The organism is Pseudonocardia sp. N23 (genome assembly GCF_002583555.1).
Lineage (GTDB): Bacteria > Actinomycetota > Actinomycetes > Mycobacteriales > Pseudonocardiaceae > Pseudonocardia.
Genome location: NZ_BEGX01000112.1, coordinates 9,468 through 65,879, shown reverse-complemented (window position 1 = coordinate 65,879; position 56,412 = coordinate 9,468). Strand labels below are relative to the sequence as shown.

The 56,412-nt window shown below is 72.0% G+C and carries 54 protein-coding genes and 1 tRNA gene (1 of these 55 cut by a window edge); 21 read left to right on the top strand and 34 right to left on the bottom strand.

The features are described 5' to 3' along the window. The 5 genes from TOK_RS24175 to TOK_RS24155 all read right to left on the bottom strand — a co-directional run. A protein-coding gene (locus TOK_RS24175; protein ID WP_098960289.1) for an Hsp70 family protein crosses the window boundary here: on the bottom strand, positions 1–1,875 show its 5' portion. It extends 48 nt beyond the left edge of the window; only the first 1,875 of its 1,923 coding nucleotides appear in the window; the start codon lies at positions 1,873–1,875; the stop codon falls past the left edge of the window. 40 nt (positions 1,876–1,915) lie between these two features. Continuing rightward, positions 1,916–2,788 carry a nucleotide exchange factor GrpE gene (locus TOK_RS24170; protein WP_098960288.1) on the bottom strand — a complete coding sequence of 291 codons (873 nt, stop codon included), beginning with the start codon at positions 2,786–2,788 and terminating at the stop codon, positions 1,916–1,918. An 11-nt stretch (positions 2,789–2,799) separates the two neighbouring features. After that, a complete protein-coding gene (locus TOK_RS24165) occupies positions 2,800–3,990 on the bottom strand; it encodes a BtrH N-terminal domain-containing protein (protein WP_098960287.1) in 1,191 nt (396 codons plus the stop codon). 39 nt (positions 3,991–4,029) lie between these two features. Then, positions 4,030–5,226, bottom strand: coding sequence for a hypothetical protein (locus TOK_RS24160; RefSeq protein WP_098960286.1), 1,197 nt, complete (start codon positions 5,224–5,226; stop codon positions 4,030–4,032). A gap of 100 nt (positions 5,227–5,326) precedes the next feature. Next, a complete protein-coding gene (locus tag TOK_RS24155) occupies positions 5,327–7,783 on the bottom strand; it encodes a dynamin family protein (protein ID WP_141566527.1) in 2,457 nt (818 codons plus the stop codon). 79 nt (positions 7,784–7,862) lie between these two features. Between TOK_RS24155 and TOK_RS24150 the strand changes: the two genes are divergently transcribed. Continuing rightward, entirely contained in the window at positions 7,863–9,347 is a 1,485-nt protein-coding gene (locus TOK_RS24150) for a dynamin family protein (protein ID WP_098960284.1), read from the top strand. A 107-nt stretch (positions 9,348–9,454) separates the two neighbouring features. On the opposite strand, the gene TOK_RS24145 is transcribed toward TOK_RS24150, so the two are convergent. Then, complete coding sequence (locus TOK_RS24145; RefSeq protein WP_098960283.1) at positions 9,455–10,021, bottom strand: RNA polymerase sigma factor; 567 nt, start codon at positions 10,019–10,021, stop codon at positions 9,455–9,457. On the opposite strand from TOK_RS24145, the gene TOK_RS24140 reads away from it, so the two are divergent. Beyond that, the gene (locus TOK_RS24140; protein ID WP_098960282.1) at positions 10,020–10,478 is read left to right on the top strand and encodes a hypothetical protein; all 459 of its coding nucleotides are present in this window, start codon (positions 10,020–10,022) and stop codon (positions 10,476–10,478) included. The two genes, TOK_RS24145 and TOK_RS24140, sit on opposite strands and share 2 nt — an antisense overlap. Positions 10,479–11,212: 734 nt before the next feature. Here TOK_RS24140 and TOK_RS24130 read toward each other — a convergent pair. Continuing rightward, complete coding sequence (locus TOK_RS24130; RefSeq protein WP_253258607.1) at positions 11,213–12,622, bottom strand: acyl-CoA synthetase; 1,410 nt, start codon at positions 12,620–12,622, stop codon at positions 11,213–11,215. Between the two features lie 35 nt (positions 12,623–12,657). Between TOK_RS24130 and TOK_RS24125 the strand changes: the two genes are divergently transcribed. Beyond that, positions 12,658–12,825 carry a ClpX C4-type zinc finger protein gene (locus TOK_RS24125; protein ID WP_098960280.1) on the top strand — a complete coding sequence of 56 codons (168 nt, stop codon included), beginning with the start codon at positions 12,658–12,660 and terminating at the stop codon, positions 12,823–12,825. 23 nt (positions 12,826–12,848) lie between these two features. Here the strand turns inward: TOK_RS24125 and TOK_RS24120 are convergent, their stop codons facing one another. After that, positions 12,849–13,247, bottom strand: a complete 399-nt coding sequence (locus TOK_RS24120) for a PPOX class F420-dependent oxidoreductase (RefSeq protein ID WP_098960279.1) — start codon at positions 13,245–13,247, stop codon at positions 12,849–12,851. Beyond that, positions 13,244–14,230: an aldo/keto reductase gene (locus TOK_RS24115; protein ID WP_253258606.1), complete on the bottom strand. Its 987-nt coding sequence runs from the start codon at positions 14,228–14,230 to the stop codon at positions 13,244–13,246. Before TOK_RS24115 ends, TOK_RS24120 begins: the two co-directional genes overlap by 4 nt. 166 nt (positions 14,231–14,396) lie before the next feature. Here TOK_RS24115 and TOK_RS24110 point away from each other — a divergent pair, with 166 nt between their 5' ends. Then, a complete protein-coding gene (locus TOK_RS24110; protein ID WP_098960278.1) occupies positions 14,397–15,569 on the top strand; it encodes an iron-containing alcohol dehydrogenase in 1,173 nt (390 codons plus the stop codon). Here TOK_RS24110 and TOK_RS24105 read toward each other — a convergent pair. Further along, a complete protein-coding gene (locus TOK_RS24105; protein ID WP_098960277.1) occupies positions 15,541–16,218 on the bottom strand; it encodes an HAD-IA family hydrolase in 678 nt (225 codons plus the stop codon). The genes TOK_RS24110 and TOK_RS24105 overlap by 29 nt on opposite strands. Continuing rightward, a complete protein-coding gene (gene ligD / locus TOK_RS24100; RefSeq protein ID WP_098960276.1) occupies positions 16,215–17,192 on the bottom strand; it encodes a non-homologous end-joining DNA ligase in 978 nt (325 codons plus the stop codon). Before ligD ends, TOK_RS24105 begins: the two co-directional genes overlap by 4 nt. Before the next feature lie 225 nt (positions 17,193–17,417). Between ligD and TOK_RS24095 the strand changes: the two genes are divergently transcribed. Together TOK_RS24095 and TOK_RS24090 are read left to right on the top strand one after the other, a co-directional pair. Beyond that, on the top strand, positions 17,418–18,806 hold the full coding sequence (locus tag TOK_RS24095; protein WP_098960275.1) for an aspartate aminotransferase family protein: 1,389 nt from the start codon (positions 17,418–17,420) through the stop codon (positions 18,804–18,806). After that, positions 18,803–19,963, top strand: coding sequence for a MalY/PatB family protein (locus tag TOK_RS24090; RefSeq protein ID WP_098960274.1), 1,161 nt, complete (start codon positions 18,803–18,805; stop codon positions 19,961–19,963). The genes TOK_RS24095 and TOK_RS24090 overlap by 4 nt, the downstream gene beginning before the upstream one ends. An 86-nt stretch (positions 19,964–20,049) precedes the next feature. Here TOK_RS24090 and TOK_RS24085 read toward each other — a convergent pair whose 3' ends face one another. From TOK_RS24085 to TOK_RS24065, 5 genes are all read right to left on the bottom strand, one after another. Next, positions 20,050–22,065, bottom strand: coding sequence for an ABC transporter ATP-binding protein (locus tag TOK_RS24085; protein ID WP_216362086.1), 2,016 nt, complete (start codon positions 22,063–22,065; stop codon positions 20,050–20,052). Next, positions 22,062–23,795, bottom strand: a complete 1,734-nt coding sequence (locus tag TOK_RS24080) for an ABC transporter ATP-binding protein (RefSeq protein ID WP_098960273.1) — start codon at positions 23,793–23,795, stop codon at positions 22,062–22,064. The genes TOK_RS24085 and TOK_RS24080 overlap by 4 nt, the downstream gene beginning before the upstream one ends. A gap of 4 nt (positions 23,796–23,799) precedes the next feature. Next, positions 23,800–24,459: a TetR/AcrR family transcriptional regulator gene (locus TOK_RS24075; protein ID WP_253258605.1), complete on the bottom strand. Its 660-nt coding sequence runs from the start codon at positions 24,457–24,459 to the stop codon at positions 23,800–23,802. 68 nt (positions 24,460–24,527) lie between these two features. After that, positions 24,528–24,926, bottom strand: coding sequence for an STAS domain-containing protein (locus tag TOK_RS24070; protein WP_098960271.1), 399 nt, complete (start codon positions 24,924–24,926; stop codon positions 24,528–24,530). A gap of 378 nt (positions 24,927–25,304) precedes the next feature. Continuing rightward, on the bottom strand, positions 25,305–25,925 hold the full coding sequence (locus tag TOK_RS24065) for a TIGR03086 family metal-binding protein (protein ID WP_253258604.1): 621 nt from the start codon (positions 25,923–25,925) through the stop codon (positions 25,305–25,307). 299 nt (positions 25,926–26,224) lie between these two features. Here TOK_RS24065 and TOK_RS24060 point away from each other — a divergent pair, with 299 nt between their 5' ends. Next, positions 26,225–27,010: a hypothetical protein gene (locus tag TOK_RS24060; protein ID WP_098960269.1), complete on the top strand. Its 786-nt coding sequence runs from the start codon at positions 26,225–26,227 to the stop codon at positions 27,008–27,010. A 22-nt stretch (positions 27,011–27,032) separates the two neighbouring features. Here TOK_RS24060 and TOK_RS24055 read toward each other — a convergent pair whose 3' ends face one another. The 5 genes from TOK_RS24055 to TOK_RS24035 all read right to left on the bottom strand — a co-directional run bounded on the left by TOK_RS24055 (position 27,033) and on the right by TOK_RS24035 (position 30,856). After that, positions 27,033–27,713: a response regulator transcription factor gene (locus TOK_RS24055; protein ID WP_098960268.1), complete on the bottom strand. Its 681-nt coding sequence runs from the start codon at positions 27,711–27,713 to the stop codon at positions 27,033–27,035. Continuing rightward, the gene (locus TOK_RS24050; protein WP_098960267.1) at positions 27,680–28,789 is read right to left on the bottom strand and encodes a sensor histidine kinase; all 1,110 of its coding nucleotides are present in this window, start codon (positions 28,787–28,789) and stop codon (positions 27,680–27,682) included. Before TOK_RS24050 ends, TOK_RS24055 begins: the two co-directional genes overlap by 34 nt. Beyond that, on the bottom strand, positions 28,786–29,304 hold the full coding sequence (locus tag TOK_RS24045; protein ID WP_098960266.1) for a hypothetical protein: 519 nt from the start codon (positions 29,302–29,304) through the stop codon (positions 28,786–28,788). Before TOK_RS24045 ends, TOK_RS24050 begins: the two co-directional genes overlap by 4 nt. Before the next feature lie 80 nt (positions 29,305–29,384). Next, a complete protein-coding gene (locus TOK_RS24040) occupies positions 29,385–29,999 on the bottom strand; it encodes a hypothetical protein (RefSeq protein WP_098960265.1) in 615 nt (204 codons plus the stop codon). Further along, on the bottom strand, positions 29,996–30,856 hold the full coding sequence (locus TOK_RS24035; RefSeq protein WP_098960264.1) for a TetR/AcrR family transcriptional regulator: 861 nt from the start codon (positions 30,854–30,856) through the stop codon (positions 29,996–29,998). The genes TOK_RS24040 and TOK_RS24035 overlap by 4 nt, the downstream gene beginning before the upstream one ends. An 86-nt stretch (positions 30,857–30,942) precedes the next feature. On the opposite strand from TOK_RS24035, the gene TOK_RS24030 reads away from it, so the two are divergent. Together TOK_RS24030 and TOK_RS24025 are read left to right on the top strand one after the other, a co-directional pair. After that, a complete protein-coding gene (locus tag TOK_RS24030; protein ID WP_098960263.1) occupies positions 30,943–31,902 on the top strand; it encodes an ATP-binding cassette domain-containing protein in 960 nt (319 codons plus the stop codon). Continuing rightward, complete coding sequence (locus TOK_RS24025) at positions 31,902–32,699, top strand: ABC transporter permease (RefSeq protein ID WP_098960262.1); 798 nt, start codon at positions 31,902–31,904, stop codon at positions 32,697–32,699. The genes TOK_RS24030 and TOK_RS24025 overlap by 1 nt, the downstream gene beginning before the upstream one ends. A 10-nt stretch (positions 32,700–32,709) precedes the next feature. Here TOK_RS24025 and TOK_RS24020 read toward each other — a convergent pair whose 3' ends face one another. Beyond that, positions 32,710–33,471, bottom strand: a complete 762-nt coding sequence (locus TOK_RS24020; RefSeq protein WP_253258603.1) for a nucleoside phosphorylase — start codon at positions 33,469–33,471, stop codon at positions 32,710–32,712. A 120-nt stretch (positions 33,472–33,591) separates the two neighbouring features. Between TOK_RS24020 and TOK_RS24015 the strand changes: the two genes are divergently transcribed. Together TOK_RS24015 and TOK_RS24010 are read left to right on the top strand one after the other, a co-directional pair. Beyond that, positions 33,592–34,107: a VOC family protein gene (locus TOK_RS24015; protein ID WP_253258602.1), complete on the top strand. Its 516-nt coding sequence runs from the start codon at positions 33,592–33,594 to the stop codon at positions 34,105–34,107. A 120-nt stretch (positions 34,108–34,227) separates the two neighbouring features. Then, on the top strand, positions 34,228–35,430 hold the full coding sequence (locus tag TOK_RS24010; protein WP_253258601.1) for an LCP family protein: 1,203 nt from the start codon (positions 34,228–34,230) through the stop codon (positions 35,428–35,430). Here the strand turns inward: TOK_RS24010 and TOK_RS24005 are convergent. Continuing rightward, complete coding sequence (locus tag TOK_RS24005) at positions 35,427–36,401, bottom strand: Ku protein (RefSeq protein WP_253258600.1); 975 nt, start codon at positions 36,399–36,401, stop codon at positions 35,427–35,429. The two genes, TOK_RS24010 and TOK_RS24005, sit on opposite strands and share 4 nt — an antisense overlap. Before the next feature lie 79 nt (positions 36,402–36,480). On the opposite strand from TOK_RS24005, the gene TOK_RS24000 reads away from it, so the two are divergent. The 3 genes from TOK_RS24000 (at position 36,481) to TOK_RS23990 (ending at position 38,422) form a co-directional block, all read left to right on the top strand. Further along, entirely contained in the window at positions 36,481–37,404 is a 924-nt protein-coding gene (locus TOK_RS24000; protein WP_253258610.1) for a DNA ligase, read from the top strand. 73 nt (positions 37,405–37,477) lie between these two features. After that, complete coding sequence (locus TOK_RS23995; protein WP_172457745.1) at positions 37,478–37,672, top strand: Rv0909 family putative TA system antitoxin; 195 nt, start codon at positions 37,478–37,480, stop codon at positions 37,670–37,672. Positions 37,673–37,828: 156 nt separating this feature from the next. Further along, positions 37,829–38,422, top strand: coding sequence for a putative glycolipid-binding domain-containing protein (locus TOK_RS23990; protein ID WP_098960256.1), 594 nt, complete (start codon positions 37,829–37,831; stop codon positions 38,420–38,422). A gap of 12 nt (positions 38,423–38,434) precedes the next feature. Here the strand turns inward: TOK_RS23990 and TOK_RS23985 are convergent, their stop codons facing one another. The 3 genes from TOK_RS23985 to TOK_RS23975 are packed head-to-tail and all read right to left on the bottom strand — an operon-like array spanning position 38,435 to position 42,048. Further along, positions 38,435–39,382: a prephenate dehydrogenase gene (locus tag TOK_RS23985; RefSeq protein WP_098960255.1), complete on the bottom strand. Its 948-nt coding sequence runs from the start codon at positions 39,380–39,382 to the stop codon at positions 38,435–38,437. Between the two features lie 49 nt (positions 39,383–39,431). After that, positions 39,432–40,775 (bottom strand): amidase, encoded by a 1,344-nt coding sequence (locus TOK_RS23980; RefSeq protein WP_098960254.1) that lies wholly within the window; start codon positions 40,773–40,775, stop codon positions 39,432–39,434. A 52-nt stretch (positions 40,776–40,827) separates the two neighbouring features. Continuing rightward, positions 40,828–42,048, bottom strand: coding sequence for a M20 family metallopeptidase (locus TOK_RS23975; protein WP_098960253.1), 1,221 nt, complete (start codon positions 42,046–42,048; stop codon positions 40,828–40,830). Positions 42,049–42,162: 114 nt separating this feature from the next. Here TOK_RS23975 and TOK_RS23970 point away from each other — a divergent pair, with 114 nt between their 5' ends. The 4 genes from TOK_RS23970 (at position 42,163) to TOK_RS23955 (ending at position 43,743) form a co-directional block, all read left to right on the top strand. Continuing rightward, entirely contained in the window at positions 42,163–42,675 is a 513-nt protein-coding gene (locus tag TOK_RS23970; protein WP_098960252.1) for a tRNA adenosine deaminase-associated protein, read from the top strand. Positions 42,676–42,688: 13 nt separating this feature from the next. Beyond that, positions 42,689–43,150, top strand: coding sequence for a nucleoside deaminase (locus TOK_RS23965; RefSeq protein WP_098960251.1), 462 nt, complete (start codon positions 42,689–42,691; stop codon positions 43,148–43,150). Between the two features lie 25 nt (positions 43,151–43,175). Continuing rightward, positions 43,176–43,643 carry an NUDIX hydrolase gene (locus TOK_RS23960; RefSeq protein ID WP_253258599.1) on the top strand — a complete coding sequence of 156 codons (468 nt, stop codon included), beginning with the start codon at positions 43,176–43,178 and terminating at the stop codon, positions 43,641–43,643. Positions 43,644–43,653: 10 nt separating this feature from the next. Further along, positions 43,654–43,743: transfer RNA gene (locus TOK_RS23955), tRNA-Ser, on the top strand. An 84-nt stretch (positions 43,744–43,827) separates the two neighbouring features. On the opposite strand, the gene TOK_RS23950 is transcribed toward TOK_RS23955, so the two are convergent. The 7 genes from TOK_RS23950 to TOK_RS23920 all read right to left on the bottom strand — a co-directional run bounded on the left by TOK_RS23950 (position 43,828) and on the right by TOK_RS23920 (position 51,630). Next, positions 43,828–45,114, bottom strand: a complete 1,287-nt coding sequence (locus tag TOK_RS23950) for a site-specific integrase (protein ID WP_098960249.1) — start codon at positions 45,112–45,114, stop codon at positions 43,828–43,830. Further along, positions 45,104–45,415, bottom strand: coding sequence for a helix-turn-helix domain-containing protein (locus TOK_RS23945; RefSeq protein ID WP_098960248.1), 312 nt, complete (start codon positions 45,413–45,415; stop codon positions 45,104–45,106). The genes TOK_RS23950 and TOK_RS23945 overlap by 11 nt, the downstream gene beginning before the upstream one ends. A 57-nt stretch (positions 45,416–45,472) precedes the next feature. Beyond that, entirely contained in the window at positions 45,473–46,780 is a 1,308-nt protein-coding gene (locus tag TOK_RS23940) for a DUF3631 domain-containing protein (RefSeq protein ID WP_141566526.1), read from the bottom strand. Beyond that, positions 46,777–47,682, bottom strand: coding sequence for a bifunctional DNA primase/polymerase (locus TOK_RS23935; protein WP_098960247.1), 906 nt, complete (start codon positions 47,680–47,682; stop codon positions 46,777–46,779). Before TOK_RS23935 ends, TOK_RS23940 begins: the two co-directional genes overlap by 4 nt. A 283-nt stretch (positions 47,683–47,965) precedes the next feature. Then, positions 47,966–50,281 carry a zonular occludens toxin domain-containing protein gene (locus TOK_RS23930; protein ID WP_141566525.1) on the bottom strand — a complete coding sequence of 772 codons (2,316 nt, stop codon included), beginning with the start codon at positions 50,279–50,281 and terminating at the stop codon, positions 47,966–47,968. Beyond that, positions 50,278–51,210, bottom strand: coding sequence for an ABC transporter permease (locus TOK_RS23925; RefSeq protein WP_098960246.1), 933 nt, complete (start codon positions 51,208–51,210; stop codon positions 50,278–50,280). Before TOK_RS23925 ends, TOK_RS23930 begins: the two co-directional genes overlap by 4 nt. 117 nt (positions 51,211–51,327) lie before the next feature. Continuing rightward, positions 51,328–51,630 carry a hypothetical protein gene (locus tag TOK_RS23920; protein WP_141566524.1) on the bottom strand — a complete coding sequence of 101 codons (303 nt, stop codon included), beginning with the start codon at positions 51,628–51,630 and terminating at the stop codon, positions 51,328–51,330. A 723-nt stretch (positions 51,631–52,353) separates the two neighbouring features. Between TOK_RS23920 and TOK_RS23910 the strand changes: the two genes are divergently transcribed. Then, positions 52,354–53,199 (top strand): sigma-70 family RNA polymerase sigma factor, encoded by an 846-nt coding sequence (locus TOK_RS23910; protein ID WP_216362085.1) that lies wholly within the window; start codon positions 52,354–52,356, stop codon positions 53,197–53,199. Continuing rightward, complete coding sequence (locus TOK_RS23905; protein ID WP_098960243.1) at positions 53,196–54,044, top strand: protein phosphatase 2C domain-containing protein; 849 nt, start codon at positions 53,196–53,198, stop codon at positions 54,042–54,044. The genes TOK_RS23910 and TOK_RS23905 overlap by 4 nt, the downstream gene beginning before the upstream one ends. 52 nt (positions 54,045–54,096) lie before the next feature. Here the strand turns inward: TOK_RS23905 and TOK_RS35515 are convergent, their stop codons facing one another. Further along, positions 54,097–54,528: a DUF4145 domain-containing protein gene (locus TOK_RS35515; RefSeq protein WP_374754928.1), complete on the bottom strand. Its 432-nt coding sequence runs from the start codon at positions 54,526–54,528 to the stop codon at positions 54,097–54,099. A 611-nt stretch (positions 54,529–55,139) separates the two neighbouring features. Between TOK_RS35515 and TOK_RS31985 the strand changes: the two genes are divergently transcribed. Beyond that, on the top strand, positions 55,140–56,216 hold the full coding sequence (locus TOK_RS31985; RefSeq protein ID WP_141566523.1) for a hypothetical protein: 1,077 nt from the start codon (positions 55,140–55,142) through the stop codon (positions 56,214–56,216). The last annotated feature ends 196 nt before the right edge of the window (positions 56,217–56,412 follow it).

Sequence of the window (56,412 nt, the reverse complement as noted above, 5' to 3'; positions counted from 1 at the left end):
CGTCTCCCGGCTCGTCTTGTCCGAGTAGGCCGAGATCGACCACACGAAGGGCCGGTTGCGGTAGATGAACACGACGAGGTCGACGGGCCGGTTGTCGGTGTCGGTGTAGCTCGTCAGGTACTCGTCTGCGCAGCCCTGGGTGTCCTGGCCGATCTTGTTCCACGGCGTCGTGAACTTGGCCTTGAGGGCGGTGAAGTACTCGTCGGGCGACGACGCCTTGTTCTTCATCAGCGACTGCGTGTACTGCGGCTGCGAGCAGATGATCGCCTCGACGTCGAGGTCGGTCAGGCCCGAGCCCTGCGTGCACTTCCTGTCCGGGTCGAGGAGGATCTCCGACGCCGAGTACGGGCTGGTGTAGCGCGCGGGCACGGTCGTCGTGACCCGGCTGGTGGTGGAGGTCGATGTCGTCGTCGACGACGTCGTCGTGCCGCCTCCGCCGCCTCCGCCGCCGTCGCGGACCAGCGCCCAGACGCCGACGCCCGCGCCGCCGAGGACCACCACGGCGGCGAGCGCCACCGCGATCCACTTCGCGCGCCCGGGCTTCTTCGACTGCCCGGTGTCGGCGAAGCCCTGCTGCCCGTTCGGGCCGGTGCCCCACGGCGGCTGCCCGCCCGACCGGCCCGCGTACCCGGCCTGGCCCGCGTATGCGCCCTGACCCGCCTGGGCCACCGGGGTGGTCGGGCCCGCGTGCGCCGGGCCGGGCTGGGCGGGACCCGCCACCACCGGCGGCACCGTCCCACCGCCCGCGAACTCCGGCCGCTGACCGCCCGGAACGGGCTGGCCGACGGTCGGCTGCGCGGCCGCCGCCGCGGACGCGGCACCGAGCGCGACGACCAGCTTCGGGTCGTCGAGCGTCGCGGGTGTGCGGCCCAGGACCGCGGCGAGGCGGCGCTGCACCAGCGGGATCAGCGACGTGCCGCCCGTCAGGTAGAAGCCCGCGAGGTCGTCGGGGCCCTTGGTGCCCGCGTCGGCGAGGACCGTCGTCGTCAGCGCGACGGCCCTGTCGATGTCCGGCGCGATGATCCGCTCGAACTCCTCGACGGTGATCAGCAGTGACGCGGTGCCCTGCACCGTCCGCACCGCGATGTGCGCCGACGGGTACTCCGACAACGCATGCTTGGCCGCCCGCACCTGGTCGCGCAGTGTCAGCCAGCCGGCGACCTCGTCGGGGGACTCGAGCCGGTCCGCGATGTCGGTGCGGCCGCTGCGGCGGAGCTCGGCGTCGACCCAGTCGAGCAGCCTGCGGTCGATGTGCTCGCCGCCCAGCTGGTCCTCGCCCGCCGACGCCGCGATCACGAACCCGGACTGCTCGCCCGGCTCGGTGCGCAGCACGGCGACGTCGAGGGTGCCGCCGCCGAAGTCGAACACCGCGATCCGGCGGCCCGCGGGCAGCCGCGTCGCCCGCAGGTACCAGCTCGCGGCCGCGACCGGCTCCGACAGCAGGCTCAGCCGCGTCGGCATCACCAGCTGCGCGGCCTGCGCGAGCTGCTCACGCCGGCGCGCCCCCCACGACTCCGGATGGGTCAGCACGACCTGGTCGGGCGGCGTGCCACCCGCCGTCGCGACCGCCCGCGTCGCGACCTGCCGCAAGACCGCCGCGACCAGGTTGACGACAGGAACCTGCCGGTTGTCGAGCCGGACCGTGTCGTCGCCGATGCGGCGCTTGGGTGTCGCCTCGAACCGGGTGGGCGCCGACATGGCCCGCGACGCCGCCGGCTGCCCGACGACGATCTCGTGACCCTCGACGAACACGCACGACGGCATCTGGTCGGCGTCGCTGCTCAGCCGCACCGAGCGGATCTCGCCGCCGGGCATGCGTACTGCGGCGACGGTGTTCGTCGTCCCGAAGTCGATCGACAGGATCCAGCCGCTCATCCGAGATGCTCCACACGTGCGGTTGCCGGGGTGGGGACGCTCACTCCGCCTCCACGTACACGATGACCTGGGCCGGACGGACGATCGCGCCGCCCCCGGCCCATCCGTGACGGACGACGTCGGCGACCGTCCCGACCTCGTCCGGCGACGCGGCCGGCGCCGTCCCGACCACCTCGGCGTGCTCCAGCGGGGCGCCGGGCGCCGGCACGACCGGGACGATCCCGGCGCGGCGCAGGACGTGCTCGAGATGCCGTTGCTGCGCCTCGTCGGCGGCGAGGTCGTGAGCGCCGATCATGCCGTCGACCAGCGCGGCCTCCCGGGCACCGGGCCGGGGCGGGGCCATCGGCGGCGGCCCGGCCGGGACGGCGACCGGGACCGGTCCCGTACCCGGATCGGGTCCCCGCGCAGCGGCGGCGGCCGGCGGCCCGGCCGGCACGTGCGTGCCACGGCGCGGCGCCGACAACCGGCCACCCAGGAACGCCAGCACCGCGAGCACCACCGCGCCCAGTAGGATCCACAGCCAGCCGAGACCACCGGTCGACTCGGCCGCCGTCGGTTCCGGCTCGCCACCGATCGTCGCGACCGGTGACCGCGCGGCACCCGTCGGCTCCGCCGGCAGGACCCCGCGCGACGCACCCGTCTCCGCGACCGACGGCTCGCCCGGCATCCGCGGTTCACCCGCGAGCGGGCCCTCCGGCGGCACCGTCTGCACCGTGATCTGCGGACGTTCGGCCACCCCGGCGAGCCGGCTGCTCTCGACGGGTGCGCCCTGCAACGGGACGCCCTGCTGTTGCGCGCCGGCCGTCGCCCGGCCGATCGGGTCCCCGCCGCCGCAGGCCGCGACGAGCCCGAGGGCCGTGGCGGTGACCAGCACCGCCACGGCCCTGCGGACCGGGTGAAGCGACTTCTCCACGCCGTCTCCTCCTACGCCCCGCTGCCGGGCCCGGGCACTGACACCGTCACCGTCACCGTCACCGGAAGCATCGCCCACGGCCCGGTGAACACCGCATCGAGCCCCTCACCGGACGCAGCCGCCCCACCACCGGCGACGCTGCCCGCACCGCCGGCGCCCCCCGGGCCGTCGGTGAGCGCCGCGGCGGGCTCGTCGCAGGTGATCATCTCGTAGCGGCTGTCCGCCCACGCGTCCATGAACACCTCGATCGGGACCTCCTCGAGGTTGCCGCTCGGGTTCCCCGGGTCCGACAGGAGCACCACACCGCGGTCGTAGTCGATACCGGCGACGACGACGGCGTGGTCGAGGACGTGGTCCTCGCTCGCCTCGCCGTACCAGACCTCGCCGCTGTCGATCGTGATGATCACCCCGCGGCCGTCGGCCAGCGCCTGGTCCAGTGCCTGCAGCGCGTGGTCGCCGATCAGCTCGTGGGTCAGCTCCACCGGGATGCCGTAGGCCTCCAGGAGCGTCACCGCGTTCTCCGACGTCATGCCGGGCACACCGTCGGCACCCACCGACCACAGCTGCAGCTGGTTCGCGCCCTGCACGATCGCCATCTCGTCGGGCAGCGCCTCGCCGGTGTAGACCGAGACGATCTGCGCGACGCTCGCCGGCATGCAGAACCCGTTGACGGCCTGCTGGAACCAGACCTGCGCGAACTCCTCCGGGTCGCCCACGACCCGCCCGTCCTCCACCGGAGGTGGTGGGGTGTCCGTGGCCGTGCCGTGGTGGGTGCCCGCCGGGTCGAGCGCGGCCGTCACGCCGGGCAGCACCGCGTCGAGCTGGGCCTTCGTCATCGTCTCGTAGCGGTCGGCCATGCCGTCGCCGTCGTCGTCGTAGCCGACGGTGAACGTGCCGGCCGCGTCGCGGGTGATCGTCGTGTCGAGGTCGCCGTCGCCGTCGAGGTCGACCACGACCGCGTCGGGCGTGCCGTCGGAGTCCGCGTCGACCAGCCGTCCCTCGACGCCGGGCGCGATCTGCACCAGCGATCCGTCGCCGGGGCCGGTACCGCCGTCGGTGAAGCCCGAGCCGTCCGCCGGGACGGTCTCGTAGGTGTCCGGGACGCCGGCGTCGTGCAGGGTGCCCGGGTCGAACACCTCGGTGCCGTGGCCGGACCAGGTGTCGACGCCGCCGTCGTGCGTCGTGTCCATCGGGTCGTTCATCACTCTGCTCGCTCTCGCGTCGACCGGATCGGGACGGGGTCAGACGTTCACGCCGCCGGAGCCGGAGCCGGATCCGCCGCTGCCCGAGCCGCCGCGCGGGTCGAGGGCATCGGCCAGCCCGGGGACGGCCTGGTCGAGCTGGGCGCGGGTCGCGGTCTCCTGCCGGTCGATCCGGCCGTCGCCGTCGTCGTCATAGCCGATCACGAAGCCGCCGTGGCCGTCGGGCGCGACCATCGTGTCGAGCGTGCCGTCGCCGCTCATGTCGATCAGCACGGCGTCGAAGGTGCCGTCCTCGTTCTGGTCGACCGCGACGGCCTCGATGCCGGGCGCGATCTGGAACGACACCGCGTCGGTGACACCGTTCTCGTTCGTGTCGAGCTCCTGCGGGTCGGAGGGCGAGCCCACGACGCCGTCGGACACCGTGTGGTTGCCACCGCCACCGCTGGCCGGGTCGAGCACGTCGGCCAGGCCGGGGACCGCGGAGTCGAGCTGCTCGCGGGTGATCGGCTCCTGCCGGTCGACCTGCCCGTCCTCGTCGTCGTCGTAGCCGATGACGAAGTCGCCCTTGCCGTCGGCCTTGATCATCGTGTCGATCTTGCCGTTGCCGTCGAGGTCGATCATGACGACGTCGGGCGTGCCGTCCTCGTTCACGTCGACGATCAGGCCCTGCACGCCGGGCGCGAGCTCGACCACGACGGTGTCGTCGATGCCGTTGTCGTTGGTGTCGTGGACGACCGGGCTGCCGCCGCCGCTGCTGTCGGTGGTGTCGGACACGGTGCCGTTGTGGCCACCGGTGCCGGACGGGTCGAGGACGTCGGCCAGGCCGGGGACCGCGGAGTCCAGCTCGTCGCGGCTGAGGGTGCGGGTGTCGTCGGGGCGGCCGTCGCCGTCGGTGTCGATCGAGACGACGAAGTCGCCCTTGCCGTCGGCCTGGATCGCCGCGTCGTAGGTGCCGTTGCCGTCGAGGTCGATCAGGACGACGTCGGGCGTGCCGTCCTCGTTCACGTCGACGATCGCGCCCTGCACACCGGGGGCCAGCTCCACGACGATCGTGTCGTCCACGCCGTTGTCGTTGCTGTCGACGACCTGGTAGCCGCCCGATCCCTGGCCGCCCGAGTCGTAGCTGCTGTCGTCGTGCGTGCCGCCGTCGGAGTAGCCGGGGTCGGCGTAGTCGCTGCCCTGGTCCGACGCGGGAACGATCGCGGTGTGGTCCTCGGTGAAGGTCGGGTCGCTCATCGCCGGCTCCGTCTCGTCGTGTCTGCGGTGGCCCGCGTTGCGCGGACGGTGATTGGAGACGGGGGGTGCCCGGTTTGTTCCGACGAGTTCCGAACTTTTCTCAGCCGAGCAGCGTGGCGAGCTCTTTCTGCTGGTCGCGCAGGGCCGTGAGCTGCAGCTGGAGCCCCGACAACGTGATGCCGCGCTCGCGGGCATCGGCCCGGTCGGCGGCCTGCGCCTCCTTGATGACGCGGTCCAGCGTCGCGATGCGGGCGGACAGCACGGCCCGGTACGCGACGATGATCTCTGGCTTCACATCGTTGACGAGGTCGTCGAGTGCGGCGGTCGTCGCCGTCCGCACCCGGAGCACCTCCTCCGAGGCCCAGTCGGCGAGCCTGCGCTGCGCCGTCTGCCCCTGCCGGAACAACGTCATCAATGCCAGCGCCGAGATGCCGCCGACGATCGCCAGCGTCAGCGGCAGCACCATCGCGCCCGCCGCGGCGGCCGCCGCCCCGGCCGGGGCGGCGATGTGGAACGCCGTGGTCCCCGCCGAGTTCGAGATGAACAGCAGCGACGGGTCGAACAGCTTGCGCATCCCCGACGGCGCGTCCCGGCCCGCGTCGACGGCGTTCACGACGGACTGCGCGCCGTTCGTCGGCAGCATCGTCGCGGCCTCCTCCGGCCCCACCAGCTCCTCGACGACGGCCGTCACCGCGTCCCGGAAGTCGAGGGCCGCCGCGCCCGCCATCGCGGAGAGGTCGCCGCGCAGCTCGCTGGTCGCCTGCTCGGCGGCAGCCCGGCTGTAGGCCAGCCGTCGCTTCTCCAGCCGCTCACGCCACACCACCCGCAGCCGGTCGCTCTCCCGGCCGAGCGACTCGACGGCCCGCCCACGCGCGTGCCGCAGGTCGCGGTCCAGGTACAGCGACCACGTGCCCTGCCGCTCCCGAAGCTCGACGAGCTCCTCGCGTTCCCGGTCGGCCGCACTCTCCGCGCCCGGCGTCTGCCTGACCGCCTCGATGGTGCGCTCGATCTCGTCGGCGATCTCGCCGAGCGCGTGGTCGGCCGTCCGCAGGGCGTTGCGGACCGCGAGGCCGTTGCGGTCGGCGAGGCCGTCCCTGATCGCCGCGACCAGCGCCGGGATGCCGGAGTACTCCTCGAGGTCGGCGGCCAGCGCGGGTGGCGACGTCGTCGCCTGCAGTGCCAGCTCCGCCGACACCGGCACGACCGGCGCCGCGGCGAACCGCGGGGCGTGCCGCTGCAGCAGGTTCCGGATCTCACCGACCACCTGCTCGTGCGACGGGTACTTGTCGATCTTCGTGACCGCGATGACGACGCGCTCCACCGACCGCGAGGCCTCGTTCAGGAACGCGAGCTCCGGGCCGGGCAGCGGCTGGCCCGCGTCGGTGACGAACACGAGCAGTGCGGCGTTGCGGCAGGCCTGCAGGGCGAGCTTGGCGTGCCCGCTGTCGAGGCCGCCTGCGCCCGGGGTGTCGACGATCGTCGCGCCGGGCAGCCGCCCGTGCCCCGACCGCATCCGGACGCCGGCGACGTCGGGGCCCTGCCCGCCGTCGGGCCGGGCACCGACGGCCACCCAGTCCCTGACCCGTCCCGACGGCACCGGGCGGACCGTGCCGTCGACGAACACCACGTGCGCCTCGCCCGGGGCGGGGAGGCCGGTGGCCTCCTTCTCCTCGGGGGCGGCGGCGGGGTCGTCGCACGCCACCTCGACGAACACGGCCGTCGTGATGTCGGCGCCGGTGGGCACGATCTCCCGGCGCCCCAGCAATGCGTTGACCAGGGAGCTCTTGCCGCGCTTGGCCTCGCCGACGACGGCCACCACCGGCGGGCCGGGCTTGGCTGCGAGCCGGGCCTCGAGCCGTTCGAGCAGGTCGGTGCGCTTGTGGTGGTTCAGCAGCTTGCGGGTCTCGCGCATCGCGCGGCCCTGGGCGGCGTCGAGCGGCAGCCCGGACCGGACGAGGCTCGCCGACAGCAGCGACTTGCGGCCGCGGGGCGTGGCAGCCGCGTCGTCGGCCGGGGGGTCGGCGGGCGGGGAGTCGGCAGCGGTCGCGGCCCGCGGCGCGTCGGTCCTCGCCGGTGGTCCGGTCGGCGGCGGAGCTGTGTCGGTCCTCGCCGGTGGCGCGACAGGGGACGGGGGCGCGACGGATCCGGGCGCGGCGGCGGGGTGCGCCGGCGGTTGGTGCCGCGGGATCGGCCGGCCGGGCGGAACCTGTCCCGCCGGCCGCGGCGGGGGTGGTGGAACCGGTCCCGCCGGCACCGGGCGACCACCGGCCGGGACCTGCCCGGGAGCGCCGACCCGTGGGTGGGGTGGAGGTCCGGGCGGGCCGGGCGGGCCGACGGGAGAGGGAACGCCGGGTCGGCCGACGAGCCGGGGCGAGCCGGTGAGCCGGACGAACGGCTCGCGTGGACCGGCCCCGTACGGCCCGGCGGGGGGCGCGACGACCGGCGGCGGCTCCGCGGCCGGAGGCCCTGCGGCGGGCGGGCCTGCGTCACGTGGCTCGGTGCGCTGCTCGGGGATCACGTCGTCGGGACCGGTCCGGCCGGGCTCTTCGGACGACATCGCGTCGCTCCCCTCCTCACGGTGCGGCCTCACGTCGGCGCGTCCTCCGGGGCCCGGCGGGCGCGCATAGGATTCGCTCATGGTGCCTCCTGCCGGGGCCGGTCCGACCGACCGGATGACGCGCACGGTCCTGGCACTGTGCGACGAGGCCCCGGCCCTGCTGGCCCCCGGCGCCCGCGCCGAGCTGGCCGCGTTGCGTGCGTCGGTGTCCGAGCCGTTGCGCGTCGCCGTCGTCGGCCGGGTGTCCGCCGGCAAGTCGACGCTGGTCAACGCCCTGATCGGGCGTCGCGTCGCGCCGACGGCCGCGGGGGAGTGCACGCGCGTCGTCACCTGGTACCGGTTCGGCGCCCCCGACCGCGCCCAGCTCGTGCTGCGCGACGGCACCGTGCACCCGCTGCCGTTCGACGGTGCGCTCCCCGAGACGCTGGCGGTCCCGGCGGAGCGGATCGAGCGGATCGAGGTGTTCCTGCAGTCGGGCGTCCTGCGGCACCTGACCCTCATCGACACGCCAGGTCTCGGCTCGCTGGACCGTCCCGGCGACGAGGCGGTGCGCCGCGCCGCGATCGGTGAGGGCGTGACCGGGGAGACGCCGTCGGCACGCGCCGTGGAGCAGGCGAGCGCGCTGCTCTACCTGTTCCGCGACGTCGAGAAGCAGGACGACATCGACTTCATCCGCGCCCATCAGGCGGCCACGGGACCGATGGGCTCCATCGCGGCGGGCGTGATCGGGGTGCTGTCGCACGCCGACCTGTTCGGGTCGGGGCCGTGGTCGCCGCGGGACCCGCTCGTCGAGGCGCGCACCGTCGCCGACCGGATCGCCGGGGACCATCCGGCGCTGCTCACCGCGGTCGCGCCCGTGGCCGCCCTGCTGGCGCAGGCCGCGCGGACCGGGCTGGTCACCGAGACCAAGGCGCGCACGCTGGCCGCCCTGCAGCCGGTCGAGACCGCGCGGCTGCAGATGCTGCCGCGCTTCGGCGTCCCCCAGGGCGTCGACGCCGCCGCGGCGGGCCGGGTGCTGCACGAGCTGGGGCCGTACGCGGTCAACTATGCGCGTGGCGTCGCCGGGGCGGGGGCGAGCGCGCTGCAGAACTGGCTGCTGCACCGCAGCGGCCTGAGCCCGGTCGAGGAGCTGGTGGGGACGAGGTTCGTCCGCCGCTGCATGCCGCTGACGGTGGAGCGGGTGCTGCGCGGGCTGCGGGGCCTGTCGCGCAGTATGCCGGTGTCCTACGACGCGGGCGCACGGCTGCGGGACCGCATCGAACAGGTGGAGCTCCAGCCGGCGATGCACCGCATCGCGGAGCTGCGGGCGCTGCAGCTGCTCGCGGGCCGCTCGGGAGCGCTGGCCCGGGATCTGACCCGCGAGCTCGACCTCATGATCGACAACGACGAGCCGTGGCGACGGTTGGGGGCCGCGCGGCCGATGTCCCCGCAGGAGCTGCGTCAGGAGCTGACGCGTCGCTGGGACCGCGCGCAGACCGCGACGACCACGGCCCGCGACCCCCTCGTCGGCGAGGCCGCCCGGGTCCTGACCCGCTCGTACGCTCTCGTCGGAGCCGATCTCTGACCCTCCCCGACACTGTGACGTAGGTCTCGGGAACATCGGGGCCTCATCGCGACTCCAAGAACCGCGCACACCGCCGAGGGGGAGGGGCGACGATGGACACCGCTGGGTCATCGGTCCTGCAGCAGCGTCTGTACGGCGCGGCGGGCCCGGTTCAGCCTGCTCTTCACGGTCTGGATGCCGACGCCCTGCGCCTCGGCGATCTCCGCGTACGACATGTCGGCGTACTCGCGCAGCACGAGCGCGGCCCGGAAGTCCGGTGGGAGGAGCGCGAGCGCGGCGTCGAGGGCGTCGCGTTCGGCGATGCCGTGGGCGAAGTCCGAGCCGATGTCGACGACCTCGGGGGCGTCGTCGACGAGCGTCTCCCGGCGGCGGGTCACCAGCTTGAGCGCCGCGTTGGCAGCGATGCGGTGCAGCCACGTCCCGAAGCGGGCGTCACCACGGAACGTCGGCAGGTGGCGCCACGCCGCGGTGAGCGCGTCCTGCAGGGCGTCCTCGGCGTCGTACTGGTGACCGGTGATGCGCACGCACACGGCCCAGGCCCGGTCGCGGTGCGTCTCGACGAGCGTCGCGAACGCGCGGGTGTCGCCCGCGCCGGCGCGCCGCACCAGTTCCAGCTCGGCGGCGCGTCCGGCGTCGCCCGGCCCGGTGTCCTCCGAGTGGAGGGGTGATCCCATGACCGAACTCCCGATCGGTGCCGACGGATACCTAGACATGGACAGCGTCCCCGACGTCGATCTCGACGAGTCGGAGACCGCCGACCTGTTCGACGAGCCCGACCCGGTGCCCGACGCGGTCTGGAGCCGGATGCTGTCGACGGCCGTCACCGACACGGACGCCGACGTCGACGATCTCGTCCCGCCCCCGGGTGCGGGACCGACCGACCCCGGCCACGACGTCGATCCCGTCGATGTCGTTGCGGGGCACGAGGTCCACTACACCGTCGACGCCAACGACCGGTACGACGGCCATGTCGACGCGGGTGCGGAGATCGGTCACGACGGGAGCCGCGACGCGGGTCACGACAGCGCCCACGACGCGGGTCACGACGGCGTCCACGACGGGAGCTGGCACGACGGGAGCTGGCACGACGGGGGCTGGCACGACGGGGGCTGGCACGACGGCGGCTACTGACACACGACGGGTCGGGACGGCACGGGGCAGCACCGAGCTCACGGTCCTGCGCCTCCCCCCGGCCCCGGCGACACGGGCCCCCTTCCCCGTAGTCGTGTCACGCGCTGGCGGGGTTACACGATTCGCGCCGTCCGTCCCTCCGCGTGTGTCCGTCACCGTCGCTCCCTCTGCCCGTGGCCGTCCTGGGGAGGGCCCTGCCGTCCGGCGTGGGGCCGGGCGACGCGGTCCCGCGCCCGTCCGTCCGGGGGAGGGCGACACGGTCGCCCGGCGCGTAGGAGCCGACGGCGGGCAGCTTGTCGGCGGGGTTCGGGCCGGTCGGGGCTGCTGTGACGGCCACGCCGGCGCGGACGAGGGCCTCGATGAACAGCGTGCGCGCGAAGGAGGGCGGTTCGGTGACGTCGGCGGTCCGCAGGACCGGGTCACCCGCCGGGACCGAGCCGGCGACGGTGATCCTCCCGTCCTCGGTGGTGACCTTCTGCTCGGCCTCCCCGCCGGCGGCGGTCGTGACCGTGGACGTGACGGTGAACGCGGCAGAGGCCGGGCGGTTCGTGTGTGGCGGGAACGTGCCGTCAGCGGGCGATGGCCACCTCCGGCGGCTGCGGTCCCCGAGCCGCCGCGATACCAGCCGATCGACGCCGTGAATGCGCCCGGCGCGGCACAGCGGATGGTGAGGCGGTCGATCCGCGCGTCGGACGGGGTGAACCGCGGGCCGCTCCGGTGCGTCCAGAAATGTGTCAGGTAGGCGCGTTGCCGAGTCGCGTCTTCTGCACCTTGCCCATGGCGTTGCGCGGCAACGACTCCAGCACCCGGACCTCGCGCGGGCGCTTGTGTGCCGACAGCCCGCCCGCGACGTGGGCGATCAGGTCGGCGGGACGGACGTCGTCGCCGACGACATAGGCGACGATCCGCTGGCCCAGGTCGTCGTCGGGCTCGCCGACCACGGCGCACTCGCGCACCGTCGGGTGCTCCAGCAGCGCGGCCTCGATCTCCCCGGCGCCGACCCGGTAGCCGCCGGTCTTGATCAGGTCGACCGAGATCCGGCCCACGATGCGGTGCCGCCCGTCCCCGGTGATCACGGCGGCGTCCCCGGTGCGGAACCAGCCGTCGTCGGTCCAGGACGCGGCCGTCGCCTCGGCCAGCCCGAGGTAGCCGTCGAACATCGTCGCGCCGCGGACCTGCAGGTCGCCGACGGTCACGCCGTCGTGCGGGACGGGGTCGCCGTGCTCGGTGCGCAGCCGCGACTCGACGCCCGCGACCGGCGTGCCGACCCATCCGGTGTGGACGGGCGCGTCGGCCCGCGCGGCCACGGTGATCAGCGTCTCGGTCATGCCGTAGCGCTCGACGGGCGACAGCCCGCTGAGCGCCCGCAGCTTCTCGGCGACGCGGTCGGGCAGGCCGGCGCTGCCGGAGACGAGCAGTCGCGCCCCGGACAGGCCGCGGGCCGCACTGTCGGAGTCGGCGACCCGGGACCAGACCGTCGGGACGCCGAAGTAGAGGGTGCCGCCCGCCGCCGCGTAGGCCTCCGGCCGCGGGCGGACGGTGTGCACGAGCGGGGAACCGTGGCGCAGCGCGCCGAGCGTCCCGAGCACCAGGCCGTGCACGTGGAACAGCGGCAGCCCGTGGACGAGGGTGTCGCCGGCGGTCCAGGACCAGGCGTCGGCGAGGGCGTCGAGGTCGGCGGCGATGGCCCGCCGGGACATGACGACGCCCTTGGGCTTCCCCGTGGTCCCCGACGTGTACATGATCAACGCGGTGGCGTCGGGATCGGGCTCCGCGCTCGCGGAACCGCGTGCCGTGGGGTCGACCTCGACGCGTTCCAGGGAGACGCCCTCGGTCGGCGGCCCGAGCCACAGAGCCGCACCGGAGTCGGCCAGTACGTGGGCCCGCTCCGACGTCCCGGAGTCCGACGGCACCGGCACCACGGGCACGCCCGCGAGCAGTCCGCCGACGACCGACACGACCGTCTCCAGGCTCGCGTCACCGTGCACCGCGACGGCCGGCGCGCCCGCGATCCGCTGCGCGACGACGCCCGCCGCCTCCCACAGTTCCGACCGTCGCAGTGCGCGGTCGCCGACGGTGACGGCGGGCCGGTCGTCGTCGCGGTCCGGGCCGAGCAGGGGCGGGTTGTCGTCTCGTGCGGGCACGGGACCAGGATGCACCCGCGCGCTAGGGTCGTCGCGTGACCTCCGCCGACTCGCAACCCCGCTGCTCGTTCTGCGGAAAGGGCGCCGACGAGGTGCACCGGCTCGTCGTCGGTGTCGACGCCACCATCTGCGACGGCTGCATCCGCACGGCGTCGCAGGCGGTCGCGGACGCCGGCGTCGCGGACCCCGACAACACCCCGTGAGTGGCGGGGTCGGGGCTACCGGATCAGCGACGGTCCTGGGAGCTGACCGCCTCCGGCCGCACGACCAGCACGACCCGGTCGGCGGCGTCGGCGGGCGGGTTCGGCGGGCGCGAGTAGCGCTGGGCCAGCGTCACGTAGAAGGCGCCAGTCGGGTCCTCCTCGACGCGTTCGACCGTCCCGCGGACCTCCAGGTAGCGCGACGGATGGTCCGGGTCGACCACCGACATCGCGACCCGCGGCTCCGCGGCCACGTTGCGGAACTTGGCCCGCCTGCTGGTGTGGGTGAACCGCAGGTGCGTGCCGTCCCACAGGAACCACATCGGGTTGACCTGCGGCGCGCCGTCGGGGCGGGTCGTCGCGAGATGACCGAGGAGCGGGCGTTCCAGCAGGTCGGCGAACTCGGCCGGGACGACGTCGCTCATCCGACACGCTCCGGGGTCTCGTACCCGACGCGGCTCATGTCGGCGTAGCGGTCCCCGACCGGGCGCAGCGCGTCGAGACGGGAGAGCTCGTCGGCGGACAGCGTGACGTCGACCGCCGCGGCGTTCTCCTCGAGGTGGGCGACGCGCCTGGTGCCGGGGATGGGCACGACGTCGGCACCCTTGCCCAGCAGCCACGCCAGCGCGACCTGCCCGTTGGTCACCCCGCGCGCCTCGGCGATCTCGCCGACGACTGCCACGGCGTCGACGTTGCGCGCGAGGTTCTCGCCCTGGAACCGGGGCATCGACGCGCGCATGTCCTTGTCGTCGATGGCCGACGGGTCGAGCCGGCCGGTCAGGATCGCCCGGCCCAGCGGGCTGAACGGGACCAGGCCGATGCCCAGCTCGCGGGCCGTCGGGACGACGTCGTCCTCGAGGTCGCGGGTGAACAGCGACCACTCCGACTGCAGCGCGGCGATCGGGTGCGCGGTGACGGCGCGACGCAGGGTCGGCCCGGTCGCCTCCGACAGCCCGAGGTGCCCGACGAGCCCGGCCTCGACCAGCTCGCCCATCGCGCCGACCGTGTCCTCGATCGGGACCTGCGCGTCGGGCCGGTGCAGGTAGTACAGGTCGATGTGGTCGACGCCGAGCCGGCGCAACGATGCCTCGCACGCCTCGCGGACCCGTTCGGGGCGGGCGTCGATCCCGCCGGGCCGGCCGTCGGCGGGCGGGACCATGCCGAACTTGGTGGCGAGCACGACCTCGTCGCGCCGGGTACGCAGGAGCTCGGCGAGCAGCGCCTCGTTGTGCCCGACGCCGTAGATGTCCGCGGTGTCGAGGAACGTGACGCCGATGTCGAGGGCGCGGTTGAGGGTGGCGAGGGACGTGTCGCGGTCGGCCGGACCGTAGGTCTGGCTCATGCCCATGCAGCCGAGGCCGAGGGCGCTGACGGTGAGGGAGCCGAGAGTGCGGGTGGGAAGGGCCACGGGCCCCGACGCTAGACCCGCCCGACCGGACGGTCGGTGTGACGCCGGTCTCGGCGTCGCCGGTGTCCGGATCGTCCGGAAATGGTTGCACCGACCGCCCGGTCGGGGGCCAGAATCAGAGGTCGCGACGGCGTCGTCGCCACCGAGGTTCGAGGAGGAGCCACAGATGGGGCTGACCACGATCGACATGCCGCGCATCGACCGGGTGGTGCAGGGCCCCGGAGCGGTGCACGCCATCGGCGAGGAGCTGCGCAGCCGCGGGCTGTCGCGCGCCTACCTGGTCACCGGCCGGTCCGTCGGGTCGAGCGCCCACTTCCGCGACCTCGTCGACGAGCTCGGCGACGCCGTGGCCGGCATCTACGACCGAGTCCTGGCGCACAACCCCGTCGACCGGGTCGTCGAGCTCATCGGCGAGGCCCGCACCTCCGGCGCCGACGTGCTGATCGCCGTCGGCGGCGGCTCGCCGATCGACGCCGCGAAGCTCGCCGCACTCGGTGTGGCGCACGGGATCACGACGACCGACGGGCTCAAGGAGTTCGCCGTCGTCTTCGAGTACCCGGACACCGTGACGATCCGCCCGCTCGACACGACCCCGCTGCCGACGTTCGCCGTCCCCACCACCCTCTCGGCCGCCGAGTGGGACGGCTTCTGCGGCTCGGTCGACCACGAGCGCGACACCAAGGACCTCACCGCCTACCTGGAGCTCACCCCGCAGGTCGTGTTCCTCGACCCCGAGTTCGCCGCCCACACCCCGCGCGACCTCTGGGCCCAGACCGGGGTCCGCGCCCTCGACCACGCCATCGAGATCGGCTACGCCAAGAACGCCCACCCGTACTTCTCCGCGCTCACCACGGGCGCGCTGCGGCTGCTCGCCGCGAACCTGCCCCGCTCGGCCAAGGACCCCCACGACCACGAGGCTGCCCTCAACTGCCAGATCGCAGCCTGGATGTCGATCATCGGCGTGCACAACGTGTCGCTCGGGCTCTCGCACGCCATCGGGCACCAGCTCGGCGCGCTCGGCATCCCGCACGGCGTGACGTCGTGCATCATGCTGCCCCACGTCATGCGCTTCCTCGAGCCCGTGACGCAGGAGGCGCAGGCCAGGATGGCGACGACCCTCGTCGAAGCAGGCGTCGCCACCCCCGGCGAGCCCGCCGCCGACGCCATGGACCGACTCCTGAACGACCTCGGCGTGCCCCGCCGCGTCTCCGACTACGACATCCCGCGCGAGAAGATCCCGACCGTCGCGAAGTCCTCGATGGGCGACATCGTCGTGCGCGAGTCACCCCGCCCCGTCGACGAGGCGACGATCACCGAGCTGCTGGCGACGGTGTGGTGAGCGCGTTCCCGTCGAGGTCGAGCGCCTTCTCCAGGTCCGCCAGCGCCTGGTCCTCGCCCGTCACCTTGATCGCCAGCATCCCGAGCGCCGCGGCCGGCTTGCAGTTGATGCCCAGGTCGTCGAGGTAGACGCACTCCTCGGGCCGGACCCCCAGCGCATCGCACGCCAGCAGGTACACGCGCGGGTCCGGCTTGCGGACGCCCACCTTGCTGGACTCCACGACGTGGTCGAACCGGGCCATCACCGCGGCGACCGCGTCGGCGGCCTCGGCCGTCCGCGACATCTGCGCACCGTGGCCCGCCGGGACGTTGTTCGTGATGCAGCCGAGCCGGTAACCCATGGCGCGCAAGCGGTCCAACGCCTCCACCATCCGGGGGCGCAGGTCGCCGGCCAGCAGCGCCAGCACGTCACGACCCGGCAGGTCGTGGCCCAGCACGCGGGCCTCCTCGGCGAACAGCGTGTCGAACCGCGCCTCGTCGATCTCGGCCCGCTCGAACAGCGCCCACGCGTTCGAGTCGGGGTTCACCGAGTTGATCCGGCGGACGACGTCACGGGGCAGCCCGCGCTCGGACTCCATGCGGTTGAACGCCTCGAACGGTGACGACGTGATCACCCCGCCGAAGTCGAACACGACGGTCGTGCGGGTCATCGGGTCTCCTCGTCCTTCGCTGCCTTCTCCCGGGCCCGCTTGCGCCGCTTGCCCTCGTGCATCGCCTGCACCCGCGGCACCGGGATCGTGTGCCCCTGCTCGACCAGATCGGCCGGCAACGGCTGCGGGTCCGGCATCGCGTCGCGCCACGGGTCGCGGTCGCCCAACAGGCCCGCGGCCGTCGCCACCGTGAAGTCCCGCGGATGCACGTCGTCGAGATCCGCCCAGGCCACCGGGAACGACACCGGCAGCCCCGGCCGTGCCCGCGGACTGTAGGCGGCGACGATCGTCGCCCCACCCACCCGCGTCGGGTCCAGGAACACCTTGCCGTCGCGGTCGTCCTTGATGAACGCCGTCGTCGCCGACGACGGGTCGATCGCCGCCGCGCGCACCGCGAGCGCCCGCGTCGCCGCCGCCGTGTCGTCGAACTCCGGGTCACCGGCAAGCGGCACGACGATGTGCAGGCCCTTCGCGCCGCTCGTCTTCACCGCCGCGGACAGCCCCGCATCGGCCAGCGCCCGCTCCACCAGCCGCGCCGCCCGCACCACCGCCGCGAAGTCGTCACCCTCCGGCGGGTCCAGGTCCATGACCAGCTGCCGGGCGTGCCGGTCGTCGAGCCGCATCAGGGTCGGGTGGTACTCCACCGCGCGCTGGTTGGCGAACCACAGCAGCCCGCGCCGGTCGTCCACCAGCGCGTAGGAGACCTGACGCTGCGACGTCTGCGCCCACACCGTCGTCGACCGCAGCCACTCCGGCGCGTACTTCGGCAGGTTCTTCTGCATGAACGGCGGCGACCCGGGCCTCGCCCGTACCACCGACAGCGGACGGTCCCGCAGCTCGGGGAGGATGCGGTCGGCGACGGCGTCGAGATGGTCGACGAGGTCGCGCTTCGTGGCCTCCGCGCCGTCGAACAGCGGCTGGTCGAGGTTGGTGAGCTCGACGCCGTCTCGCGTCTCCGCCGTACCGCGGGCCATCGACGTTCCTCCCATGTCGGACAGCACCGTCCTACCAGGCCGCGCCGCCGCGGAGGGGCCTTCCCGGTTGCAGGAACGGCACTTTCCCGCAATCGGGCTGCGAGAAGACGCCGTTCCTGCAACTGCGTCGGCGGCAGCCGGGGGTTGTGCGGGGGGTGGGGTGGGGCGTCATCCTGGGGCGGAGCGGTCGGCGACCCGGCCGTGAACCGACACGGAGGACCAGCGTTGACCCTCGCCGAGAAGCCCGCCCCGTCCGACGCCGCCGCGCTCGGCCGGAGAGCCGCCGACCACCTGTGGATGCACTTCTCGCGGATGGGCCGGTTCACGGATGCGCCCGTGCCGGTCATCACCCGTGGCGAGGGCGCCTACGTCTACGACGACCGTGGTCGTCGCATCCTGGACGGGTTGTCGGGGCTGTTCGTCGTGCAGGTCGGGCACGGTCGTCGTGAGCTGGCGGAGGTCGCCGCGCGGCAGGCGGAGACGTTGGCGTTCTTCCCGGTCTGGGGCTACGCGCACCCGTCGGCGATCCAGCTGGCCGAGCGGCTGGCCGACCTCACGCCGGGCGACCTGGACCGGGTCTTCTTCACGACCGGCGGCGGCGAGGCCGTCGAGACCGCGTGGAAGGTGGCCAAGCAGTACTTCAAGCTGACCGGGAAGCCGGCGAAGCACAAGGTCATCAGCCGGATGTCGGCGTATCACGGCACGACCCAGGGCGCGCTGGCGATCACCGGTCTGCCGGCGATGAAGCAGGACTTCGAACCGCTCACCCCGGGCGGGCACCGGGCGCCGAACACGAACATCTTCCGCGCCCCGGTGCACGGTGACGACCCGGAGGCGTTCGGCCGCTGGGCCGCCGACCGCATCGAGGAGGCGATCCTCTTCGAGGGGCCGTCGACGGTCGCGGCCGTCGTCATCGAGCCGGTGCAGAACTCGGGTGGCTGCTTCACCGCGCCGCGGTCGTACTTCGCCCGGGTCCGCGAGATCTGCGACCGGCACGACGTGCTGCTGGTGTCCGACGAGGTGATCACCGGGTTCGGCCGGCACGGGGCGATGTTCGCGTGCGAGAAGTTCGGGTTCGTCCCCGACATCATCACGTGTGCGAAGGGGATGACGTCGGGGTACAGCCCGATCGGCGCGATGATCGCGACCGACCGGGTCATGGAGCCCTTCCTGGGCGACAAGGTGACTTTCCCGCACGGCTACACGTTCGGCGGGCATCCGGTGTCGGCGGCGGTCGCGCTGGCGAACCTGGACATCATGGAGCGCGAGGGCCTCAACCAGCGGGTCCTCGACAACGAGGCCGGCCTGCGGGCGACGCTGGACCGGCTGCGCGACCTGCCGATCGTCGGTGACGTCCGCGGTGACGGGTACTTCTGGGCCGTCGAGCTGGTCACCGACCCGTCGGGGACGACGCTGGATGCCGACCAGCGGGAGCGGATCGTTCGCGGGTTCCTGCCGTCGGCGCTGTTCGAGGCCGGCCTGTACTGTCGCCCCGACGACCGGCAGGACCCGGTGATCCAGCTGGCGCCGCCGCTGATCTGCGGCCAGGCCGAGTTCGACGAGATGGAGCACGTCCTGCGCGGCGTGCTGTCGGAGGCCTGGTCGCTGCTGTGACGCGGGACCCGCTGTTCGACGACCTGGTGCTCGGTGACCTCGCCGCCCGCCCGGGGATCAAGTGGAGCCGGGCCGGCGACGGTGAGCTGGCTGCCTGGGTGGCGGACATGGACTTCGCGCCGCCGCAGCCGGTCACCGACGCGCTCGTCGGCCTGGTGCGCGGCGGCGACCTCGGCTACCCGGAATGGCTGCTGACGGGGACGCCGCTGCGGGAGGCGTTCGCGGCGCGGATGGCCGGCCGGTACGGCTGGGAGCTACCGGCGGTCGAGGTCCGCGAGCACACCGACCTCATCCAGGGCGTGCAGCTGGTGCTGCACCTCGCGACGTCGCCCGGCGACGGTGTCGCCGTCCACACCCCGGGCTATCCGCCGTTCCTGCAGACAGTGGAGTCGATGGGGCGCAAACGGTTCGACGTCGCGGTGCGCCACGGCGCGGACGGCTGGGACATGAACCTCGCGGGGCTCGACGAGGCGGCGCGCAGCTGCCGGGTGCTTCTGCTGGTCAACCCGCACAACCCGACGGGCCGTGTTCTCACCCGCGACGAGCTGGCGGCGGTCGCGGAGATCGCGCGTCGTCACGACCTGCTGGTGATCTCCGACGAGATCCACGCGGAGCTGGTCCACGCGCCGCACGCGCACGTCCCGTTCGCCTCCCTCGGCGCGGACGCGGCGGGCCGGACGGTCACGTTCAACTCGGCGAGCAAGGCGTTCAACCTGGCCGGCCTGCACTGCGCGGTGGGGCACTGGGGTCCGCCGCGGCTGCGGGCGGTGCTCGACGCGCACCCGTCGGACCTGTTCGGTGGGGTGTCCTCGCTGTCGGTCGCTGCGACACTGGCGGCGTGGGAGCACGGCACGGCCTGGCAACGCCGGCTGCTGGTGGTGCTGCGCCGCAACCGGGACCGGGTCGCTGCGTGGTTGGCCGAGCGTGGTGGCGACGACCCCGTCCCGCAGGCCACCTACCTGTACTGGTTCGCGGCCCGGCACCTCGGCGTCGAGACCGGCGACGTGGTGGGGACGGTCCGGCGCAGTGCCCGGGTGAAGCTCGACGGCGGCCCCGGGTTCGGGCAAGGCCACGAGGGCATGCTCCGGCTGAACCTGGCGACGGCCGAGCCCGTCCTCGACGAGCTCCTGCACCGCCTGGACACCCTGCGCGCCTAGCCCCCGACATGCAGGAACGGCACATTCCCGCAGCTGGGGCGGGAAGTGCCGTTCCTGCAGAATCCGGAGGGCCGCGGCCGCAGCGCCTACTCCGCGGCAGCGCCCGCCAGGAACTGCGCGTTGTAGAGGCGGAAGTACGCGCCCTGGGTGGCGAGCAGCTCCTCGTGGGTGCCCTGCTCCACGATGTGCCCGGCCTCCATGACCAGGATCAGGTCGGCGTCGCGGATCGTCGAGAGGCGGTGGGCGATGACGAAGCTGGTCCGGTCGGAGCGCAGGGCGGCCATGGCCCGCTGCACGAGCACCTCGGTGCGGGTGTCGACGGAGCTGGTGGCCTCGTCGAGGATCAGCAGCGACGGGTCGGCGAGGAAGGCGCGCGCGATCGTCACCAGCTGCTTCTCGCCCGCGCTGATGTTGCTGCCCTCCTCGTCGATGACGGTGTCGTAGCCGTCGGGCAGGCTGCGGACGAACCGGTCGACGTAGGTGGCGGTGGCGGCGGCGAGGATGTCCTCCTCGGTGGCGCCGGGGCGGCCGTAGGCGATGTTGGCGCGGATGGTGCCGTTGAACAGCCAGGTGTCCTGCAGGACCATGCCGATGCCGGAGCGCAGGTCGTCGCGGGTCATCTTCGCGATGTCGACGCCGTCGAGGGTGATGCGGCCGCCGTCGAGCTCGTAGAACCGCAGCACGAGGTTGACCAGCGTGGTCTTGCCCGCGCCGGTGGGTCCGACGATGGCGACGGTCTGTCCGGGCTCGGCGACCAGCGAGAGGTCGTCGATGAGCGGGGAGTCCTCGACGTAGCGGAAGGACACGTCCTCGAACGCCACTCGGCCACGACGCTCGGTGCGCCGCAACGGGTTCGTGGGGTCGGGGGACTGCTCGTCGGCGTCGAGGAGCTCGAACACCCGCTCGGCCGACGCCACACCGGACTGCAGCAGGTTGGCCATGGAGGCGACCTGCGTGAGCGGCTGGGTGAACTGGCGCGAGTACTGGATGAACGCCTGGACGTCGCCGAGGCTCATCGCGCCCGACGCCACCCGCAGCCCGCCGATGACGGCGACGAGGACGTAGTTCAGGTTCCCGATGAACATCATCGAGGGCATGATGATCCCGGACATGAACTGCGCCCGGAAGCTCGCCTCGTAGAGCTCCTCGTTCTTCTCGGTGAACGACGCCTCGACCTCGCGGCGGCGGCCGAAGACCCGCACGAGCTCCTGGCCGGTGAAGGCCTCCTCGATCTGGCCGTTGAGCGCCCCGGTGTGTCGCCACTGGGCCACGAACTGCGACTGGGAGCGCTTCGCGATGGCCTTCGTGAGCCACAGCGAGACGGGGATCGTGATGAGCGCGATCAGCGACAGCAGCGGCGAGACCAGGAACATCATGATCAGCACGCCGACGACCGACAGCAGTGAGACGAGCAGCTGGCTCATCGTCTGCTGAAGGGACTGGGAGATGTTGTCGATGTCGTTGGTGACCCGGGAGAGCACCTCGCCGCGCTGCTGGCGGTCGAAGTAGCTCAGCGGCAGCCGGTTGAGCTTGTCCTCGACCTCGCGGCGCAGCACGAACACGGTGCGCTGGACGATGCCGTTGAGCAGGTAGCCCTGCACGTAGCCGAAGACCGACGACGCCAGGTAGATGAGGACGACGCCGAGCAGTACGAGGCCGAGGGCGTGGAAGTCGATCCCGGCGCCCGGCACGACGTTCTGCGCCTCGATGACGTTGGCGACGGTGCTGTTGCCGCGGTCGCGCGCGGCGGCCGCGGCCTCCGCGATGGTGAGCCCGGCCGGGAGCTGACGGCCGATGACGCCGGCGAAGATGAGATCGGTGGCGTGGCCGAGGATCTTGGGGCCGATGACGTTGAGCGCCACGCTGATCACGCCGAGCGCGACGACGGCGGCGACGCCGAGCCGGTGCGGCACGAGCAGGCCGGCGAGCCGTTTGGCCGACGGCCCGAAGTTCGAGGCCTTCTCGGCGGGCATGCCGGCGCCCATCCAGGGCGGTCCACCGCCGCGGCGGGCGTTGGCCATGCCGCGGGCGGCCTTGCCGGTCTCGGCGTCCTGCTTCGGCTTGCCGCCGGGAGCGCCGGGGGTGGGGGTCGTGGTGGTCATGCCGTCGCCTCCGCGGACAGCTGCGACTCGACGATCTCGACGAACGTAGGGCAGCCCTCCAGCAACTCGTCGTGGGTGCCGCGCCCGACGACGACGCCGTCCTCGAGGACGAGGATCTGGTCGGCGTCGGCGATGGTCGACACCCGCTGGGCGACGATGACGACGGTCGCGTCGGCCGTGACCGGGCGCAGTGCCGCGCGCAGCCGGGCGTCGGTGGTGAGGTCGAGGGCGGAGAAGGAGTCGTCGAAGAGGTAGATCTCGGGCCTTCGGATCAGCGCCCGCGCGATGGCCAGTCGTTGCCGCTGGCCGCCGGAGACGTTGGTGCCGCCCTGGGAGATCGGGGACTCGAGCTGCTCGGGCATGGCGCGGACGAAGTCCTCGGCCTGGGCGATCCGCAGGGCCTCCCACAGCTCGTCGTCGGTGGCCGCGGGGTTGCCGTAGCGCAGGTTGCTCGCGACCGTGCCGGTGAACAGGTAGGGCCGCTGTGGGACGATCCCGATGCGCCCCCAGAGGTCCTCGGGCTCCATGTCGCGGACGTCGGTGCCGTCGACGCGCACGACGCCGCCGGTCGCGTCGAACAGCCTGGGCACCATGGAGATCAGGGTGGTCTTGCCGGCGCCGGTGCTGCCGATGATGGCGGTGGTGCGGCCCGGCGACGCGGTGAAGCTGATGTCGCGCAGGACGGGGGAGGCGGCGCCGGGGTAGGCGAACGTCGCGTGGTCGAACTCGAGGACGCCCGCCCGGCTGCCGGGCGTGACCGGTACGGGCGGCGGTGCGACGGACGACTCGGTGTCGAGTACCTCGGTGATGCGCTCCGCGCAGACGGACGCGCGGGGGATCATGATCGCCATGAACGTCGCCATCATGACAGCCATCAGGATCTGCAGCAGGTAGGCCAGGAACGCGGTGAGCGCGCCGATCTGCATCTCGCCGGTGTCGATGCGGCCGGCGCCGAACCACATGACGGCGACGCTCGACAGGTTGAGCACCAGCATGACGATCGGGAAGATCAACGCCTGGAGTCGCCCGGCCGCGATGGCGACGTCGGTGACGTCGGTGTTGGCCCGGCCGAAGCGCTCGGTCTCGACGGGCTCGCGGACGAAGGCGCGCACCACGCGGATGCCGGTGATCTGCTCGCGCAGGACGCGGTTGACGGTGTCGATCCGTGTCTGCATCAAACGGAACTTCGGGACCATCCGGACGATGACCAGTCCGATGGCGATGATGAGCACCGGGACGCAGACGGCCATCAGCCAGGACAGCCCGATGTCCTCGTTGAGTGCCATGATCACTCCGCCGACACACATGATCGGTGCGGCGATCATCATCGTGCACGACATCAGGACCAGCATCTGGACCTGCTGCACGTCGTTCGTGTTCCGGGTGATCAGCGAGGGCGCGCCGAACCGGTTGACCTCCCGGGCGGAGAACTCGCCGACGTGGTGGAACACGGCAGTGCGGACGTCGCGGCCGAAGCCCATGGCCGTGCGCGAGCCGTACCAGACCGCGGCGATCGAGCAGGCGATCTGCACGAGCGTCACGACCAGCATCCAGCCGCTGGTGCTGATGATGTAACCGGTGTCGCCGACGGCGATGCCCTTGTCGATGATGTCGGCGTTCAGGCTCGGCAGGTACAACGACGCCATCGTGCCGACGAGCTGCAGCAGCAGCACGAGCAGCAGCGGCCGGGAGTAGGGACGGAGGTGGGTGCGCAGGAGGCGGACGAGCATCTTCTCAGACCTCGATCGTTCGGGCGTGGTGGTCCGCGGCCGGGGCGCCGGCCGGGGCGTCGTCGGGAGTGTGTGGGCGGGGCGCACGCATGCCGTCGAGGACGACGTCGACGATCGCGTCGGGTGTCATCGGCAGGCCGTCGGAGATGCGTGGGTGCGTCGCGGAGAACGTGAGCAGCCGCAGCACCCGGGCGAACTCGGCGGCCGGGACGCGCAGTCCACCCGCGTCGTGGCCGACGATGTCGGCGATGGCCGCACGGAACGCGTCGTTCATCTGCTCGTGGCTGCGCTTGTGGTCCTCGGTGGGCTCCGGAGGCTGCTGCAGCCCGAGCGCGCCGATGAGGCCGAACGCGCCGCGCAGCCGGTCCTGGAGGACGGCGACGGTCGCGACGAGCCGCGCGCGCAGCGGCAGGGCGCGGTCGACGGCGGCGAGCGCGTCGAGAGTGGCCTGCGGGTCGAACCCCTTGTCGAGCACGGCGCGCATCAGTGCGTCCTTGTCCGGGAAGACGCGGAAGATGGTGCCCTCGGCGACGCCCGCGGCCTCGGCGATCTGCCGGGTGCTCACGGCGGGGCCGTCACGCAGGACGAGCGGCAGCGTCGCCGCGACGATCGCCGCGCGGCGATCGTCGGGCGCCATGCGGCTGGCGCGGCCGGACCTCGTCACGGCGCCGGACATTAACTGAGTGGCGACTCATTAACAAACGAGTTCGCCCGGAGCAGAATCCGTGCAGGTCAGGCGGTCGCGGCCGCCAGGTGCCTGCGCGGCTTGTCGACCGGCGCCAGCTCCGTGGCCCCGACGACCGGCAGTCGGTCCAACAGGCCGTCGACGTCGTGGGGGAGCAGGGACCGGCGGCCGTCGAGACCCGTCAGGCAGAGTCCGACCCCGGCCGAGCCCGCCCGGCCGTAGGCCCGGCGCAGTGCCTCCACTCCGTCGGTGTCGAACGACCGGATCTGTGCGAGGTCGATGACCAGGGCCCGTGGTCCCGCGGGCCGTGGCGTGTCGTCGACGAGCTTGTCGACGAGCCTGATCAACCGGCCCCCGGTGCGTGCGCTGAGCTCGCCCGCGGCCCGCACGACATGTCCGCGCGGTGACCGCTCGACGGCGAGCTGGATCGTGAACGTCGAGTGCATTCCTCCCCCGTCTCGGGTGACCGCCCCCGATGGCGGTCTCCCGGGGCCATCATCGCCCGCTCGGGTGAACGGCTCGACGCTAGAAAATGAGCGGCGCGCACACGAGGGCCCAAGGTCCCGCCGTCCGGTCCGGATCCCCCCTTCGGTGGATCCGGACCGCACGTTCCCACGGACCTCCGGCGACGGACCGGGTGTGGAACCGAGCGTCCCGCACCCGCACCCCCCGATTGCGCCGCAGGGCCCCGAGTCCCGTGCGGTGCCGCACGATTGAGGGAACTGTACCCCGTGCGTCCGGTGTGGCCTGCGGCGGCTCGGCCGGCCGACCGGCTGCTCCGGCGTAGCCGTGCGGGTGCAGACGGTCGTGAGTGGCGATGGTCGCTACTGCGACTGTCGCCACTCACAGGGCTTCTGGTGCGGGTCGCGGCCGATCGCACCGAGCAGGCGATCCTGGAGGGGGGCGTCGGCGGGCACCGGCACCTCGGGGCCGAACACGACGATCCGCGGCCCGAGGGTGCCGGGTGTGCGCAGCTCCTCGGACATCGTCGACATCCTCGGCCACAGGCGCTCGACCTCGGCGGGGTCGATCTCGTCGTCCTGGCCCGTCGCCCGGGCGAGGTCCCAGCCGTGCAGCACCATCTCGACGCTCACCACCCGGTCGACGTGCGTCGCGGCCGGCATGACCCCCACCGGGGTGTCGACGAGGCGGCCGGCGACAGCGGGGTCGGCGAGCACCGCCTCGACGTCGGCACGGGCGGCGCGGATCGCCTCGAACGGGTCCTCCTCGACCGTGGGGGCGGGGCTCAACGCGCGACCGACGGGGACGAGCGCCGCCTGGTGCAGGTTGACGACATGCCCGACGACGTCGCGTGCTGTCCACTCGACACACGGCGACGGGTCCGCCCACCGCTCCGGCGGGACCGCGGCAACCTTGGCGCCGAACGCATCCGCGCAGCGCCGAAAGCGGGGAGCCTTCCCGGCGAGGTCGTCCACCCCGTCCACATCATCCTCCGACTCGTCCGGCTGTGCGGTGCCGACGGCATGGTGCCACCCCGGTCCCCATCCTGAGAACACGTCCGTCGCTCCGGCAGGCGGGCGCCGCGGGGGATGCCGGTCGGGCGGGCACGGTGGTGGCGTTCCCCCACCGGGGTGCCGACCGTGCGGCCGAGATCCCCCACCGCAACGGCGAGGGGTATCGGACACTCCCGCCCGCTCCGCCGCCGGCGCGACGGTCTCGTGCACCATGGGTCGCGACGGCCCCGCCCCGCGGGCCGGTGCGTCGAGACGATCCGGGAGCACGAGTGCGGAAGGGCCCTGCGGTCCTGCTGGTCGTCGTCCTGGTGATCGCCGCCGCGATCGGCGTCGTCGTCCACCAGGCGGTGAACAAGCCGAAGCCGGGCTGCGTCGTCTCGGGCGACCGTGAGATCACGCTCTCGATCGAGCAGGCCGAGTACGCGGCGACGATCGCGGCCGTCGGCTACTCGGAGGGGCTGCCCGAGCACGCGGTGACGGTCGCGCTGGCCACGGCGCTGCAGGAGTCGGGGCTGCGGAACCTGCAGGGCGGCGACCGCGACTCCGCCGGCCTGTTCCAGCAGCGGCCCAGCCAGGGCTGGGGCACGCACGCACAGGTCACCGACCCCGTCTACTCGGCGACGGCGTTCTACCGGGTGCTGCGCGAGCAGCCCGACTGGCAGGACATCAGCGTCACCGAGGCCGCGCAGGTGGTGCAGCGGTCGGCCTTCCCCGAGGCGTACGCGCAGTGGGAGCCGCAGGCCCGGTCGATCGCGATGGCGCTCACCGGGCAGTCGGCGGCGACGCTGCGCTGCCGCGACGTCCCGCTCACCGTCCCCGGCGACGACGTGGCGACGGTTGCGGCCCGCGAGCTCGGCACCGCGAAGCTCTCCGGTCCGCAGCCGCAGCAGCGGGGCTGGGCGATCGCGTCGTGGCTGGTCGCACACTCGGCGCGGTTCGGGCTCGACAGCGTCACCTACGACGGCCGTACCTGGACCGCGGACTCGGGGGAGTGGAAGGCCAGCGGAGTCGCCGACGGCGCGTTGTCGCTGCGCCGCGCCACGAGCGCCCGGTGAGCGCCACTCACGAGGGGCCGGTTCACAGGGGTCGGTCGGCCAGGCCGTGCCGGTAGGCGTAGCTGACGGCCTGAGCGCGGTCACGCAGGCCGGCCTTGGCGAACAGGTGGTTGACGTGCGTCTTCACCGTCGCCTCGCCGACGACGAGCCGCCGCGCGATCTGACGGTTCGACAGGCCCTGGGCGATCAGGGCGAGCACCTGGACCTCGCGCGGGGTGAGCCCGTCCGGGGCGTCGGCGACGGGGGCCGGTGCGGGGGCCGCGGCGACCAGCCGGGCGAGGGCGGCGGCGTCGATCGTGCTGTGCCCGTCGGCGGCCGAGCGCAGGGCCCGGCCGATCGCGTCGGCGTCGGCGTCCTTGGACAGCCAGCCCGCGGCCCCGGCGCGCAGCGCGGCGACGATCGCGTCGTCGTCGACGTAGGTCGTGAGGACGACGACGGCCGTCCCGGGGTGGGCCTCGCGGACACGCCGGGTGGCGGTGACGCCGTCGCAGCCCGGCATCCGCAGGTCGGTGAGCAGCACGTCGGGGCGATGGCGTTCGACGAGCGCGACCGCCTCGTCGCCGTCGGCGGCCGCCCCGACGACGCTGATCCCCGGCAGCAGCCCGAGCAACGTGACGAGCCCGTCGCGGACGATGCGCTGGTCGTCGGCCAGGACGACTCGCAGGTCGGTCACGTCCGGGGCACCGTCAGCGTCACCCGCCATCCGTCCTCCGTCGGTCCGGCGTCGAGGTGGGCGCCGATCAGCGCGGCGCGCTCGCCCATCCCGACCAGACCGTATCCGCCGGGCGTCGCGGGTGGCGGCGGCGCACCCGCGAGATCACGCACGTCCAGGACGGTGGCGCCCGGATCGTGGGCGAGCCGGACCCGCACGGGCGCCTCGGGGGCGTGCTTGCGCGCGTTGGTCAGCGCCTCCTGCGCGGTCCGCAGCACGGTCTCCCGGACCTCGGGCGGCAGCAGGCCGACGTCGTCGGCGTCGAGCGTGGCGTGTGGGTGCTCGTCGACGAGTGCGGCCAACCCCTCTCGCAGGTCGACGGGCTCGGTGCGCAGCGCGTGCACGGCGCGGCGGGCTTCGGTGAGTCCCTCGACGGCGAGCCGGTGCGCGCGTTCGATCTGTTGCACGGTGTCGGGCGGTGACCCGTCGCGCTGCACCATCAGCTTGGCGCCTTGCAGCTGCACGGCCAGCGCCGACAGCGAGTGCGCGAGGACGTCGTGCACGTCGCGGGCGATGCGGGCCCGTTCGGCCAGGGCGGCGGCGCGGGTGTGCTCCTCGTCGGCGCGGGCCTCGGAGGCCAGCGCCTGTTCCCGCTCCTCGGCGCGGCGTCGGGCGCTGCGCTGCGCTGTCCCGATCAGCAGGACGCTGACCAGCGACAACACGACGACACCGATCGAGAGCAGCGACTCCTGCTGCCACATCGCGACGGCCAGCCCGACGCCTGTCGCACCGAAGACGGGCAGGGCCAGCCGGAGCGGCATCCGGCCACCCGCCGCCCCGACCGCGACGTAGCAGAACGCGATCGGGATCGACCAGCGGCCGATGTCGGCGACGAGCAGCGCACCGCCCGCGGCGACGGCGACGATCCCGGCCGGGTGCAGCCCGGGCGGGCGGGCCGGCCGGATCGCCATGACGGACCAGCCCAGGATCACGAGCAGGCTGCCGGTGACCGAGAGCGCGGACAGCCCGATGCGGGGCGGTCCGATGACCGCCCCGCCCAGGATGATCGGGAGCCAGACCACGGTCGTGATCCGGCGCACCGGACCGGGCCTGGGGTCGAGGATCACCTCCCGAGTGTGGCGCGCGGACGGGTCCCGCCGCGACGGGCGTCCTCCTGCAGGGGGCGGCCGTCGTTGCGGATCCGCTGCCGCAGCACGATCCCCTGCACACCCAGGCTCAGGCCGAAGGACAGCGCGATCGTCGCTGTCGCCAGCGCGGCCGTGGAGCCCCCGATCCCGTGCGCAAGGACCTCGACGAGCACCCGCATGCCGATCGAGACGACCCACAGCACGAGCGCCGGGGCGCCGCCGCGCAGGTACAGGAATCCGTCGCGGGTCTCCAGTGAGACGGCGCGGCCCCGGACCCAGCCGAGTACGACGGTGAGGAGCATCTCCGCGCCGATCAGCACGGCGCCCGTGGTGGTGATGTCCAGGTGGGCCTGGACGACGGTGTAGACGCCCAGGACGACGAGGACCAGCGGCAGCCAGGTGAGCTTGGTGCGGCTGGCGTACTGGCCGACGACCTGCCGCCAGACGATCCACCCCAGGACCACGACCGCGATGAGGATCTGCTCGATGTCCACGACGTCGAGCCTGCGCTCGCGGGCCCCGCGGGGCGCCGACCCACGGGTGGAAGCCGGGTGGAGCCCGGGTGGAGACGCGCTCAGCCCCGGGTGCGGATCAACGTCGTCACCCGGACGACCGACGGGCCGGGCGGGGTGGAGCCGAAGCCGAACCGGACCGGCGGGTCGACGGAGGTGAGCGTGCCCTGGTCGGCGCCGTCCCAGCGGACGTCCGCGGTGGTCACGCAGTGCATGTCGCGGGCGCAGTAGAACTCCTCGCGCCCACCGCCGGCGCTCCCGCGGGTGCGTACCCCGGGCAGCACCCGGCTCGCGACGACGTCGATCGCCGACACCCAGGGGATCGACGTCGCGATCCGGGTGGGGACCGCGGCGAGGAGCAGGCCGAGCGCGGGCCGCCGCCCCGTGCGGAACGTGGCCTCCAGCGGGCCGGCGCGGACGGTCCACCGCGGCCCGTCGACGACGGCGTGCACGGGCACGACGCGCACCTCGTCGAAGGTGTACGTGGCGGACACGAACGCGGCGACCGCCGGTGTCGGCGCGAGCAGCAGCCGGTGCCCGTCGGGGCGTTCGGCCATGACGTCGGCGAACGTGCCGAGGGGGGAGCTGTGCCAGTGGCCGACGACGACGCGCAGCCCGGCCGACGTCCCCAGGCCGGCGATGTGACCGTCGAATCGGTCGACGGTCGTGGCGGTCACGCCCCCGATCCTGCCGGTGGGTCCCCGTCCGCGCGCGTCGGTGCGGTGCCGTCACCGGGCCGGGCTGTGTCGTCGGCGGTGCCGTCGGGGGGCGGGGCGGTGGCGTCGGGCGCGGTCACGAGGCGTTCGACGCCGTCGAGCAGCAGCTGCAGCCCGAACTCCCAGGCGTCGTCGGTGAACTCCTCGTCGAAGCCCCCGTTCTGCCAGATCCGGGTCATCGCGGGGAAGCGTTCCAGGGAGTAGTACGTGCCCCAGAAGCTGGACCGGGACTCCCAGTAGTCGTCCGGGGTGACGCCGGTGCGGGCGGACATGCTGGTGTCGGTGACGGCGGAGCGCGCGGCGCCGAACACGTGGGACTCGACGAGGCCCGCGATGCGGCCGACGGTGCCCTCGGGCAGCCCGGTGAGCAGGACGGCGCGGTAGAGGTCCTCCTGCGCGTCGAGGACGTGCGGGCCCATCGGCATCCGCCACAGGTTGGAGTGGATCAGCCACGGGTTGGCCCGGTACATCGCCCAGGCCTCGCGGGCGTGGAACTCGACCTGCGCACGCCACGGCAGGCTCCGATCGGGAACGGCGCGGCCGGCCCAGGCGCGGTCGATCATCAGCTCGAACAGCTCGTCCTTGCCGGGCACGTAGGTGTACAGGCTCATGGCGCCGACGCCGAGGTGCTGGGCGACCTTGCGCATGGACAGCTCGTCGACCCCGTGCGCCGCGGCGACCTCGATCGCGCCCGTCACGACCTGGTCGAGGGTGAGCCGCTGCCGCGGTCCCCGCGCCGGAGGTGTGGGTGGGTCCCAGAGCAGCCGGATCATGGCGCGGCCCTCGGCCGTGCCCCATTCCGCGCCCGGTTCGTCCACTTCACGGCCTTTCTGGCGAGATTCTCTCCGTACGGTGTACTGTATCCGCTGCCAACGTGGTACGCCGTACGGAATTCGGAGGACGGATGATCCACACCGAGTCGCTCACCCGCACGTTCAAGGTGGGTGAGGAGACGATCGAGGCCGTCCGCGGTATCGACCTCGACGTGGCCGAGGGCGAGCTGGTCGCCTTCCTCGGCCCCAACGGCGCCGGCAAGTCGACGACGCTGCGGATGCTCACCAGCCTCCTCCCGCCCACCTCCGGCTCGGCGACGGTCGCGGGGATCGACGTGGTGGGGCGCCCGGCCGAGGTGCGCAGACGCATCGGCTACATCGGCCAGAAAGACGGCGCGGGCCACAACCACCGGGTCTGGGACGAGCTGCTCATGCAGGGCCGCTTCTACGGGATGGGCAAGGCCGACGCCGCCGGGAGCGGCGAGGAGCTGCTCCGCACGCTCGACCTCGAGGCGCTGCGCATGCGCAAGGTCAGCTCGCTGTCCGGTGGGCAGAAGCGCCGGCTCGACATCGCGCTCGGCCTGATCCACGCCCCCGGGCTGCTGTTCCTCGACGAGCCGTCCACCGGGATGGACCCGCAGAACCGGGCCAACCTGTGGGAGCACATCACGCGGATCCGCGAGCAGCGTGGCACCACGATCGTGCTCACCACCCACTACCTCGACGAGGCCGACGCGATGGCCGAGCGGGTCGTGATCATCGACCACGGCACGATCATCGCCGACGACACCGCCGAGACCCTGAAGGCCAGGCAGGCGGGCGACCGGCTGACGGTCGTCGTCCGCCCCGCCGAGGCCGACGCCGCCCGCGCGGTGCTCGGGGCCGAGGGCAGCGAGCTCGCCGAACGTCCCGACGACGACGGCACCGCCCTGTCGGTGCGCGTCGACGCCGCGTCGCGCGCGATGCCCGGCGTGCTCGCGCGGCTGCGCGAGGCGGGTGTCGACGTCGTCGCCGCGGCCGCCCGCCGCCCCACCCTCGACGACGTGTTCCTCAACCTGACCGGTCGGTCGCTGCGCGAAGGAGAGTCCTGATGGCGGTCCTGGCCCCTCCCACGCCGGTGCGCACCGACGTCGTCACCGACGTCGGGCACGTCTGGTGGCGCGAGACGCTGACCATCCTGCGTGACCCGTTCTCGCTGATCTTCTCGCTCCTGCAGCCGCTGGTCTTCCTCGGCCTGTTCGGGCCGCTGCTGTCGGGCCTCGCAGGGGACGGCTCGCTGTTCGGCGGGTCGTCGCTGCAATGGTTCCTCCCCGGCGTCGTCGTCATGATCACGATGTTCGGCACGTCGATGACCGGGTCGTCGCTGCAGTTCGAGATCATGACCGGCGCGTTCGAGCGCATCCTCGCGACACCACTGTCGCGGGCGTCGCTGATGATCGGGCGGGCGCTCAAGGAGCTCACCCCGCTGGTCGTGCAGGCGGCGATCATCACGCTGGTCGCGATCCCGTTCGGGTTCGTGCTCCACCCCTTGCACGTGCTGGCGGGGCTGCTGATCCTGGGCATCTTCGGTGTCGGGGTCGGGGCGTTGTCCTACGCGCTGGCCATCGCGGCCCGCAAGACCGAGTGGATCTTCTGGGCGGTGCAGCAGTCGCTGCTGTTCCCGCTGCTGATCCTGTCCGGGATGATGCTGCCGCTGGAGACCGGTCCGGGCTGGATGCAGGTGGTCTCGAAGTTCAACCCGCTCACCTACATCGTCGACGCCGAGCGGCTCCTGTTCGCGGGCTCGTTCGGTGACGTGAAGATCCTGTGGGGCCTGATCGCGGCACTGGTCACCGCGGCGGTCGGGCTGTGGGTCGGCATCCGGTCGATCCGCAAGGCGACCATCTGACCATCGCCACTCACGAGGGGTTCGGCATGGCCAGCGCCGCCCGCGCCGCGACCGAGGTGAGGCCCGCCCGCGCCTCGCGGGCCGTCGTCCAGCCGCGGGCGTCCCATTCCGGACCGGCCAGCGAGTCCGCCGCGAGCAGGACCTGGGCCAGGCGGATGCCCCGGTGGCGCGCCACCGCGATGAACGCCGACGCCTCCATGTCGACGGTCACGCACCCCTCCTCGCGCCGCCGCGCCGTCCGGGCAGGGGTCTCGCGGTAGACGGCGTCGGTCGTCCAGGTCCGGCCGGTGACGTGCGGCAGGCCGGCGGCGTCGAGCGTCTGCCGCAGGACCGCGACGCCGTGCGGGTCGGCGTCGACGATCCGCCCCGGCCGCAGGTAGTGCGCCGATGTGCCCTCGTCGCGCAACGCGCTGCCCACGACGACCGCGTGCCCCATCACCAGGTCCGGGACCAGCACCCCGGCCCCGCCGACGGCGACGACCCGCCGCACGCCCATCGCGACCAGCTCCTCCAGCGTCATCGCCGCGAGCGGGGCCCCGATCCCGGGATGGACGACGGCGAGCGGCCGCCCGTCGACCTGGATCTCCCAGACGACGGCCTCGCGTTCCGACGACAACCGCGTCAACCGGCGGGCCCCGGCCTTGACCAGCCCGGCCACGACCTCCGGGAAGAAGCACAGCACCGCAGCCTCGGGGAGCCGGGGGCGGCGGGCGTGCATCGACGGGTCGAGGATGCCGGGCTCGGCGAGGTCGTCCTCGTGAAGGGGGTCCACGGACCGATCATGCATGCCGGTCTCCGACAGGGTCACCCGAACGTGTTCCACGTGGAACCACGGCGGTCGTACGGTGGGCACCCCGGGCCCGCCGGGGTCGTCGAGCGAGGGGAGCCGACCGTGCCACAGCCCGCCGGAGCCGAACTGGAAGCCGTCCGCGAGCGGCGGAACCGCCTGCGCGACAAGTACCTGAGGCCGGCCGCCGACCGGTCGCCGACGACCGTCCGCGGCGTCCACCACCTCGCGCTGATCTGCCGCGACGTCGAGGAGACGATCCGCTTCTACCAGGACACCCTCGGGTTCCCGCTGGTCGAGCTGGTGGAGAACCGCGACTACGCGGGCTCCAGCCACTTCTTCTTCGACATCGGCAACGGCAACCTGCTGGGCTTCTTCGACTTCCCCGGCCACGACCACCCCGACTTCTCCGAGACGATCGGCGCCGTGCAGCACCTCGCGCTCTCGACGTCGGCGGAGGAGTTCACCAGGGCCAGGGCCAGGCTCGACGAAGCCGGCGTCGACTACCTCGGCCCCGACCGCGGCGTCGAGAACAGCCTCTACATCCGCGACCCCAACGGTGTGGGCCTCGAGTTCTACCGCGAGGACCTCGGGAAGTTCGAAGGCGAGCCGCTGCTGTAGCGCCGCGCCCGGCGCAAACGCGGGGGCTGCCCCTACCGACCCCTCCGCGAGGTCCGTGGCACTCTGGTTCGAGGCCTGCCGGGCCGCACGGAAGCACGCGTCGACGGGGTGAGAGTGGTCATGGACGGTGGGTACCAGGGGCCGACGCGTCCCGTCGGCCGGGGCGGCCCACCCCCGCCCGTGCAGCGGCGCGGACCCGCCCAGGGCCCCGGCTGGGGACAGCCGCAGCGCCCGCGGCAGAACGTGCCGCCCCCGCCGCCGATGGGGCAGCGCAGGCCGCCGGCGCGTACCTCGGTGCTGCCGACGACACCCGCGGGCGACCGCCCGCCCGCGCAGTTCGACCCGCCCCGCGGTGCGCCGCCACGCCCGGCCCGGCCACGTCGCAGGGGCAGCTGGCGTCGCCGGATCCTGGCCTTCGTCACCGTCCTGCTCCTGCTGGTCATCGGCTTCGGGGTCTATCTCGACGTCAACCTGCAGCGCGTCGACGCGCTGCCCGCCGACAGCGCCGCGACCTCCGAGGGCACGAACTGGCTGATCGTCGGCTCCGACAGCCGGGCGGGCCTGTCCGACGAGCAGCAGCAGGAGCTCGCGACCGGCGGCGACGTCGGACAGCGGACCGACACGATCATGCTGCTGCACGACGGCAGCTCCGGCCCGGTGCTGGTGAGCATCCCGCGGGACTCCTACGTCCCGATCGAGGGCCACGGCAGCGGCAAGATCAACGCGTCGTACTCGTTCGGCGGCCCGCAGCTGCTGATCAAGACCGTCGAGGCGGCCACCGGCCTGCACATCGACCACTACGCCGAGATCGGCTTCGGCGGGTTCGTCGGCGCCGTCGACGCGGTGGGTGGTGTCGACATGTGCATCCCGCAGGCCATCAAGGACCCCAAGGCGGGCCTCGACATCAAGGCCGGCTGCCAGGAGCTCGACGGCGGCACCGCGCTCGGCTACGTCCGCACCCGTGCCACCGCGGGCTCGGACTTCGACCGCGTCGCCCGGCAGCGCGCGTTCCTGTCCGCGCTGATCAGCAAGGCGACCAGCCCGGCGACGCTGCTCAACCCGTTCCGGATCGTGCCCCTGGGTACGGCCATGACCGGCACGATCACCGTCGACAGCTCCGACCACATCTGGAACCTGGCGAGCCTGGGCCTGTCGATGCGCGGTGTGTCGGGCGGCAGCGGCGTGGCCACGACGGTGCCGGTCGGGGGCACGCCGACGATCGGCGGCGAGTCCGTCGTCCGCTGGGACAAGACGCGAGCGCAGGCACTCTTCGGGGCGCTGGCCAAGGACCAGGCTCCGCCGAAGACGGCACTCGGTCCCTAGGCGGGCTTGCGGGTACGTCGCCGGGGCGCGGCCTCCTCGGCCTCGACGTCGGCCTCCTTGTCGACCTTCTTCGTGGTGCGACGGCGGGCCTTGGGCTTGTCGGCCTTCTCCTCGGTGTCGTCGGCGGCTGCCAACGCCTCCTCCTCGGCGGGCTTGCCCGACGTTCCACGGGCCGCCTCGACGCTGCGCTGCAACGCCGTGAGCAGGTCGGTCATGCTGTCGCCGTCGTCGGCCGGCTTCTCCTCCACCGGGGCCGGGCGGGTGTCGCCGGTGGTGCGCTTGCGCTCGATCATGTCGGCGACGGCGTCGCGGTACTCGTCCTTGAACCCGGCCGGGTCGAAGTCCGCGCCCAGGCTCTCGACGAGTGACGCCGCCATCTGCAGCTCCTGCGGGCGCAGCTCCACCTCGAGGTCGAGGATGTCGAACTCGGGCTCGCGGACCTCGTCGGGCCACAGCATCGTCTGCAGCACGATCGCCTTGCCGCGCACGCGCAGCAGCGCGATGCTCTCCCGCTGCCGCAACGCCACCTTCACCACGGCCATCCGGTCGGTGTCGGTGAGCGCTTCGCGCAGCAGGGCGTAGGGCTTGGCGGCCTTGGTCTCCGGCTCGAGGTAGTAGCTCTTGTCGAACAGCAGCGGGTCGATCTGGTCGGACGGCACGAACTCGATGACGTCGATCTCGTGGCCCGTCGCGACCGGCAGCGAGTCGAGGTCACCCTCGTCGAGCGTGATCAGCTCGCCGTCCTCGGTCTCGAAGCCCTTGACGATGTCGGCGTACTCGACCTCCTCGCCGTCGATCGAGCACGTCCGCTTGTAGCGGATCCGGCCACCGTCGGTGGCGTGCACCTGATGGAACCGGATGTCGTGGTTGGTCGTCGCCGAGTACAGCTTCACGGGCACGCTGACCAGCCCGAACGAGACCGCACCGCTCCACATCGCTCGCATCGCGAACCTGCCCCCAGCCTTCCGCATCGGTCGTCCGGTGCGCGCCGACCCGCCCCGTACGGCGCGACGTGACGACTTCTGGTGACAGCATGGCGGCGTGCAGCCCATGCTCGCCACCCCCGGCGCGCTCCCGACCGGCCCCGGATGGGTGTTCGAGGTCAAGTGGGACGGCATGCGGCTCCTCGCGGACGTGCGTGACGGAGCGGTCCGGCTGCACACCCGCAGCGGCCGCGACGTCACCGGCGCCTTCCCCGAGCTCGCCGGGCTCGACGCCGTCGCACCCGACCTCCTCCTCGACGGCGAGGTCGTGATCGTCGACCGCGGCGTCCCCAGCTTCGCCGCCCTCGCCGAGCGCATCAACGCTCCGGTCAGCGCCGCACGGGCCGCCGCCCGGCCCGTCACCTTCATGACGTTCGACGTGCTGCGGCTCTACGGCGTCGACCTCACCGCACGGCCGCTGGACGAACGCCGTGCCACGCTCGAACGCCTGGACCTCACGGTCGTCCCGGCCCTGTCACTGTCACCGTCCTACACCGACGGCGCCGCCCTCCTCGCCGCGACCGCGGAGCAGGGCATGGAGGGTGTCGTCGCCAAACGGGGCGACAGTCCCTACGTCCCGGGCCGGCGCGGCGCGTGGATCGAGGTGACCCACCGGACGACGACGCCCTGCGTGATCGGTGGCTGGCGCGCGGAACGGTCGGTGGCGTCGCGGATGGCGGCGCTGCTCGTCGGACTGCCCGGACCGGACGGGCCGCGGTTCGTCGGCCGGGTGACGTCCGGGCTCGCGGGCGACGCCGTGCAGCGCGTCCTGCACGGGGCGCTCGACGGCCTGGTGCGGCTCGCCCCACCGTTCGGTGAGTCCGTCCCGCGCGTCGACGGGGCGGGCGCGCAGTGGTGCGAACCCGTCGTCGTCGCCGAGATCGCGCACGCGGGCTGGTCCGACGACGGCCGGATGCTGCGCCCGGAGTTCCGCGGCCTGCGCGACGACCTCGCCCCCGCGGACCTCGAACCGGCCCCGCCGCGGAGTTGAGCCCACCTGCTGCTGACACCCGATCGGGTAACGCGCCAGGATGTTGCTCGACAGCTCGAGAAGGGGGCTTCAGATGGTGGACTTCGACGCACTCAAGGGTAAGGCCGAGGAACTGCTCAACGAGCACGGCGACAAGATCGAGGACGGCGCCGAGAAGCTCGGTGAGATCGTCAAGGGCCGGTTCGGCCACGAGGACCAGGTCGACACCGTCGTCGACAAGATCAAGGATTTCGTGCCTGACAAGGAACAGCCCGCTCCCGGTCAGTGACCAGGTGTGATGACCTGACGGCCACCGCTCCTGCCGGGTTCCCCTCGGCAGGAGCGGGTGGCCCGAACCGGCTACCGTGTGGCCGATGAGCGAGCGTTGGCGAGGGGGAGCGATGAGCGAGCCTCGACGAGCTGGCTCCGGCGAGGGGAAGCGACGATGAGCGGCATGGTGACGTGGCAGGCCGAGGACCAGGTCGCTCTGGAGGGCGCCCGGGTCCTGATCGGACAGACCGGGTTCCGTGCACTCGGCCGCGTGGTGCGTACGGGCCCGAACGGCGAGCTGACCGCGTCGTACCGGCTGACCGTCAACGAGGATCGTGTCGTCGAACGGCTGTCGGTCACGGCGGCCACGGGCGACCGGGAGCGGCATCTCACGATGAACCGCACCGAGGACGGCTACTGGCTGCTCGACGACGGCTCCGGCAGCACGCGGTCGGACTTCGGCGGGGCGACCGATGTGGACCTGGAGCGCAGCCCGCTGTTCAACACGCTGCCGATCCGGCGGCTGAACCTGCACAAGGAGCCCGGCGACCACCTGATCCCGGTGCTGTTCGTGTCGCTGCCCTCGCTGTCGGTCGAGCTGGTCGACCAGCGCTACCGGACCGTGTCGGTCGGTGACGGCGACACACCCGCGGTCGTGAACTTCAGCTCGGGGACGTTCAGCGCCGACCTCACCGTCGATGCCGACGGCATCGTCGCGCACTACCCGGGGCTGGCCCGCCGCGTCGGGGCGATCGAGTCGGTCGCGTAGCTCCCCGGGCGGTCAGTCGGCCCAGCCGACGACCACATCGCCCCGGCGACCCAGCTCCCGCAGCTCGGGGAGGATTCCGGGGCGCAGCGTCACGCGCTCGGTCAGCGGCTCCCGGGTCGCCGACCAGCGCTGTCGCGCCAGGTGGCCGGCGTTGACCGTGGCAGCCAACCCACCCGTCGAGGCCAGCGCCCCGCGCATCGCCCCGAGCCGCCCCAGGGCCTCGTCGACCGCGGCGAGCAGGGCGTCGCGGTTGCCCTCGCACATCGCGAGCACCAGTTCGGGACGGGTGCCGGCGACGCGGGTGCCGTCGGCGAACGAGGACGCGGACAGCGCGAGCGGCAGGTCGTCGTCGGGCTCGCCCGCGCCGACGGCGGCGAGCACCGCGGCGAGCAGGTGCGGCAGGTGGCTGATCCGGGCGACGGCCAGGTCGTGCTCGTCGGCGGCCGCGGGCACGACGTGCGCGCCGCAGAGCCAGGCGAGCTCGGCGACGTCGGCCCACACGTCCAGGTCGGCGCCGTCGTCGGAGACCACGACCCAGGGGGCCCCGGTGAACAGCGTTGCCGTGCCGGCCGCCCAGCCCGACTCCGCGGTCCCGGCCATCGGGTGCCCGCCGACGTAGCGGGCGCGCGGTGCGTACCGGGCGACCTCGTCGGCGACCGCGACCTTCACGCTCACGGCGTCGGTCAGGCGCACCGTCGGCGCGACCTCCCCGACGCGGCGCAGCACGTCGGGGAGCGCGGGCAACGGCGCGGCGAGCACGACGAGCGCGTCGGCCTCGACAGCCCGGCGCAGCGCCGCGTCGAGGTCGGTGGTGACGTCGAAACCGTCGGCGCGCGCCTGCTCGGCGGTGCCCTCCGACGCGCTCGTGCCCCACACGTGCCGGCCGGCCTTGTCGGCCGCCCGGATCAGCGAGCCACCGATCAACCCCGTCCCCACGACGCACAGCGCGCGCTCACCCATGGCGCGGCACGGTACGCGGGGCACAGTGCCCTCCCGGGCGGTGGGCCCGCTACGAACGCTCGATCGCGGCGGCCACCCGCAGCACGCCGCGCTCCTCCAACCGGACCCCGACGACCTGGATGCCCACCGGCAGCCCCGCGAACTGCCCGGACGTCGCCGGGGACGGGCCGGGGACCGACACCGCGGGCCAGCCCGTCACGTTGAACGGCATCGTCAGCTCCAGCAGGCCCATCCGGATCGGGACGTCCTTCCCGTCGATGGGGACGGTCGTCGCGCCGATCGGGGTCGCAGGGAAGCGGGTCGTGGCCAGCACCAGGACGTCGACGGCATCGCACGCCTCCCGCATCGCCGCGGTGAGCCGCACCCGGGCGCGCTGGGCGTCGACGTACTCCGACGCGGTGATGTGGTCGTTGGGCTCCAGACGCTCGAGTGTGCCGGGCTGGTAGTCGCCGCGGCGCGTCTTGAGCCACGCCCGGTGGGTGGCGTAGGCCTCCGCGTTGCACACGTTGAAGTAGGTCCGGGCGAAGCGGTCGATCATCGGCGTCCTGATCTCGGTGACCTGCGCGCCCTGCTTCTCCAGCAGTGCCACGGCCTCGGCGACGTTGGCGCGGGTCCCGGCGTCGGCCGCGTCCCAGTAGCTGTCGGTCAGCACGCCCACTCGCACGCCCGACACCCCGGGCGGCTGGATGCCGCCGCCGGTGCCGTCGGCACGGCTCAACACGTCCCAGGCGACGCTCGTCGAGTGCGTGTCGGCGGCGAGGAGCCCGACGTGGTCGTAGGTGTCCGACAGCGGGAAGACGCCCTCCTTGGGCAGCACCCCTCGCGTCGGCTTGAGCCCGACGACACCGCACAGCGCCGCCGGGGTGCGCACGCTCGCCCCGGTGTCGGTGCCGATCGTCAGCGCCAGGTGGCCCGCAGCGACGGCCGCGGCCGGTCCGGACGACGAGCCGCCGGTGATGCGCGACAGGTCGTGCGGGTTGTGGGCCGGGCCCGACGCCGAGGTGTCGCCGGTCGGCCCGTAGGCGAACTCCTGGGTGTGCAGCTTCGCGACGACGATCGCGCCGGCCTCACGCAGCCGTGTCACGATCGGCGCGTCGGCCGTCGCGGGCGGTGAGTCGGCGAGGACGTTGGAGCCGCACAGCGTCTGCAGCCCCTCCATGTCGACCAGGTCCTTCACCCCGACGGCGATGCCGTGCAGCGGGCCGCGCCACTCGCCCCGTGCCAGCTCCTCGGTGAGCGTGACGGCGTCGGCCGTGGCGCGCTCCTCGTCGAGGGTGACCACCGAGTTCGTGGTGTCGCCGCGCAGCCGCTCGAGGGTGTCGCGCAGGTGCTCGGTGGGGGAGAGCTCGCCGGAACGCAGGGCGAGGGACAGGTCGCGGATCGAAAGGGCCACGAGACCAAGCTTGCCGCCCGCGGGTGCCGGACCCGAGAACGGGTAGCCCAGGTCACGCGGGCGCGAGCGCCTCCATGGCCAGTCCCGCGTACAGCGCGACGCCGGTGGACATCGCCGCCTCGTCGAACACGACGCGGTTGGAGTGGTTCGACGCCGCCTCGCACGGGTCGACCCCCGGCGGGCAGGCACCCAGGAACGCCAGCGCTCCCGGCACCTCGCGCAGCACGTAGGAGAAGTCCTCGGCACCCATGATCGGATCGGGCATCTCGACGGTCCGCCGCGGCCCCACCAGCCGTCTGCCCAGGTCGGCCACCTGCTCCGCCGCCTGCCGGTCGTTCGACGTCACCGGGTACCCGGACCCGATCCGGATCTCCGCCTCGCAGCCGTGGGCCAGCGCCGTGTACCGGCACACCCGGTGGATCTCCTCGTGCAGCATGCGGCGGACCGGCTCGGCCATCGTCCGCAGCGTGCCCTCCATCTCGGCCGTCTCCGGGATGACGTTGTTCGTCGTGCCCGCCGCGATCCGGGCGATCGTCAGCACCGCCGGCTGGTGGGTGTCGACGCGGCGGGTCAGCATCGTCTGCAACGCCCCCACCATCGCCGCCGCCGCCGGAACCGGATCGATGGCGTCGTGCGGAGCCGACGCGTGCCCGCCACGCCCCGTGACCGTCACGTGCAGGGTGTCGGCCGCCGCCATGATCGGCCCCGGCCTGGTGTGGACGTCACCGCTGGGCACCGTCGCGCTCACGTGCAGCGCGAACGCCGACTCCGGCATCCCCGCCGGGCCACCCGGCCCCAGCAGCCCCTCGTCGATCATGTGCCGGGCGCCGTGGAAACCCTCCTCGCCGGGCTGGAACATGAACAGCACCCGGCCCGCCAGCTCGTCGCGCGACCCGGCGAGCAGCCGCGCCGCCGAGGCCAGCATCGCGACGTGCACGTCGTGCCCGCACGCGTGCATCGCACCGTCGATCGTCGACGAGAACTTCACGCCCGAGTCCTCGTGCAGCGGCAACGCGTCCATGTCGCCGCGCAGCAGCACCGTCGGCCCCGGCAGCGCACCCTCCAGGACGGCGACGACCGACGACACCTCCCGGCCCAGGTGCACCCGCACCGGGAGGTCGGCCAGCGCGCCCAGCACCGCCTCCTGCGTCTTCGGCAGCCGCAGCCCGATCTCGGGCCGCCGGTGCACCGCCCGGCGCAGCGCGACGGTCCGCGGCTGGACCGCCCGGGCACGCCGGTGCAGGGCCGCGAGACGGGCGTCGAGCGGGGACATGCGCCGATCCTCGCACTGCCGGGACCTGATCGGGTGCACTTCCACCGGGTGACGGAACGGCGAAGATATGGCTGTGGCGTGGACCACACAGGGTGACAGGCTTACCGTAGACGTATGCCGGTGCAGAGCGTTCAGTCGCGCGACGACACGCGCGACACAGCCCTGCCCGGTTACGCGGTCGCCGCGATCCGCGAGGAGGGCCGGTGGCGCTGCGCCCGGCTCGACGCCGCCACACTCGTCGACCTCGACGCCGCCATCACCGAGCTGCGCGCCCTGCGGTCCACCGGCGCCGTCGTCGGCCTGCTCGACGTCGACGACGAGTTCTTCGTCCTCGTGCGTCCCTCGCCCGGCGGCGTGTCGCTCCTGGTGTCCGACGCCGTCGCCGCGCTCGACTACGACATCGCCGCGGACGTCCTCGACCTCCTGCGCGTCGACCTGCCCGCCGAGGGCGAGGACGGGCTGTGGCCCGAGGGCGACCTCGGCATCCTCTCCGATCTGGGGCTGCCCGCCGACGAGCTGGAGGTCCTCGTCGGGGAGCTCGAGCTCTACCCCGACGAGCAGCTCGCCGCCATCGCCCGCCGCTGCGGGTTCGGCGACGCGCTCGCCGAGATCGTGGACGCACGCTGACCCTGCACGTCCCGTGATCCCCGTGCACACCGACGAGCTGCTCGTCCGGCGCGCCCTCGACGTCGCCCGTGGCGCGCTCGCGACCGGCGACGTGCCGATCGGCGCGATCGTCGTCGACTCCTCCGGTGCCGAGGTCGCCGCGGCCTGCAACGCCCGCGAGGCCCTGGGCGACCCCACCGCCCATGCCGAGGTCCTCGCCCTGCGAGCCGCCGCCGCGGCCGTCGGGGAGTGGCGGCTGGAGGGCTGCACCCTCGTCGTCACGCTGGAGCCCTGCACCATGTGCGCCGGCGCGATCTGGCTGGCCCGGGTGCCGCGCGTGGTGTTCGGGGCATGGGAGCCGCGGACGGGCGCCGTCGGGTCGTTGTGGGACGTCCTGCGCGACCGGCGGCTCAACCACCGCCCCGAGGTCGTCGGTGGGGTGCTGGCCGACGAGTGCGCGGCGCTCGTCCGGGACTTCTTCACCGAGCGGCGCTGAGGCGGGCCGCCGATAGGGTCCCGGTGTGCCCTCCCGCGTGCAGCGAACCGCTGCGTACATCGTCTGCGTCGACGACGGGCAGGTGCTGCTCAGCAGGCTGACACCCCGGCTGGGGTCGCGATGGACGCTGCCCGGTGGCGGCATCGAACACGGCGAGCACCCCGTCGACACCGCCGTGCGCGAAGCGGAGGAGGAGACCGGCCTCGAGGTTCGCGTCGACGACCTGCTCACCGTCGACTCCATCCATCTCGTCCGCGACCACGTCACCGGTGACGAGATGGATCATCACGCGATCCGCATCATCTACTCCGGGACCGTCGTCGGCGGGACGCTGCGCGACGAGGTCGGCGGCTCCAGCGACGCGGCGGCCTGGACGCCCCTCGCCGCCCTCGACGGCATCGAGCAGGTCAGCCTCGTCAAGATCGGGTTGGCCGCCTGGCGTGCAGCGCAGGGGGTCCTCCCCGGCGCCGGGGCCGCGGAGGGGGCCGGGTAAGCTCGTCGGCGGTAGCGTGTCCGAGCGGCCGAAGGAGCACGCCTCGAAAGCGTGTGAGGGGGCAACTCCTCCGTGGGTTCAAATCCCACCGCTACCGCCATCTAGCAGGGCAGACGCCGGGCCTCCCGATAAGGGAGGACCCGGCGTTCGTCGTCTGGTGGCATTCGTGGTGGCAAATGGCCCGCTACGCGGCCGTCGGTGGCCCTTCGTCCTCCCCGTCAGGCGCGGGAGCCGGGGCCGGTGCAGCCGGTGGCTTCCAGAGGAGTCCGCCGACCTGAATCGCGACGTCGCGTCGCACGGACGCCACGACGTGTTGGTAGCGGGCCGTCATCGCGGTGCTGGACCAGCCCATGACCGACATGACCGCGCGCTCGGGGACGCCGAGCAGGAGGAGCACGGTTGCGGCCGTGTGCCGGGCATCGTGCAATCGGCGTTCTGCGACTCCGGCCTTGACGAGCAGCCGCTTCCATTCCGTGTAGTCGGTCCGCGGATTCAGCGGCAGTCCCAGCGGCGTGGTGAACACGTAGCCCGATTCCTGCCAGAGATCACAGGCCGTGTCTCGTTCGCGTTCCTGCTGCTTGCGATGAGTCTTCAACAGGTCGATCAATGGATCGGGAAGCCCCATTCCGCGCCGGCCCGCCCGTGACTTCGTCGAGGACGTCTCGTCGCGCAGCGGAAGCCGGTCCGGGCAGTGCCCCCCGAACTTGCGCCCGCACGGGGACGTGCAACCGTGCCGCCACTTCGGGCGCAACCGGCTCCGCATGACGACGAGTGTTCCGGCGTCGAGATTCACGTCGGCCCATTGCAGCCCGAGTGCTTCCCCCTGGCGGAGTCCGAGTGCCAGGGCGACCGCCCACCTGGCGCTGTTCCGACCCTCGTTCGCGGCCGCGAGGATCTGCTGTACCTCCTCGACAGTGCACGGCTCCACTTCCTCGTCATCCGGCCTCGGTGCGCGGGCGATCACGGCCGGATTCTCGGTGATGTGCTTGCGGCGCAGTGCCTCGTTCAGTGCCGCGCGAATCGTGCGGTGGACCTGGTGAGCACGCCCAGGCTTGGCCCCGTTGTTGACCATCTTCCGATAGAGGCGTTCGAGGTGTTCGGGTTCAAGCCGGTCGATTCGGTGGGCGCCGATCCCGGGAACGAGGTGCACACGGACGGCGACGTCGTAGGCCGCGTGTGCGTTCTCGGTGATGGCCGGTGGCGCCACGACGGTATCGAGCCAGTGGTTGAGCCACTGTTCGACGGTCCAGGACTGGCCGGGCTTGCGGACCTTGCCCTCGTCGCGGGCGCGTTCGAGCGCATTGACCTTCTTGGTGACCTCGGCCTTGGTCTTCCCGCGGACGTGGCGCCGGTCGATTCGGCCGTTGTCCTTGACCCCGACGGTTACATAGCCGTGCCATGAGCCATCCGACTTGCTGAGGTAGATGCTCGATCGCCCATTCGCGGTCCTGGTCTTCTTCTCACGCGGCATTGTCGGCCCCCGGGACGGATCGGTTCGTGGAGACAAGTCGTGCGGCGAACGCCGCGATGGCGTCCGCGTGGATACGTCGGAGGCGGCCGATCTGCACGGACTCCAGCTCGCCGGACGACACGAACGAGTAGGCCGTGGTCTTGCCGATGCCGAGCTGTTCGGCGGCCTCTGCGACGGTGAAGAGAACCCGCTGAGTTGCGGTCGGCGTGGGCTCGACGCGGGTGGGTCGCGGGTCGCTCATCAAGGTGGTGAGTTCGGCGATGAGCCGGCCGATCTGGGCGGCGCGGTCGTGGTGGTTCATCTGGTCCCCCGAGGTCAGATGTCGGTTGGTTCGTGGTCGGCCGCTCGGCCGCACCGGTCAGCCCTCGACGAGTCGGAGCGGGGGATGACCCGTCCCACCCGTCCCAAGCGTCCCGTCGCAGGTCAGCCCTGGGACGGGTTGACCGGGTGGGACGGGTCGTTCCGTCCCAGCGTCGGGACGTGGGACGGGTTGACCCGTCCCGGGGCTCTCTTCCGTCCCGCGCTGACCTGCGGTGATGAGGTTGGGACGGGTGGGACGGGTCACCCCCTCGGTACTGAGGAGTTCAGGGGTGTAGCGGCGCCAGGCGTCGTCGAAGTCGGCGCGCTGGAAGCCTTTGGCCTGGCCCTCGGTGAAGCGGATGTTGGCCGACCGGATGCCGTACTCGTGGAGCAGGATGCCGAGCTTCCGCGGGGTCAAGCCGTTGTGGCCGTAGTCGATCCACGGTGCTTCGGGGTCGGACCTGAGCCGTTGGAGGAGCAGGGTCGACGGAATCGCGTCAAGGTCGGCGAACGCGGCGTGGCAGTCGGCCAGGAGCCGGGTGCGGTCGGACGTCTCGCCGTTGTCGGCGGTCTCGGTCTGGAGTGCGAGGACGGCGGCGCGGGCGTGGTCGGGCCAGTGCCCGCCCGCGTGATCGGCGACGGCGATCAGGGGCTCCCAGGTGTCGGCGGCGCGGTCCTCTACGGGCATGGCCGGCTCGGCCTGTTCGAGCTCGGCGAGGTCGCCGCGGAGCCAGATGTGCAGTTCCTCGGCCAGGCGGCGAAGGGCGGGCCGGTCACGGCGGTGTCGGTACGGGGAGACGGTTTCGCCGTCGGCGCGCCGACGCATTCGGACGATCACGGCCCGGTCCTCGATGGTGTCGGGCATGGCCCCGATCCCGGCCAGAGCGGCCATGGCGAAGGTGGGGATCTTCTCGACCCGGTTGGCGGCGGCGTCGTAGCGGATCGCGGGCCGGTTGCGTTGATGCCCGGCGTTCAACAAGCCGCGCAGGTCCTCGTTGCCGTCGGCCTTCGGACCGAAGATCGTGTCCGCCTCGTCGACCAGCAGCGTGGGCGGGTCGGCGGTGATCGACCGATACACCGCCGCCGGTGAGCTGTTGACCGTGATGAGTGGTGCCCAGGCCAGGGCCTCGACGACGTCGAGCAGCCGGGACTTGCCGCATCGCTTCTCCGGGCCGCGGATGACCAGTCGTGGGGCGTGGGCCCATGCGGGTTGGGCGTGGGTCGCGGCGATCCACAGCGTGACGCCGGTGGCGGCGGCCTCGGACGGCAGGATCACGTACCGGCCCAGCGCGGCCCGCACCCTGTCGAGCAGGGCGGCGCCGTCGGCGCCGGGACTCGGGTCGGTGTGATCGGTCGGGGTGTTCACGCGGACTCCTTGCGGTGGGCGGAACGGATGACGGGCTCGACAGGGGGTGGGAGCCGTCGGGGCCGGCGCATCCCGTGGGCCAGGCCCGAGGTGATCGAGGCGGTGATGTCGCCTGCGGTGCAGTCGCACGGGCCGGTGACGATGTGGCCGGCGGCGCGGGTCAGGTCGGTCTCGGCCGCTCCGTGGTCGAGGACCCCGGCGCCGACGAGTTGTCCGAGCGCGCGGGCAGCGGTGAACACCGCGGCGTTGTGCCCGCCCCGCCCGGCTGAGGCGACCCGTGCCAGCTCAGCGCGCACGATGGCGGCCACGTAGACAGACCGGTCCCCGACCGGCGCAGAGGACCGCACAGGCGGCGTTGAGGTGGACGTGGGCTGCCGGACCGACAGGCGCCAGGTGATCCATCCGGGTAGCAGGGCGGGGTCGGTGTCGTCGACGAGTTCGTAGCCGCCGTTCGGGAGACGGCTACCCGGCGCGAGGACCTGCCCACCCGCCCCGCGGGTGTCGAGCATCGGTCCGAGCATCTTGCTGGTGTTGCCCAACGCGGGCCGACCCGCCGCGGGGACGGGGCCACGGAAGTACAGGTGACGCCCGCCCGAGGGTGTGGTCACCGTCCACGTGGTCGTGAGACCTCCGCGGGCGGCGGCCATGGCGTGCAGGACGTCCCAGCCATCACGACCGGCGTCGGTGTCGGTCTGGCCGGGCTTGGGGGTGTCGCAGTCGACGACCAGCAGCCCCGAGGGCCCGGCGGCGATCCCGGCGTTGTGGTCGGGGTGGGCGGCGAAGAACCGCGCGATGCGGTCCGGGTCGGTGCTGGCGCGCTGCTCCCATGAGCGGATCGCGGGTTGCTTGCGGCCGGGCAGGACCGGGAACAGGGCCCAGCCGCGGGCGGCGAGGTCGTCCAGCCCGCGATGCGGGCCCGTTGAGCGGGCGAGGTGTGCACGGTGGGTGTGGTCATCGGGTCCGTCCTCGTCGTCACCGACTACTCACGCTCGGTAGTCGACAGTGGGCATGCGGAAGGGAGGGAGGGAGTCATCGGTAGGTGGCTCGATCCCTGTTTTCGTGGGTTGTGGCAGGTCAGGCGGGGTGGGTCCCCGGCCTCCCCAAGCCCTGTTGTTGCTGATCAAGTCGGGGAGACAGGGCCGGGGAGGCGGTAAGGGAGAACTCCCCGACTCCCCGTGACCTCCCCTAGCCCGCGGCGTCGCCGTGGCCGGCTTCGCCGTCACCGTCCGTGCCCGCGGTGGGGTCGGGGTTGGCGTCGAGGAGGCGGTCGGCGACGGCCTCGGCGACCCGGTCGGTGGCGATGACCATGACCCCGCCGGACTTGTAGGGCTTGGCGCCGTCGGGCAGCTCGGCGGCGAGCCGCTCGAACGTCCACGTCCCGTAGGCCGGGCGGTTGCGGGCGGCCAGCAGCGACAGGACTTCCTGCGTGCGGAGCCGCTTGTGGCCGGCGAGGACGTCGGCGATGTCGGCCAGCGGATCGAGCACCGCCACGGGCTCGACAGGGGCGGCCGGGGTGTCGGTGATCCCGGCCTTGTCCCGCAGCGCGAGGGCGCGGGCGACGATTGGCGAGAGCTGGTCCACCGTCTTGTCCCGGCGGATGTGGAACGTGCGCAGCAGTCCCGGCCGCGGGCCGAACCCCGACGCCATCGCGGTGCCGACGTCCTCACCGGGCACCAGGTGGGTGGCGGTGATGCCCTGGCGGTGGGCGCCGGTGCCGAGGATGGCGTCGTTGCCTTGGTGGTCACCGATCGCGAAGCACACCCGATGGCTCACGGTCTTGGCGAGGTCGCGGGGCAGGGAGTCGGCGGAGGGGGCGGGGGTGACGAACAGGAGGGTGATGCCGCACTTGCGGGCCTTCATCATCACCTTGATCGCGAGCTGCTTGGCCTCCTCGCCGAACTGCTCGTGACGGAACAGTTCCTGGCACTCGTCGAACACCACGACGCGGGGCCGCATGCGGGTGTCGCGTTCGGCGATCTCGCGGGTCAGCTTGGTCTCGTCCCCGCCGAGCTCGGCCAAAATCTTGCCCCGCGCGGTCACCTCCGACCGCAGGTCCCGGAGAGCGTCGATCGCGGCGGTGATGTGTTCGTCCTCGTCGCCCTTGACCAGCGTGCGCAGCCGGGGGCGGAGCGGGTCGTAGTCGACGTTGAACGCCATGCAGTACACGTCGACCTCGACGAGCGGGTCCAGGATGGCCCCGCACAGCAGGTTGATCACCAGTGAGGTCTTGCCCGAGCCCATGATCCCGGCGGCGGCATAGTTGGCGGCCATGAGCTTTCCGACGACGGTGTCGCCGCGCTGGTCGATCCCGACCGGCACCCCGCGGAAGTAGTCGGTGGAGCCCTCGCCCAGCAGTGGGTACGGGTCCACCGGACCCGTGAGCAGGCCCTGGTCGGCCACCCACAGGTCCAGGACGCCGGGCAGGTTCTTCGGCTCGGTGGGCCAGACCTCGACGGGCAGCCGGACCAGGTTGTGCGCGAGCACGGTCTTGCGGTCGTTGATCATCTCGACGGTCACGCCGGGCGGAAGCTCGAGCTGCGTGCGCCACCCCCGCCCGTCCCGGCCGGTCCCCAGCACCCAGCGAGGCGTCCAGCCCTCTTTGAGCTTGCGGGTCAGGGGCGGGAGGTTGAGGTTGCGCAGCGCAGCCATGATCGCGCCTTCATCGGGGACCAGGTCCCGGGCCAGGCCGTCCTCGGTGACCACGGGGGCGATCCATGCCGGGGGCTCGGTGTGCTTCCTGCCGAGTGCCCACAGCCAGGCGAGTGCGCCCGCGGTGCCGGTGAGCAGCAGGAACGCCCCGTACGCGGTGAGGAACCACGCAACCCACCGCACGAGGTCGATCACGCCGACGATCGGCGCGAGCACCTGCGAGACGTCGGAGTCCGCGACGGCCAGGATCACGCCCAGGCCCAGGAGCAGCAGCGTGAACGAGACGGTGGCGACGGCGAACGCCTTCACGAGCACGAGTGGGGAGGTGATCCAGTCCATGACCCGGGCGTGGCGGCGGGCCTTCTCGGCGGCGTCGCGGGCCTCCCACTCCAACAGCGCCTCGCGGTCCCCGGCGATCTCGGCGGCGCGCATCATCCGCTCGTACCGGTTCGCGCCGTGGGCGTCGCGCCAGCGGGCAGCGGCGATCCCCACCCCGGCGATCGGGTACCAGAGGTTGCGGCCCAACGCCTTCCCCGCCGTGCGGGTGTGATGGTGGGTGGCGACGACGCGAGCAGTGGTGATCACCTGGACCGTGCCGCGGGCGGCGGTCCGCCCGGCCCGGCGCAGCACCGGCAGGCGGTCCCCAGCCGGGGGGATGTCGAGCGTCTGGCCGTTGGCCTGGTCCTGGGCCGTGTCGTCGACGATCTCGCTGTCGACGACGTCGGGGAGCGCCTCGGCGGTGTCGGTGTCCGGCTCGGCCAGCCTCGCCGGGCGGCGGAAGCGGATCACGTTGTCGTGCTCGGCGCCCCGGTCGCCCGGGGTCGGGTCGTCGCCGAAAGTTGTCGTGCTCATCGCCGGGCCTCCCGGTCGTCGGAACCGTCGTGGTCGTGGTCGTGGAGCAGGTGGGTCAGGGCGGCGCCGCAGCCCAGGACGACCACCGGGAGCACCGAGACGAACGTGGTGATCCACCACGGCGCCGTGGTGACCTCGGCAGCGGTCATGACGTGGTAGGCGACCTGCCCGAGCGCGCCGAGCACGAGCGCGCCGACCGCGGAGCGGGCGGCGAACAGCCGCGCCCGCCGTGAGCGGGTGCCGGCGGCCAGCCAGACCCGTAGCGCGTAGGCGGCGTAGGCCTCGACACCGAGCGGGAGGGTGATCGCGGAGTTGATGACCCAGTGATCAGCGATCCCGGGTAGGAGCCGGATCGGGCCGAACCCGGCCAGCTCCCCGAGCCCGACCCAGCCGCCCCAGATCGCCACGAACGCACCCGCGGCAATCAGGACCAACGGCCACGCCCGCACCCGACCGCGCGACCGCCGGGCCGGTGTCTCGGCCGGGGGCTCGACAGGCGCCGGAGCAGCCTCGACATCGAGCGTCGCGACAGGCGGTGCGTCCGAGGTCGCGGCCGACGCGTCCGGTGCGTCCGCGTCCGGTGTGGCCTGCGGCGATTCCGGGTGTTGCTGGTCGTCGGTGAGGTCGTCGGTGACGCTGTGCAGATGCCGGACGGCGGCCGCGCTCGGTCCGTCGGCCTGCCCCGCGACCCTGTCGAGTGCGCTCGGCCCGGCATCGGTCGCGACGAGCGTGGCCAGGACTGCGGCTGCTTTCGGCCGGCCGACCCGGAACTCGGTCATGATCCGGTTCTGAGTGGGCAGTGTGCCCAGTTCGTTCGCGAACGCGCGGACCCGCTCGGTCAGCGTGGCGATGTCGACCGGGTAGGCGCTTCCCTGTTCGTCGGTGCGTGGGTGGGGCGGGTGTTGCTCGGTGCTGGTGGTGCCTAGCATTCGGGTCCTCCTTCAGACCGTCCGGCCCGCTGTGCGGGTCCCGGTGCGGTGGATGGGGGTCAAGGCCCCTGGCCCGGCGCTCTTCCGCCAAGTCGATCCGCCGGGCCAGGGGCGGGGTCAGGCCAAGCCGGCGCGGCGTGCCTCGGCCGGGGTGAGTGACCAGGCCGGCGATCCGGCCGGGGTCTCGACGGTCGCGCTGCGCCCGGTGCCCGGGTCGGTCACCGTCATACGGACCATCGGCCGGTTCCCGTCGCGGTACCGGGTCGTGGTGATGACCTCGGTCCAGGAACCGACGAGGCTCGGTCCGTGGGAGAACACCCACCACCCCGGTGTCACCTTGTCCGCCCGCCGTTCCCGCGAGGCGGCGGTGGCGCGGCGGGCGATGGTGCGCGGGTTGGTCGCGATGTCGGCGCGGGTCATCACGCGGCCCCCTTCGACCGCGACACCGATCGGCACCGGCCGCGCCCGCACAGCAGCGGCGCCGCCCCGCCGGTGGGCAGCTCGATGGGCTGCCCGCAGCCCTGGCAGCGTCCTCGTACCTGCACCGGTCAGCCCTCCCCGTGCTCGGCGAAGAACGCCGCGTTCACACACGACGGCTGGGCGCACACACCGGTGCGCTTCCAGCTACGGCGGCCACACCAACGGCACTGACTGTCACCGTGCGGGGCGCCGGCCTCGATGGTCTTGCGAGTCCTCCGGGTCTGGAACATGGCGTGTCCTCCTGGTTCGTGGTCAAGTCGCTGCCTCGGGCGAGGTGGCAAGAGGGATTGCGTCAAGCGGCGACGATGTCAACCTGCGCCACGACCGGGGAGTCGTCCTCGACGTCGAGGGCGCGGAGTCGGATCGGTCGGTCTGGCCGCCTGCCCGAGTACGGCGAAGTCGCCCGCCGTTGGGGGCGAACTTCCGCGTCCACCTCGGCCAACAGTGCGTCGATAGCGGTCTCGGTCAGACCGTCCGGTGCGTAGGTCCGCATCGGGCCCCTCCTGCTTCGGCGACCCCCCTTGCGTCATCTCGCAAGGGGCCTTGCAAGACGAGAAGTTACGCAACCCCCCTTGCGGAGCGCAACCCCCTCTTTCGATCTACAGTCGAAGCAAGGGGGCTTACCTTGCCTTCGACGGCACAACCGAGAGCGAGGCCGCGACAGTGGACGACCTGACAGGGGAGCTTCGTGCGCTGCATGAGCTGCCTAATGCCGAAGAGCGGGCACGCAGGGCTAGCAGGCTTGTCACCGACCTCCAGTCGGCAGTGGGGGAGGCGTCACGCATCCGCCGGGAGGCGGTCGAGGAGCTGATCTCGGCCGGTCAGAGCCAGACGCAGGTGGCCGGGCTCTTGGGGATGACCCGCGCGCGTGTCGGACAGCTCTTGACGTCGGGTCCGCGCGTGGACCGGCGATTCCTCGGCACGGGGAAGCTCACGATCGCGCTTGGCGGCAAGGCGGAGCACGACAAGCGCGGGTCGGGCCGTGTGCTGGCTCAGGAGGACATGCAGGCGTACGACCGGCTGCAGGCCCTGGCTCGTGACGTGGGGCTCGAAACCGAATACGAGGTCATCGAGCCCCCGGGGATGATCAATCTCAACCGAGACAATCTCGTGGTCGTCTGCGGTCCGCGTCTCTCGCCTCTGATTGCCCAGGTTCTCGAATCCGACACTCATATCGGCTTCGGACGGGATAACGACGGATGGTATCTAGCGGACAACACCGCTCAGATTACTTACCGCTCACCGATGGACTCTGGTGAAAATTCTGACTACGCGTACCTTGGGCGACTTCCGAGGCTTGACGGTAAGGGAAGCTTTCTATACATCGCAGGAATCCACGCCGTCGGCGCCCCTGGTGTTGTCCACTTTCTTGAAAAGAATATGTCAGAGCTCTACTCGGAAGCAAAGACGAAACGCTTCTCGACCGTGATTCGATGCGATTTCGATTCTGCAACTCTAAACATCACGGGTAGCGCTCGAGTCGGCCCCATCTACTTTGGTGAGTCATGATTAGCGGTCGTTTTGCAACAGCGCAAGGAAGTTCCGACAAGCCGAACGAGGATTGGGTCGGCATGTCGGCGTCGGCGGTCGTTGTCCTGGACGGACTTAGCTCTGGTCCCGGACCTGCCCAGGCGGAGGGAACCGGGGCCGCCTGTGTGCACGGGACGCCGTGGTTCGTTGCTCAGCTAGGAGCGCGCCTCCTCGCCTTCTGTGCTAATGAGACGAAGTCGCTGGCGCTGTGCTTGCGTGAGGCAATCTCAGCAGTCGTCGAACTTCACTCTGAGACCTGCGACGTTCTAAGCCCGAACGCGCCTACCGCAACTGTTGCCGTCGTGCGGATCGCTTCGACAGGTGATCGAGTCGAGTACCTTGTCCTTGCCGACGCCGCTATCATAATCGGTGGTCCTAATGGCGAGGCGACCGTTCTCACTGACGAGCGTGTCGAGGCTGTAGCCAAGGAGCAAAAGGAAGCTGTGCTCAGGGCCCAGATCGGCACTCCCGAGCACGATGCGGCAATTGCAGAGCTTATTTCGATTCAGAAGCCATTGCGCAACAGCTCGCACGGCTACTGGGTAGCGGGTGCCGACCCCAATGTCGCGGATGAGGCAATTTCGGGTCAGCTCGTTCTTCGGCCAGGGGATAGCATCGCCGCGGTTACGGACGGCGTCTCTCGGCTCGTCGACCTATTTGGTAAAGCGACGTGGGCGGGCCTACTTTCTCGGCTCTCGTCCGATGGTCCGGACGCTATCCTGGCTCAGGTAAGAGAGCTTGAAATGAACGATCCCGTGGGCAAGCGGTGGCCCCGCTACAAGATGTCTGATGACGCCACGGCAGCGGTTCTATCGATTAGCTAAACCACGGAATACGTTGGTGCAGTGTGAATGCGTGCTTAGGCGTATGGATTCGCTAACTGTCTCCATGGCGCTGTGATCGAGTTCGGATTGACTCAGGAAGCTTTTCCCATAGATTTCCCGCCACCTGCGGGCGCGTAATGAGTTCTTCAACGAGGTCGTTCGCTGTTTGTAGGAGAACGCCAAGTACAGCTGGGCCATCTCGGTCATCCAGTGCTAGCACGACGATGTCACTTGTGTTCTCACTCTGATGGAGAGCTCCGTTGCCGGAAACTCGAACCACATCAAGAAGCTGGCCGAGAGGCGTACTGACTCGATCTTTCAGGCGAGCGATTCGTGATTCTAGATTCGCCCTTGGTGGGGCACTAACGTCAATCTCCTTAATAAGGCGTTCAAGAGCTGCACGGGCCATGGCTGCTCCCGCGCGTCGTGAGACAACAGCAACTGCTGCAGCCTCCTCATAGAGTTCGCGTGCGCTTTTCGGCATGTCTCGGTGTGGAGGGGCGCCGAGGCGCGCTCTTGGATAGACCATCGATTCGTCTCGCCAGATCGACCAGTCTTCGCAGCTTCCGCATGCTGCTCCATTCCAGCGGCTTACAACATGCGAAGGAGCTCCGAATTCGGAATCAGATTCGGTGGGGTGCACGGTATGTGCCTCCAGATACTCCCAGGCGCCGTCTTCTCCAGGGATGACCAGCATCGCCCAGTCTTGCTGCGCGAAAGCGTTGCAACTTGGACAGATGAAGCGCCGCTTGTGAAGAGCCGGGTAGCGGTCCGCATCTGGGCTCGATTTACTCATCATCTCCCTAACGCATTCTTTGCTATTTCCATTTGCCCGCCGTCGAGTCCTCGCAGAGGGTGCCCCATTCTGCAGCGTGCCCTGCGGGTGTTCGGCCAGGCGATCCTCTGGGCGCGTTCGTGCAGCTCGGCCGGCGGAGGGCAGGAAGCCCGTTGTAGGGCCAGCCGGCGCCTCCGTTGGTTGTGGCCCTACTCTAGGCAATCGTGACTACGACAGGCCGCCCACCGACGGCTGAACTTCTCGCGATTCAGGTCTTACGTTCGGACGATCGTTACCCTGCCGATGGTGCCCCTCCTTCCATGAGGCGCGAGGCACAGGCCGGGCCCTGGCGAATATCAGTCACGTTCGGTCCCATTCCAGCCGACGTAGTCCACATGATAGCCCTCAATAGCGAGGGTGGACGCTTCGTTCTCGATTATCGATTTGGCAATTCAGGTGCGCCAGGAATATCGGCTGCGGAGCACATGCGAAATCGAGATGCTGAAATCGACGCTGCGATTGAGCAATTTGAGCTCTCGCCAGATTGGATCGATCCGGCTTCGTTGTATATCTCAGTTGTCGCCCAGCGTGAGATTCCATGTCCCGTGGATCTGGCCGAATTTAGGCCCCGACACTTTTGGATTCCGGACGCCACGGCGGATGCGCTTGCTGTCAAGTACAGGGATGAAGCGTCCGCAATGCTCGGGTTCGGCATTGCTCGCACAACCATGGGCCCGCCCTACCGACACAGCGGGTCGACCCATCCGGGGTGTCCCAGGTATGTCGTCACAATGGCCGAGATGGAGCCCTGTCCGTTGTCCTCTATGAGAGGGACGGCCAAAGCGACTGTCACGCGCTCGACATGGGTTGACGCAGCAGATCGATTTGCGAATAGTCCGTTTGATCTGACAGAAGACGCAAAGCTGGCCGAGTATAAGGCCATAGGGCAGATCGGGATGTGGCATCTCGCGGCGTACAACGAGTCCGACAGCTTCCGTCGGTTCATGTGGAGCTATATCGGACTTGAGGTCTTGATATCAGCGGTCGCAACCGCCGGTCGTGGGGACTTCACTACCATCCTCGGCAAGTCGGCGACGCTGGGTGAGGAGGTTATCAGGGACCTTCTATGGCCCCCGAACACTGCGAACGATGACCCCAATCGGTCGATCAGATTCAGATTTGCTCTCGCTGCCGCACTTCTTAGTCCGAATAGTGCAGCTGACGACGTCGAAGCATTTAGGAAGCTCAACCAATTTCGGAATAATATCCATGGCCGCATGGTCCCCGGGGCCGAGGCTCCAGCGATCGAAGCATTCCGCCTCTTTGAGCAGTACGCGATCCTCGCGACAGAATACTTGGGATCCGCTGAATCGGATGGTGGCGCTGCACCCGAGTGAATCTCCTGATGAGTGCGCGTCACAGGCGGACCAGCCTAGTTTGTGACGTCTCGCCGCCGTTGGTCTGCGGGGCGACTGGACGCGGTTGCAATCGTGGTGGCATTCGCGCACGGTCAGGGCGATGCGGTCGAGTGTCGCAACGGATGACGTCAAGGCCATGGCCTCTCCTGGTTGTCTGTGATCGGTTGGTCGCCGA

Excerpts from the sequence above, each read along its gene's own strand:
- TOK_RS24165 (WP_098960287.1), bottom strand. The coding sequence starts at position 3,990 with ATGAACGACCCGATGGACACGACGCACGACGGCGGCGTCGACACCTGG.
- TOK_RS24160 (WP_098960286.1), bottom strand. The coding sequence starts at position 5,226 with ATGAGCGACCCGACCTTCACCGAGGACCACACCGCGATCGTTCCCGCG.
- TOK_RS24155 (WP_141566527.1), bottom strand. The coding sequence starts at position 7,783 with ATGTCGTCCGAAGAGCCCGGCCGGACCGGTCCCGACGACGTGATCCCC.
- TOK_RS24150 (WP_098960284.1), top strand. The coding sequence starts at position 7,863 with ATGGTGCCTCCTGCCGGGGCCGGTCCGACCGACCGGATGACGCGCACG.
- TOK_RS24140 (WP_098960282.1), top strand. The coding sequence starts at position 10,020 with ATGACCGAACTCCCGATCGGTGCCGACGGATACCTAGACATGGACAGC.
- TOK_RS24145 (WP_098960283.1), bottom strand. The coding sequence starts at position 10,021 with ATGGGATCACCCCTCCACTCGGAGGACACCGGGCCGGGCGACGCCGGA.
- TOK_RS24120 (WP_098960279.1), bottom strand. The coding sequence starts at position 13,247 with ATGAGCGACGTCGTCCCGGCCGAGTTCGCCGACCTGCTGGAACGCCCG.
- TOK_RS24110 (WP_098960278.1), top strand. The coding sequence starts at position 14,397 with ATGGGGCTGACCACGATCGACATGCCGCGCATCGACCGGGTGGTGCAG.
- TOK_RS24105 (WP_098960277.1), bottom strand. The coding sequence starts at position 16,218 with ATGACCCGCACGACCGTCGTGTTCGACTTCGGCGGGGTGATCACGTCG.
- ligD (WP_098960276.1), bottom strand. The coding sequence starts at position 17,192 with ATGGCCCGCGGTACGGCGGAGACGCGAGACGGCGTCGAGCTCACCAAC.
- TOK_RS24085 (WP_216362086.1), bottom strand. The coding sequence starts at position 22,065 with ATGACCACCACGACCCCCACCCCCGGCGCTCCCGGCGGCAAGCCGAAG.
- TOK_RS24080 (WP_098960273.1), bottom strand. The coding sequence starts at position 23,795 with ATGCTCGTCCGCCTCCTGCGCACCCACCTCCGTCCCTACTCCCGGCCG.
- TOK_RS24070 (WP_098960271.1), bottom strand. The coding sequence starts at position 24,926 with ATGCACTCGACGTTCACGATCCAGCTCGCCGTCGAGCGGTCACCGCGC.
- TOK_RS24055 (WP_098960268.1), bottom strand. The coding sequence starts at position 27,713 with ATGGCGGGTGACGCTGACGGTGCCCCGGACGTGACCGACCTGCGAGTC.
- TOK_RS24030 (WP_098960263.1), top strand. The coding sequence starts at position 30,943 with ATGATCCACACCGAGTCGCTCACCCGCACGTTCAAGGTGGGTGAGGAG.
- TOK_RS24025 (WP_098960262.1), top strand. The coding sequence starts at position 31,902 with ATGGCGGTCCTGGCCCCTCCCACGCCGGTGCGCACCGACGTCGTCACC.
- TOK_RS24010 (WP_253258601.1), top strand. The coding sequence starts at position 34,228 with ATGGACGGTGGGTACCAGGGGCCGACGCGTCCCGTCGGCCGGGGCGGC.
- TOK_RS24005 (WP_253258600.1), bottom strand. The coding sequence starts at position 36,401 with ATGCGGAAGGCTGGGGGCAGGTTCGCGATGCGAGCGATGTGGAGCGGT.
- TOK_RS24000 (WP_253258610.1), top strand. The coding sequence starts at position 36,481 with ATGCTCGCCACCCCCGGCGCGCTCCCGACCGGCCCCGGATGGGTGTTC.
- TOK_RS23995 (WP_172457745.1), top strand. The coding sequence starts at position 37,478 with ATGGTGGACTTCGACGCACTCAAGGGTAAGGCCGAGGAACTGCTCAAC.
- TOK_RS23990 (WP_098960256.1), top strand. The coding sequence starts at position 37,829 with ATGAGCGGCATGGTGACGTGGCAGGCCGAGGACCAGGTCGCTCTGGAG.
- TOK_RS23985 (WP_098960255.1), bottom strand. The coding sequence starts at position 39,382 with ATGGGTGAGCGCGCGCTGTGCGTCGTGGGGACGGGGTTGATCGGTGGC.
- TOK_RS23975 (WP_098960253.1), bottom strand. The coding sequence starts at position 42,048 with ATGTCCCCGCTCGACGCCCGTCTCGCGGCCCTGCACCGGCGTGCCCGG.
- TOK_RS23970 (WP_098960252.1), top strand. The coding sequence starts at position 42,163 with ATGCCGGTGCAGAGCGTTCAGTCGCGCGACGACACGCGCGACACAGCC.
- TOK_RS23950 (WP_098960249.1), bottom strand. The coding sequence starts at position 45,114 with ATGCCGCGTGAGAAGAAGACCAGGACCGCGAATGGGCGATCGAGCATC.
- TOK_RS23945 (WP_098960248.1), bottom strand. The coding sequence starts at position 45,415 with ATGAACCACCACGACCGCGCCGCCCAGATCGGCCGGCTCATCGCCGAA.
- TOK_RS23930 (WP_141566525.1), bottom strand. The coding sequence starts at position 50,281 with ATGAGCACGACAACTTTCGGCGACGACCCGACCCCGGGCGACCGGGGC.
- TOK_RS23925 (WP_098960246.1), bottom strand. The coding sequence starts at position 51,210 with ATGCTAGGCACCACCAGCACCGAGCAACACCCGCCCCACCCACGCACC.
- TOK_RS23920 (WP_141566524.1), bottom strand. The coding sequence starts at position 51,630 with ATGACCCGCGCCGACATCGCGACCAACCCGCGCACCATCGCCCGCCGC.
- TOK_RS23905 (WP_098960243.1), top strand. The coding sequence starts at position 53,196 with ATGATTAGCGGTCGTTTTGCAACAGCGCAAGGAAGTTCCGACAAGCCG.
- TOK_RS35515 (WP_374754928.1), bottom strand. The coding sequence starts at position 54,528 with ATGCCGAAAAGCGCACGCGAACTCTATGAGGAGGCTGCAGCAGTTGCT.
- TOK_RS31985 (WP_141566523.1), top strand. The coding sequence starts at position 55,140 with ATGAGGCGCGAGGCACAGGCCGGGCCCTGGCGAATATCAGTCACGTTC.